The sequence below is a fragment of the Agrobacterium tumefaciens str. B6 genome (assembly GCF_001541315.1).
GTDB lineage: Bacteria > Pseudomonadota > Alphaproteobacteria > Rhizobiales > Rhizobiaceae > Agrobacterium > Agrobacterium radiobacter.
This window is the reverse complement of record NZ_LMVK01000052.1, coordinates 57672-113693: the sequence shown is the minus strand read 5'-3', so window position 1 is coordinate 113693 and position 56022 is coordinate 57672. Positions and strand designations below refer to the sequence as shown.

At 57.5% G+C, this 56022-nt stretch carries 56 protein-coding genes and 4 pseudogenes (2 of these 60 running past the window's edge); 22 read left to right on the top strand and 38 right to left on the bottom strand.

The window, feature by feature from the left end; genetic code table 11:
* The 8 genes in view from ASB65_RS26430 to ASB65_RS26395 are tightly spaced (at most 25 nt apart) and all read right to left on the bottom strand, a layout consistent with a single transcriptional unit that may run on beyond the window.
* Positions 1-204 carry the 5' portion of an N-formylglutamate amidohydrolase gene (locus ASB65_RS26430; protein ID WP_060725928.1) on the bottom strand. 690 nt of this gene lie to the left of the window's left edge, so only the first 204 of its 894 coding nucleotides appear in the window; it begins with the start codon at positions 202-204; the stop codon falls past the left edge of the window.
* Positions 201-899, bottom strand: coding sequence for an RraA family protein (locus ASB65_RS26425; RefSeq protein ID WP_060725927.1), 699 nt, complete (start codon positions 897-899; stop codon positions 201-203). Before ASB65_RS26425 ends, ASB65_RS26430 begins: the two co-directional genes overlap by 4 nt.
* On the bottom strand, positions 892-1716 hold the full coding sequence (locus ASB65_RS26420; RefSeq protein ID WP_272870428.1) for a creatininase family protein: 825 nt from the start codon (positions 1714-1716) through the stop codon (positions 892-894). Before ASB65_RS26420 ends, ASB65_RS26425 begins: the two co-directional genes overlap by 8 nt.
* Positions 1717-1741: 25 nt before the next feature.
* Positions 1742-3301: a serine hydrolase domain-containing protein gene (locus ASB65_RS26415; RefSeq protein WP_060725925.1), complete on the bottom strand. Its 1560-nt coding sequence runs from the start codon at positions 3299-3301 to the stop codon at positions 1742-1744.
* Entirely contained in the window at positions 3298-4962 is a 1665-nt protein-coding gene (locus ASB65_RS26410; RefSeq protein WP_060725924.1) for an ABC transporter ATP-binding protein, read from the bottom strand. The genes ASB65_RS26415 and ASB65_RS26410 overlap by 4 nt, the downstream gene beginning before the upstream one ends.
* A 3-nt stretch (positions 4963-4965) precedes the next feature.
* Positions 4966-5781, bottom strand: coding sequence for an ABC transporter permease (locus ASB65_RS26405; RefSeq protein WP_060725923.1), 816 nt, complete (start codon positions 5779-5781; stop codon positions 4966-4968).
* Positions 5778-6722, bottom strand: coding sequence for an ABC transporter permease (locus ASB65_RS26400; RefSeq protein ID WP_060725922.1), 945 nt, complete (start codon positions 6720-6722; stop codon positions 5778-5780). The genes ASB65_RS26405 and ASB65_RS26400 overlap by 4 nt, the downstream gene beginning before the upstream one ends.
* Positions 6723-6744: 22 nt before the next feature.
* The gene (locus tag ASB65_RS26395; RefSeq protein ID WP_060725921.1) at positions 6745-8292 is read right to left on the bottom strand and encodes an ABC transporter substrate-binding protein; all 1548 of its coding nucleotides are present in this window, start codon (positions 8290-8292) and stop codon (positions 6745-6747) included.
* 138 nt (positions 8293-8430) lie between these two features.
* Here ASB65_RS26395 and ASB65_RS26390 point away from each other — a divergent pair, with 138 nt between their 5' ends.
* The 5 genes and pseudogenes from ASB65_RS26390 (at position 8431) to ASB65_RS26370 (ending at position 13526) form a co-directional block, all read left to right on the top strand.
* Positions 8431-8892, top strand: coding sequence for an Lrp/AsnC family transcriptional regulator (locus ASB65_RS26390; RefSeq protein ID WP_060725920.1), 462 nt, complete (start codon positions 8431-8433; stop codon positions 8890-8892).
* A 126-nt stretch (positions 8893-9018) separates the two neighbouring features.
* On the top strand, positions 9019-10527 hold the full coding sequence (locus tag ASB65_RS26385) for an NAD-dependent succinate-semialdehyde dehydrogenase (protein ID WP_060726014.1): 1509 nt from the start codon (positions 9019-9021) through the stop codon (positions 10525-10527).
* Positions 10524-11897 carry an aspartate aminotransferase family protein gene (locus ASB65_RS26380; protein ID WP_060725919.1) on the top strand — a complete coding sequence of 458 codons (1374 nt, stop codon included), beginning with the start codon at positions 10524-10526 and terminating at the stop codon, positions 11895-11897. Before ASB65_RS26385 ends, ASB65_RS26380 begins: the two co-directional genes overlap by 4 nt.
* 40 nt (positions 11898-11937) lie before the next feature.
* Positions 11938-12687 carry an HpcH/HpaI aldolase family protein gene (locus tag ASB65_RS26375; RefSeq protein WP_060725918.1) on the top strand — a complete coding sequence of 250 codons (750 nt, stop codon included), beginning with the start codon at positions 11938-11940 and terminating at the stop codon, positions 12685-12687.
* A 16-nt stretch (positions 12688-12703) separates the two neighbouring features.
* A pseudogene (locus tag ASB65_RS26370) lies at positions 12704-13526 on the top strand (carbon-nitrogen hydrolase family protein).
* Positions 13527-13683: 157 nt separating this feature from the next.
* Here ASB65_RS26370 and ASB65_RS27930 read toward each other — a convergent pair.
* Positions 13684-13872 (bottom strand): annotated as a pseudogene (locus ASB65_RS27930) (winged helix-turn-helix transcriptional regulator); the annotation flags it as partial.
* Between the two features lie 386 nt (positions 13873-14258).
* Between ASB65_RS27930 and ASB65_RS26360 the strand changes: the two are divergent.
* The 6 genes from ASB65_RS26360 to ASB65_RS26330 all read left to right on the top strand — a co-directional run bounded on the left by ASB65_RS26360 (position 14259) and on the right by ASB65_RS26330 (position 20663).
* A complete protein-coding gene (locus ASB65_RS26360) occupies positions 14259-15260 on the top strand; it encodes a helix-turn-helix transcriptional regulator (protein ID WP_236734525.1) in 1002 nt (333 codons plus the stop codon).
* A gap of 360 nt (positions 15261-15620) precedes the next feature.
* The gene (locus tag ASB65_RS26355) at positions 15621-16655 is read left to right on the top strand and encodes a DUF1254 domain-containing protein (protein ID WP_060725917.1); all 1035 of its coding nucleotides are present in this window, start codon (positions 15621-15623) and stop codon (positions 16653-16655) included.
* A 41-nt stretch (positions 16656-16696) separates the two neighbouring features.
* Positions 16697-17383, top strand: coding sequence for a Crp/Fnr family transcriptional regulator (locus tag ASB65_RS26350; RefSeq protein ID WP_060725916.1), 687 nt, complete (start codon positions 16697-16699; stop codon positions 17381-17383).
* Between the two features lie 237 nt (positions 17384-17620).
* Positions 17621-18448 carry an acid phosphatase gene (locus ASB65_RS26345; protein ID WP_060725915.1) on the top strand — a complete coding sequence of 276 codons (828 nt, stop codon included), beginning with the start codon at positions 17621-17623 and terminating at the stop codon, positions 18446-18448.
* 55 nt (positions 18449-18503) lie between these two features.
* Positions 18504-19295: a hypothetical protein gene (locus tag ASB65_RS26340; RefSeq protein ID WP_060725914.1), complete on the top strand. Its 792-nt coding sequence runs from the start codon at positions 18504-18506 to the stop codon at positions 19293-19295.
* Between the two features lie 141 nt (positions 19296-19436).
* A complete protein-coding gene (locus tag ASB65_RS26330) occupies positions 19437-20663 on the top strand; it encodes a hypothetical protein (protein ID WP_236734526.1) in 1227 nt (408 codons plus the stop codon).
* Between the two features lie 69 nt (positions 20664-20732).
* Here the strand turns inward: ASB65_RS26330 and ASB65_RS26325 are convergent, their stop codons facing one another.
* The 12 genes from ASB65_RS26325 to ASB65_RS26270 all read right to left on the bottom strand — a co-directional run bounded on the left by ASB65_RS26325 (position 20733) and on the right by ASB65_RS26270 (position 33876).
* Positions 20733-21110: a YcgJ family protein gene (locus ASB65_RS26325; RefSeq protein WP_198927599.1), complete on the bottom strand. Its 378-nt coding sequence runs from the start codon at positions 21108-21110 to the stop codon at positions 20733-20735.
* A 130-nt stretch (positions 21111-21240) separates the two neighbouring features.
* Positions 21241-22464, bottom strand: coding sequence for an alpha/beta hydrolase (locus tag ASB65_RS26320; protein WP_060725911.1), 1224 nt, complete (start codon positions 22462-22464; stop codon positions 21241-21243).
* Between the two features lie 126 nt (positions 22465-22590).
* A complete protein-coding gene (locus ASB65_RS26315; protein WP_060725910.1) occupies positions 22591-23412 on the bottom strand; it encodes a hypothetical protein in 822 nt (273 codons plus the stop codon).
* Positions 23413-24223: 811 nt separating this feature from the next.
* Positions 24224-25129: a 5-dehydro-4-deoxyglucarate dehydratase gene (kdgD, locus tag ASB65_RS26310; RefSeq protein WP_060725909.1), complete on the bottom strand. Its 906-nt coding sequence runs from the start codon at positions 25127-25129 to the stop codon at positions 24224-24226.
* A gap of 61 nt (positions 25130-25190) precedes the next feature.
* A complete protein-coding gene (locus tag ASB65_RS26305; RefSeq protein ID WP_060725908.1) occupies positions 25191-26408 on the bottom strand; it encodes a pyridoxal phosphate-dependent aminotransferase in 1218 nt (405 codons plus the stop codon).
* 76 nt (positions 26409-26484) lie between these two features.
* Positions 26485-28122: a hydantoinase B/oxoprolinase family protein gene (locus ASB65_RS26300; protein ID WP_060725907.1), complete on the bottom strand. Its 1638-nt coding sequence runs from the start codon at positions 28120-28122 to the stop codon at positions 26485-26487.
* 14 nt (positions 28123-28136) lie between these two features.
* A complete protein-coding gene (locus ASB65_RS26295; RefSeq protein WP_060725906.1) occupies positions 28137-30227 on the bottom strand; it encodes a hydantoinase/oxoprolinase family protein in 2091 nt (696 codons plus the stop codon).
* A gap of 177 nt (positions 30228-30404) precedes the next feature.
* Positions 30405-31250, bottom strand: a complete 846-nt coding sequence (locus ASB65_RS26290; protein WP_060725905.1) for a transporter substrate-binding domain-containing protein — start codon at positions 31248-31250, stop codon at positions 30405-30407.
* A 39-nt stretch (positions 31251-31289) separates the two neighbouring features.
* Complete coding sequence (locus tag ASB65_RS26285; protein WP_060725904.1) at positions 31290-31940, bottom strand: amino acid ABC transporter permease; 651 nt, start codon at positions 31938-31940, stop codon at positions 31290-31292.
* 9 nt (positions 31941-31949) lie between these two features.
* Positions 31950-32618, bottom strand: coding sequence for an amino acid ABC transporter permease (locus ASB65_RS26280; protein ID WP_060725903.1), 669 nt, complete (start codon positions 32616-32618; stop codon positions 31950-31952).
* A gap of 10 nt (positions 32619-32628) precedes the next feature.
* The gene (locus tag ASB65_RS26275; RefSeq protein ID WP_174014749.1) at positions 32629-33384 is read right to left on the bottom strand and encodes an amino acid ABC transporter ATP-binding protein; all 756 of its coding nucleotides are present in this window, start codon (positions 33382-33384) and stop codon (positions 32629-32631) included.
* An 18-nt stretch (positions 33385-33402) separates the two neighbouring features.
* Positions 33403-33876: a RidA family protein gene (locus ASB65_RS26270; protein ID WP_060725902.1), complete on the bottom strand. Its 474-nt coding sequence runs from the start codon at positions 33874-33876 to the stop codon at positions 33403-33405.
* Between the two features lie 457 nt (positions 33877-34333).
* Here ASB65_RS26270 and ASB65_RS26265 point away from each other — a divergent pair, with 457 nt between their 5' ends.
* A complete protein-coding gene (locus ASB65_RS26265; protein ID WP_060725901.1) occupies positions 34334-35086 on the top strand; it encodes a FadR/GntR family transcriptional regulator in 753 nt (250 codons plus the stop codon).
* An 89-nt stretch (positions 35087-35175) separates the two neighbouring features.
* Here the strand turns inward: ASB65_RS26265 and ASB65_RS26260 are convergent, their stop codons facing one another.
* The 3 genes from ASB65_RS26260 to ASB65_RS26250 form a co-directional block, all read right to left on the bottom strand.
* Positions 35176-35595: a type II toxin-antitoxin system VapC family toxin gene (locus ASB65_RS26260; RefSeq protein WP_060725900.1), complete on the bottom strand. Its 420-nt coding sequence runs from the start codon at positions 35593-35595 to the stop codon at positions 35176-35178.
* Positions 35592-35846 carry a FitA-like ribbon-helix-helix domain-containing protein gene (locus tag ASB65_RS26255; protein ID WP_060726010.1) on the bottom strand — a complete coding sequence of 85 codons (255 nt, stop codon included), beginning with the start codon at positions 35844-35846 and terminating at the stop codon, positions 35592-35594. The genes ASB65_RS26260 and ASB65_RS26255 overlap by 4 nt, the downstream gene beginning before the upstream one ends.
* A gap of 168 nt (positions 35847-36014) precedes the next feature.
* Complete coding sequence (locus ASB65_RS26250) at positions 36015-36881, bottom strand: aldo/keto reductase family oxidoreductase (protein ID WP_060725899.1); 867 nt, start codon at positions 36879-36881, stop codon at positions 36015-36017.
* A gap of 117 nt (positions 36882-36998) precedes the next feature.
* On the opposite strand from ASB65_RS26250, the gene ASB65_RS26245 reads away from it, so the two are divergent.
* The gene (locus ASB65_RS26245; protein ID WP_060726009.1) at positions 36999-37916 is read left to right on the top strand and encodes a LysR family transcriptional regulator; all 918 of its coding nucleotides are present in this window, start codon (positions 36999-37001) and stop codon (positions 37914-37916) included.
* 332 nt (positions 37917-38248) lie between these two features.
* Here ASB65_RS26245 and ASB65_RS27920 read toward each other — a convergent pair.
* Positions 38249-38465 (bottom strand): annotated as a pseudogene (locus ASB65_RS27920) (carboxymuconolactone decarboxylase family protein); the annotation flags it as partial.
* Between the two features lie 102 nt (positions 38466-38567).
* Here ASB65_RS27920 and ASB65_RS26240 point away from each other — a divergent pair.
* Both ASB65_RS26240 and ASB65_RS26235 read left to right on the top strand, forming a co-directional pair.
* Positions 38568-40481 (top strand): potassium transporter Kup, encoded by a 1914-nt coding sequence (locus ASB65_RS26240; protein ID WP_060725898.1) that lies wholly within the window; start codon positions 38568-38570, stop codon positions 40479-40481.
* A gap of 222 nt (positions 40482-40703) precedes the next feature.
* Complete coding sequence (locus tag ASB65_RS26235) at positions 40704-40946, top strand: hypothetical protein (RefSeq protein WP_060725897.1); 243 nt, start codon at positions 40704-40706, stop codon at positions 40944-40946.
* A gap of 130 nt (positions 40947-41076) precedes the next feature.
* Here the strand turns inward: ASB65_RS26235 and ASB65_RS26230 are convergent, their stop codons facing one another.
* From ASB65_RS26230 to ASB65_RS28460, 4 genes are all read right to left on the bottom strand, one after another.
* Positions 41077-41742 (bottom strand): CHAD domain-containing protein, encoded by a 666-nt coding sequence (locus ASB65_RS26230; protein ID WP_060725896.1) that lies wholly within the window; start codon positions 41740-41742, stop codon positions 41077-41079.
* A 61-nt stretch (positions 41743-41803) separates the two neighbouring features.
* The gene (locus ASB65_RS26225) at positions 41804-42094 is read right to left on the bottom strand and encodes a hypothetical protein (RefSeq protein ID WP_060725895.1); all 291 of its coding nucleotides are present in this window, start codon (positions 42092-42094) and stop codon (positions 41804-41806) included.
* A gap of 94 nt (positions 42095-42188) precedes the next feature.
* Entirely contained in the window at positions 42189-42461 is a 273-nt protein-coding gene (locus ASB65_RS26220; RefSeq protein WP_060725894.1) for an usg protein, read from the bottom strand.
* A gap of 103 nt (positions 42462-42564) precedes the next feature.
* Complete coding sequence (locus tag ASB65_RS28460; protein WP_153463924.1) at positions 42565-42714, bottom strand: hypothetical protein; 150 nt, start codon at positions 42712-42714, stop codon at positions 42565-42567.
* A gap of 21 nt (positions 42715-42735) precedes the next feature.
* On the opposite strand from ASB65_RS28460, the gene groES reads away from it, so the two are divergent.
* From groES to ASB65_RS26205, 3 genes are all read left to right on the top strand, one after another.
* Positions 42736-43050, top strand: coding sequence for a co-chaperone GroES (gene groES / locus ASB65_RS26215; protein ID WP_060725893.1), 315 nt, complete (start codon positions 42736-42738; stop codon positions 43048-43050).
* 58 nt (positions 43051-43108) lie between these two features.
* The gene (groL, locus tag ASB65_RS26210; protein WP_060725892.1) at positions 43109-44737 is read left to right on the top strand and encodes a chaperonin GroEL; all 1629 of its coding nucleotides are present in this window, start codon (positions 43109-43111) and stop codon (positions 44735-44737) included.
* Between the two features lie 381 nt (positions 44738-45118).
* A complete protein-coding gene (locus ASB65_RS26205) occupies positions 45119-45742 on the top strand; it encodes a plasmid pRiA4b ORF-3 family protein (RefSeq protein WP_060726008.1) in 624 nt (207 codons plus the stop codon).
* 158 nt (positions 45743-45900) lie between these two features.
* Here ASB65_RS26205 and ASB65_RS26200 read toward each other — a convergent pair whose 3' ends face one another.
* Positions 45901-46800, bottom strand: coding sequence for an AraC family transcriptional regulator (locus ASB65_RS26200; protein WP_060725891.1), 900 nt, complete (start codon positions 46798-46800; stop codon positions 45901-45903).
* A 172-nt stretch (positions 46801-46972) separates the two neighbouring features.
* On the opposite strand from ASB65_RS26200, the gene ASB65_RS26195 reads away from it, so the two are divergent.
* The 3 genes from ASB65_RS26195 to ASB65_RS26185 are packed head-to-tail and all read left to right on the top strand — an operon-like array spanning position 46973 to position 49057.
* Positions 46973-47731 (top strand): SDR family NAD(P)-dependent oxidoreductase, encoded by a 759-nt coding sequence (locus ASB65_RS26195; protein ID WP_060725890.1) that lies wholly within the window; start codon positions 46973-46975, stop codon positions 47729-47731.
* Positions 47732-47759: 28 nt separating this feature from the next.
* The gene (locus ASB65_RS26190) at positions 47760-48434 is read left to right on the top strand and encodes a glutathione S-transferase family protein (protein ID WP_060725889.1); all 675 of its coding nucleotides are present in this window, start codon (positions 47760-47762) and stop codon (positions 48432-48434) included.
* Positions 48435-48460: 26 nt separating this feature from the next.
* On the top strand, positions 48461-49057 hold the full coding sequence (locus tag ASB65_RS26185; RefSeq protein ID WP_060725888.1) for an isochorismatase family cysteine hydrolase: 597 nt from the start codon (positions 48461-48463) through the stop codon (positions 49055-49057).
* Positions 49058-49213: 156 nt separating this feature from the next.
* Here the strand turns inward: ASB65_RS26185 and ASB65_RS26180 are convergent.
* The 8 genes and pseudogenes from ASB65_RS26180 to ASB65_RS26150 form a co-directional block, all read right to left on the bottom strand.
* A pseudogene (locus tag ASB65_RS26180) lies at positions 49214-49477 on the bottom strand (NAD-dependent dehydratase); the annotation flags it as partial.
* A 174-nt stretch (positions 49478-49651) separates the two neighbouring features.
* Entirely contained in the window at positions 49652-50401 is a 750-nt protein-coding gene (locus tag ASB65_RS26175; protein WP_269085670.1) for an aldo/keto reductase, read from the bottom strand.
* Positions 50347-50631 (bottom strand): aldo/keto reductase, encoded by a 285-nt coding sequence (locus ASB65_RS29140; RefSeq protein WP_269085671.1) that lies wholly within the window; start codon positions 50629-50631, stop codon positions 50347-50349. The genes ASB65_RS26175 and ASB65_RS29140 overlap by 55 nt, the downstream gene beginning before the upstream one ends.
* A 32-nt stretch (positions 50632-50663) precedes the next feature.
* Complete coding sequence (locus ASB65_RS26170; protein WP_060725886.1) at positions 50664-51515, bottom strand: alpha/beta fold hydrolase; 852 nt, start codon at positions 51513-51515, stop codon at positions 50664-50666.
* A 27-nt stretch (positions 51516-51542) separates the two neighbouring features.
* On the bottom strand, positions 51543-52544 hold the full coding sequence (locus ASB65_RS26165; RefSeq protein ID WP_060725885.1) for an NADP-dependent oxidoreductase: 1002 nt from the start codon (positions 52542-52544) through the stop codon (positions 51543-51545).
* A gap of 39 nt (positions 52545-52583) precedes the next feature.
* The gene (locus ASB65_RS26160) at positions 52584-53570 is read right to left on the bottom strand and encodes an MDR family oxidoreductase (protein ID WP_060725884.1); all 987 of its coding nucleotides are present in this window, start codon (positions 53568-53570) and stop codon (positions 52584-52586) included.
* Between the two features lie 124 nt (positions 53571-53694).
* Complete coding sequence (locus ASB65_RS26155) at positions 53695-54777, bottom strand: alkene reductase (protein WP_060725883.1); 1083 nt, start codon at positions 54775-54777, stop codon at positions 53695-53697.
* Positions 54778-54831: 54 nt separating this feature from the next.
* Positions 54832-55620, bottom strand: coding sequence for an SDR family NAD(P)-dependent oxidoreductase (locus tag ASB65_RS26150; protein WP_060726007.1), 789 nt, complete (start codon positions 55618-55620; stop codon positions 54832-54834).
* Positions 55621-55729: 109 nt separating this feature from the next.
* Here ASB65_RS26150 and ASB65_RS26145 point away from each other — a divergent pair, with 109 nt between their 5' ends.
* Positions 55730-56022: the 5' portion of a TetR/AcrR family transcriptional regulator gene (locus tag ASB65_RS26145; protein ID WP_060725882.1), read on the top strand. 268 nt of this gene lie beyond the right edge of the window; only the first 293 of its 561 coding nucleotides appear in the window; the start codon lies at positions 55730-55732; its stop codon lies off the right edge, out of view.

The following is a 56022-nucleotide window of genomic DNA, read 5'->3' as shown; positions in this document are numbered from 1 at the left end:
TGCCGACAAAAACAGATCATCGATATACGTATCGGCCGCCACTCTCACACGCTCTGCGGAAACAGCAGGGTTAAATCCCTTGGGCATGTCCAGACCGCTATGGGGACTGTCAAACACCATCGGCACCAGAGGTACGCGAGGTGCAATCACCGAAAGCACACCGTCCAGCGTGACATCTTGCAACTGGCTATAGAGCGGGGTCATTTTTGTGTTCCTTCCGTTGCGCCCGGGTTGAGGCGCGCATTCACCTTGTCCATCGCACGGGTGATATCACCGAGCTTTTCGCCATCGAGCAGCCGCTGCATAGTGCGGGCAACACGTGTCTCACGAGCGATACAGATCTCAGCGATGTCTGCTGCCTCATCTGCTGGCAGCACCACCACGCCTGACGCATCCGCCAACACGATATCGCCCGGCAAAACCGGCACACCACCGCAGGCGATCGGACGATTGAATGTGCCGCCGAGATCAAGCTGGCGGGTCGTGACAGACGAAACACCACGGCACCAGACGGGCAGCCCTTCGGCAATGATCTCCGCGACATCTGTACACGGACCGTCAATGATAACACCGGCAACACCTGCCGTACGCGCAGCCCGTGCAACCGCACCGCCGAGGCAGGCATGGCGACTGTCGCCCAGCCGGTCGATCACCAGCATGTCGCCGGGGCGCACCTGGTTCAGCGCGTAATGCAACAGCGTCGAGCACATGGCGGGAATGGCGAGCGTGACGGCACCCCCGGCGCGGGCCTGTTGTTGCGGCAAGACCGCCTGAATGGAACCACTCATGAAACCGGTGTGACGCAGATGCCCGACACTGGCCGTCTCAATCTGCTGCAATGCATCGATTACCTCCTGCGGAGGCTTAACCGGCATCGCACCGATACGTAATTCAGTCATGGCTTTCTCCTTGCGACGGCCCTGCGGTAGGCGCCTCAAAAGGCTGTACAGCGTTTCGTGGATCGAAACCGGCAAGATGGCGCATCAGCCGCGCGGTATGGCCAACAATATGGTCACAGATCACCTGACCTTTTTCAGCACTTGCCAATGAGGCCCGACCACCGAGCATGCCGGCTGGATCGACCTCGGTGCAATCAATCGGTATCTGCACCGGTATTCCCTCAAAACGCGTGGCAGAGACCCCACCAACAGGCAGACCGAACACGCTGCCACGCGGCGCGGGATCGCGCATCGCCTCTGTTCGCACCAGGTCGGGAAAAAGATGCATATAGACCGAGGTCATCGGTTCGCCGCCGTGACCGCGCACACGCGTTGCATCATCACCGTAAAGTGTCTTCCACAGGCTATCCGGCAGGCTCTGCCAGATGTTCAGCGCCGGTATCAGCACGCCTTTTTCGCGGCGCAACTTGCGGCAAACCTGATCGATCAGCGGTGCATTCGTTGTGTGACCGTTAAAAATCAGCAACTGTTCATGGCCGTGATCAAGGAAGGAAGTCAGAATATCCTCAAGCACAGCGGTGAACGTTGCGGCACGCAGCTGAATTCCACCGGCAATAGCACGGAAAAATTCGGCATGGCCAAACGGCAGAACAGGTGCTGTCAGCCCATCACCCGCTCGAGCGCTCATTTCTGCCAGCCGTTCGGTCAGCATGAAGTCACCCATCGGCGCATGCGGCCCCTGCTCTTCCTGCGAGGCAAGCGGAATGAGAATGACTGCGGGGCGTTTCATACGCGCCGCAAATGTCTCATGCGTCATGCGGTAAATCGCAACCGGTTCATCATCAACCATGGGGCTGTTTCTCCTTTGCATGCTGCTCCAGCAGTCGCCCCTTGATGTCAGGCAATTCAAGCTCGGATGAATTGACATTCACCCTCCTCGAAAGCGTCACCGAGCCATCTGCAAAACGTAAGCGAACAGTATCGCGAAACGCCGTTTCAACGAATATCCAGTCCATTTCCAGAACCGTGTCGGCACCGTCATTTTCAAGAAGACGGGCCGAGGCCAAGACCCTCAATCCTTCGGCTGGCTGGTAGGAATGGTGCAGCCTTGCGCCGGGTATAGTGGTGACAGTTTCAATGTAAAAACCACATCCGGCCCGCACGTGATGTTCACCATCGGCGTCGCGAAGAATGATACTCAGCTCAGTATTGTTGGTGGCGAGAGAAATGCTCTCGATACCTTGATCGTTGGGCTCGATAACCCATGTGCCGCATGGCACTTTGTCCGGCGAAAACGCCTTGTCTGCATAATTTTCCAGCTTCAAACCGGCCAGACGCGCGTCCAGTTTTTCGGCACTCTCAGACGTGCCACCACCCTTCCCGAGCGCTGGACGCAGTAAATCATAGATCAGCTGATGGACACGGCGATCACTGTCTTCCAACCCGCCGGTAAACGCCACGACCGCATTTTCTTCCGGCAGGACGATACAATACTGGCCAAACAAACCATTGGCAGAAAAACTGTTATGGGGACCACGCCACCATTGATATCCGTAGCCTTCACGCCGGCTAACCTTTTGACCATCACCAACTTCGCCCGGACCGAGATAATGGTCTCCGGTAAACACACCGAGCACCACATCCCGAATTTGCATGCCGGTTGCCGCCTGCACCCATTGGCGCGGCAAAAGCTGACGACCCTGCCATTCACCATCCTGCAAATGTAATATGCCGAGTTTCAGCATATCCTCGCTGGTGCAGCTGAGACCGTTGCCACCGGTGTTGACGCCGTCGGTACCCGTATCCCATGTCATGGTGGCAGACATGCCCATCGGTTGGAAAATCCGCTCACTGAGGTAATCGGCGATCAACCGTCCTGTGACTTGCTGCACGATGGCAGACAGCATGTAGCTTGCGGCACTGTCGTAGACGAACACGTCTCCGGGATTGTGGGGGCTCGGTTGGCGCAGAAAATCGTCCACCCAGCTTGAAAGCACCCGACGCCAGGAGCCACCGGAAATTCCGCGCCCATGACCGCTGGTCATGGTCAGCAGATGCCGTACCTTCATGGCGCGCAAGTTATCGTCGACCGGTCCTGCATAGTCAGGGAAAAATTGCAGCACCGCATCATCGACCGACAGCAGGCCATCCGACACCGCCAAACCAACCGCCATGGAGGTAAAACTCTTGGTCACGGAATGCATCATATGCGGGCGAGCAACGGAATAAGGCGCCCAGTAAGCGCTGGTGATCAGCGCGCCATCCTGCCAGATAAGAAGGCTATGCAATTCGAGATCGTGACGTTTGATCTCATCCAGCATGGCAAGGATTATCGCCGGATCTGTGCCACGTGAGGCGGGTGTTGCCCGTGGCAGATCCGTGGTTATTGCTGTCATTTTCATTGCAATGCGTCCGCCTGCTGTTTTTCCGTTTCTGCGAAACGCCAGTTCAGCGAAACGCCGGTTTCGGTGCGGGTCAGGGTTGGGATGGCCGAAAGCAAGGCGCGCGTATATTCCGATCGCGGAGCATCAAAAATGTCGTCGCGGTTGCCTTGCTCAACGATCGCGCCGTCACGCATCACCACCACCCGGTCGGCAAGCTGCTCGACCACACCGAGATCATGGCTGATGAACAGGCACGAAAAACCATATCGTTTCTGCAGATCAGCCAGCAGTTCCAGCACTCTGGCGCGCACGGTAACGTCAAGTGCCGACACCGCCTCATCAGCGATCACGAACTGCGGTCGCCCTACAATGGCACGCGCAATTGCCACGCGTTGACGCTGGCCACCGGAAAGCTCGTGCGGAAACCGGTCGAAATAACGCCCGTCGAGCCCTACTTCTTCCAGAATGGTGCGGGTACGGTGCTGCTTTTCTTCCCGCGTCGACGTAGTGACGTGACGCAGAGCCTCTGCGACGATATCGCGGATTTTCATGCGCGGATCGAGTGAACCGAACGGGTCCTGAAAAATCATCTGGCAGTTGAGGCGGTAATTGCGCCATGCAGGCGAATCCGGCTTCACTTCTTCGCCGGCAAAGAAGATGCGGCCGGCAGACGCAGGTACCAGCCCGGCAATACAACGGCCAAGCGTGGTCTTACCGGAACCGGAGGCACCGACCAGCGCCACGATTTCGCCCGGCCGCACCGCAAGGTCGACACCATGCAAAGCTTTCTTGGTCTTCCGCGGCGCCATAAAACCGGCGCGGGCACTATATGTGACCTCAATGCCGCGCACTTCCATAACCGGTTTCGATTGCGGATCAATGTCTCTCAGCGGCCCACGCATCGGCATGGATTGCAGCAATTCGCGTGTGTAATCATGGCGCGGATTGGAAATGATGTCCGTAACCGGCCCCTGCTCGACAATCTCGCCTTGCCGCATGACGATGACGCGGTCACAGTAACGCGCCACCATCGGCAGGTCGTGGCTGATCATCAACAATGCCGTGTTTTCACTGCGCACCATTTCCAGCATCAGTTCCAGCACCTCGCGTTGCACCAGCGCATCAAGCGCCGTGGTCGGCTCGTCGGCGATCAGCAGGGATGGTCGCAGCAGCATCGCAGATGCCAGCATCATGCGTTGGCGCATGCCGCCGGAAAAATGATGCGGGAATGCCAGCAAGGCACCCTCGGGATCATGAATGCCAACACGCCGCAAAATCTCGAGAATTTTGGCGCGCCGCGCCGCAGCGTCCAGCCGCGTGTGCAGTTTCAACGGCTCTTCAAGTTGCTTGCCGATGGTCATCGACGGATTGAGCGAGGTCATCGGTTCCTGAAACACCATGCCCAGCCGAGAGCCACGCAATGCGCGGATTTCCTTGCCTTCCATTGATGGTACAGAGCGACCTTCGAAACGGATATCACCGCCGGAAATGGCAATCGCCGGCGGCTGGAGACCCATGAGGCTGCGTGCCACCATGGTTTTTCCCGAACCGCTTTCGCCGACAATACCGACGATTTCACCGGCACCGACACTGAACGAAACATCGCGAACGATGCGATGATCATCAATTCCGTTCACGGAAAGACTAAGGTTTTCGACCTGAATAAGAGGCTGGTTCATTGCTTACAATCCTCGCATGCGGGGGTCGAAACGGTCGCGGATCGCATCACCGAACAGATTTATGCCAAGCAGTGACAGGGAGATGCAGAGACCAGGGAAGATGCCGAGCCATACGGCTTCTGCGATATGCGGACGGCCACTGGCCAACATGTTGCCCCAGGTCGGCGCTGGCGGCGGTACACCAAGACCAAGGAAGCTAAGTGCACTTTCAGTCAACAGCACCGATCCGAACATGGAGGTTGCCAGCACGATCACTGGACCGAGGCAGTTCGGCACAATATGGCGGAACATGGTGTAGGCAGCCGAATTGCCCATGATGCGGGATGCTTCGATAAACTCCCGCTCACGCAGTGACAGCACCGAACCACGCACCACACGGACCATGGACGGCGTATAGGCAATGCCGAGCGCCAGGATGATGCCATACATATTGGCGCCGGTAATCGATAGCAGCGCCAGCGCCAGCAGCATGCTGGGAAACGCCAGCAGCGCGTCGTTGAATGCCATGATGACGCGGTCTGTCCAGCCACGGGCATAACCCGCAAGAACACCAAACGACACACCGGCCAGAACGGCGATGCACACAGTCACAAGGCTGATCGAGACACTGGTACCTGCCGCCGTCATCAACCGGGACAGGACGTCGCGACCAAATTCATCGGTTCCAAGCCAGTGGGTCGCGTCCGGCGCCTGCAATTTGGAACGCAGATCGATGCGCATCGGGTCGAAAGGTGTCCAGATGCGGCCGGCAAGCGCTGCCCCGAAAAAACAGGCGAGAAGTGCGCCGCCGAGGATACGGTTTCGTTGATGGCGTTTCATTCTGCAGTCACTCTCGGATCGAACAGGGGGTAGAGCAGGTCAACCAGCAGATTGACGAGCAGATAGGTGACGGCCACAAACAGCAGGCAGCCCTGCACGACAGCGTAATCACGAGCATAGATGGAATCGACGATCAGTCGGCCGAGGCCCGGAATGGTGAACACGGTTTCCACCACGGCAACACCGCCGAGAAGATTGCCGAGGATAAGACCAATCAGTGTCCAGGTCGGACCGAAGGCATTGCGTGCCGCATGGCGCAGAAGCACTGCCGCCTCGCCCAAACCCTTGGCGCGGGCATGGGTAATGTAATCCAGCCGCAGCACATCAAGCGTCGAGGCGCGGGCCATACGAACGATAATGCCCACCTCGTGCAGCACCAGCGTTGCCACCGGCATGATCAGGTAGATCAATCCGGCTACCGGATCGTCGGTGACCGAGACATAACCCAACACCGGCAACCAGCCGAGCTTGAGACCGAAACCGAGCAGGATCATCAATCCCAACCAGAAGGTCGGGATTGAAAGCAGCAATGTCGACATGGCAACAATAGCGAGATCAAGGCCGCCATTCTGTTTCCACGCCGCTGCCATGCCCAGTGGCACGGCGATCAGAACGGAAAGACCAACTGCAATCAGCACCATCCACGCACTGGTCGAAAACCGCTGCAGCACAAGGTCAAGCACCGGCTGGCCATTCAGCACGGAGTGACCGAGATCACCTTGCATGACATTGCCAAGCCAGATGACAAATTGCAGCGGAACGGGTTTATCCAGTCCCATCGACTGGCGGGCGGCGGCCAGCGCATCAGCATGAGCGAGATCGCCGAGCATCAGACTGGCCGGGTCGCCGGGTATCAGGCGGATGAGGCCAAACACCGCCATCGAAACGATGAACAGGGTGGGGATTGCCGACAATAGTCGGCTCAAGGCAAATTTCAGCATGGTCAGTATCCGCCAGTCATTCTCACTGGGTTTTCTCAACGCCCCAGAAGCGGGCAAAGCCCTGCCAGGTGCGATATCCCTTTACCTTCGGGCCGGACACGCCGACATCGAGGCCATTGGCCAGCATCACCAACGGTGCCTGCTCCAGAAAACGGGCATGCAGATCATCAAAGATTGCCTGACGTTTTGCCTGATCGGTTTCCTGCAGCGCCTGATTGACGAGCTTGCTGACATCAGCATCATCCCAGACAGCATTGGCCTTTTTGGCTTTCGAGCCGACAACCGTCTGATAGGCGAGCGCCGGATCGGTACGGTTGGAATAATTGAACGCCATGATCTGGTATTTACCGCTGTTGAAGCGGTCGAGTTGGCTTGCCCATTCAAGGACTTCAATTTCCGCGTTGATACCGGCGGACTGCAACATGGCCTGCGCGATGATTGCAGTATCGTAGTTGATGGCCGAGCGACGGTTGGTGAGAATGTTGATCTTCTCGCCCTTGTAACCAGCCTTGGCCAGCAGTGCCTTCACGGTATCAGGGTCATAGGTGTAACCCTTGTCTTGCGCCGCCGTATGATAAAGCGAGCCGGATGCAACGAGCGAATTGTTGGGAATACCCAGTCCGTAAGTTACGGAATCGACGATCTGCGGTGTATCCAGCGCGGCAATGACTGCCTGGCGCATTTCGACCTTCGACATCAACGGATCAGCCGTCTGGAACAGCATGGTCACAAGGCCACCGTGAGGAGCCGCAACTATGGTGAAGTCCTTTTCGTCCTTCAGCTTTGCGGCTTCGCCTGGCGGCAGGTAGGGCAGCACATCAAGCGCACCACTTTTAAGACCGGCCACCGCCGTTGCGGTGTCCGGCACCACAACATACTTCACCTCGTCAACAAGCACTTCCTTGCGGCCGCCGTAACCGTCGGGCTGCTCTCCTGAAATGGAATAGTCGGCGAACTTCTCCAGGGTCAGTCCCTGCCCGCGCTTCCATTCACCAAACTCAAACGGGCCGGTGGCGATTGGCGCCTTCCACTTGCCGTCATCTCCGAATGAAGCACGGTGCACGATACCCGTAGAACCACACTGCGCCTGCGCCATATAGTTCAGGAACATCGCATTGGGGCGATCAAGCGTCACGACAACCGTGTTGTCCTTTGCCTCGATTGTTTCCACCTTGGCGTCACGGCTGCCATCAAAGAATGTCTTGCAGCTGAATTCCGGATCACGAATGAGCTTTTCGAGACTCCACTGCACATCGGTAGCGGTCATCGTCTCGCCATTGTGGAATTTCACGCCGTCACGGAGGGTAAATGTATATGTCTTGCCATCATCGGATACCGCCCATTCCTTGGCCAGCATCGGGCGAATTTCGCCCTTTTCACCTGCAGCAACCAGTCCTTCAACCACGTTGAGCATGACGGAATCCGTGCCTGCATCGCGGTTTATGCCCGGTTGGGAGCTTCTGATATCAGCGGTAATCTGCACGTTCAGCGTATTGGCTGCGGCCAATCCGGGAAGAGCCAGGGCCACAGATGCTAATAATGCACGCAAGGCCGGTTTCGACAGTGACATAAGTTCGCCCTCTTGTTTTATGTTTATGTAAAAAACATTTCATATGTAAAAAACATAGTCAAGCATGTTTCGATATGCATTATGAAAACATGTTCGAGCCACCAAATTACGGCTGCCGCAACTGTCTGCGGCGGCCCCATGGAGGAAAAGCTGAAACTGGATGCGATAGATCTGCGTATTATCGAAGCCATGAAGCGCAACGGGCGCCTGACCAAACAGGCGTTGGCGGAGGCCGTTGGGCTGTCGGCCACCCCTGCCTGGGCGCGGCTGAAAAGGCTTGAGGCACAGGGCGTGATTACCGGTTATCACGCCCGTATATCGATGGAAGAACAGCCATTACCCGTTCGGGTGCTCATGGAAGTAACACTGGCCAGCCATCGTCATGCGGATTTCAAACGCTTCGAGAGCGCTGTCAGTGACATAGCGGAAATTGTGTCTTGCTGGTCGGTGGGTGGAGGCGTGGATTATTTCCTGACCGTGGAATCCACCGACATCGACAGTTATCAACGCCTCGTCGACCGGATGCTGGCCATGGAAATCGGCATCCAGCGCTACTTTACCTATATCGTGACCCGGGCTGTAAAAGACAGGGTGGACTAAATTTAATCCAGAATCAGACCGGGCGGGCTGCGCAGCAGCTCTCTTTGGCCCGATCATGTCGCCGGGTTCTGCAATACTCGCTGTATTCAATAATAGCCGAGGACAGAACACATGAGCGAGGCCCGGATGAGCCGCCACGAAAGGCGGCATGCCGCACTCGACAGCCTGAATGATCCGGGTCTGCTACGCGAGCTTTCCTACTCTGGCGGGCGCTGGATTGCCGGATCTATCGATTTTGCAGTCAATGACCCGGCAAGCGGCCTGCCCGTGGCGCGGGTCACCGCAGTCGATGCGGACGACGTTCGCGAGACTGTCGCGGCAGCCACAGCTGCATTTCCCGCCTGGCAGGCGTTGCTGCCGGAACAACGCGGCACCCTATTGCGCCGCTGGGCAGAGCTTATCCGCGAACACCGCGAGGATCTGGCACGGATCATGGTGCTGGAACAGGGCAAGCCGTTTCATGAAGCACTGGGCGAGCAGGACTATGCCGCCTCATTTCCCGAATGGTACGCGGAAGAAGGCAAACGCCTCAACACAGAGAGCGTGACATCGCATCTGCCCGGTGCGGAGATGATCGTTCGCAGGGAAGCGATCGGTGTTGCCGCATTGGTCACACCATGGAACTTCCCCTCTGCCATGCTGACACGCAAGGCAGCTGCTGCGCTGGCAGCCGGTTGCACGGTTGTTGCCCATCCCTCCGGGGAAACACCGCTTTCCGCGCTGGCCCTGGTGGAACTCGCCGAGCGCGCCGGCATTCCCCCAGGTGTCTTTAATGTGCTGACCGGCGATTCCAAAGAAATCGTAGGGGCGTTGTGTGATGACAACCGTGTCGGTGCACTGAGTTTCACCGGATCAACCAAAGTCGGAAAGCTGATCGCCGCACAATGTATGCCCTCCATGAAACGACTGGTCATGGAATTAGGTGGACACGCACCGCTAATTATCTTTGAAGATGCCGATATATCCCGTGCAGTCGATATCGCCATGGACGCAAAATTTGCTACCTCTGGCCAGGATTGCCTCGCTGCAAACCGCATCTTCGTGCATCGCTCGATCTACCAACAGTTTTTAACGAAATTTGCCCAACGCATTGCCGCCCTTCGGGTTGGCAACGGGTTGGATAAGGCGACCGAGATCGGTCCACTGATGCATCAGCGGGCGATAGACAGCGTTGAAAACCAGGTGAAGGATGCGGTTGCCCACGGGGCGCGCTGCCTGACCGGCGGAAAACGCCACCCCGCCGGACCACTGTTCTACACCCCCACGCTGCTCGCCGATGTGCCCGACGAGGCACTCATCATGCATGAAGAGACATTTGGCCCGGTTGCAGCTGTCAACGTATTCGGCAGCGAAGACGAGGTCATCAGACGCGCCAACAACACCGAATACGGCCTTGTCGCCTATGTCTTGACGGAAAACGGCGCGCGCCAGTGGCGCATGGGACGCGCCCTGCAATTCGGAATGGTGGCCATCAACCGCGTCAAAATCACCGGTGGCCCCATACCCTTCGGCGGCTGGAAACACTCGGGGCTTGGACGTGAGGGTTCACGCCACGGCATCGAGGCATTCACCGAGCTCAAATATCTCTGCATCGACACCCCTGCTGACCGCGGGATGGAAAGGAACTCCGCATGAACGACCATCGCAACGATCTCAATGCCTGGGATCGCAATCACTTTTTCCACCCCTCGACCGCCATGGGCGCCCATGCACGTGGTGAAAGCCCGATACGCACCATTGCCAGCGGTGAAGGCGTCTATATTACCGACACCAATGGTCGCCGTAGCCTTGACGCCTTTGGTGGTCTCTACTGTGTGAATGTCGGATATGGCCGCCAGAAAATTGCTGATGCCATTGCAGAACAGGCGCGTTCACTGGCCTATTATCACGCCTATGTCGGCCATGGCACGGAGGCCTCAGTAACGCTGGCGCGAATGATTATTGAGCGGGCACCACACAATATGAGCCGTGTCTATTTCGGCCTTTCCGGATCCGATGCCAATGAGACCAACATCAAGCTGATCTGGTACTACAACAACGTTCTTGGCCGTCCAGAAAAGAAGAAGATCATTTCGCGTTGGCGCGGTTATCACGGGTCCGGCATCATGACCGGCAGCCTGACCGGCCTTGAAGCCTTCCAGAAAGCCTTCGATCTGCCGCGTGCGCCGATCCTGCACACCGAAGCCCCCTATTTCTTCCGTCGGGAAGACCGCAGTATGGATGAAGCCGAGTTTTCGGCGCACTGCGCCAACAAGCTGGAAGAACTTATTCTGGCCGAAGGCCCCGACACGATTGCCGCCTTTGTGGGAGAGCCGATCCTCGGCACCGGCGGCATCGTGCCACCGCCACATGGTTACTGGCAGGCCATTCAGGCGGTGTTGCGCAAATACGATATCCTGCTGGTCGCCGACGAAGTCATCACCGGTTTTGGCCGTCTCGGCAGCATGTTCGGCTCAGATCATTACGGCATGGAACCGGACCTGATCACCATCGCCAAGGGCTTGACCTCTGCCTATGCACCGCTTTCCGGCAGCATCGTCAGCGAAAAAATGTGGAATGTTCTGGTTCAAGGTTCAGATCAACTCGGACCGATCGGCCATGGCTGGACTTATTCAGCCCACCCCATTTGCGCCGCAGCCGGTGTCGCCAATCTCGAACTGATCGATGAACTTGGTCTTCTTGAAAATGCCCGCGTCACCGGTGCCTGGTTCCGCGAGGCACTGGCACAGGCCGTTGGCGGTCACGCCAATGTGGGTGATGTGCGTGGTGATGGCCTGATGGCCGCCGTCGAACTGGTGGAAGACCGCGACGACCGTCGCTTCTTCGATACATCCCGCAAGGTCGGCCCGTCCATTGTGGCCGCCATGCTGGAGCGCGGCGTCATCGCAAGAGCCATGCCGCAAGGCGACATTATCGGCTTCGCACCACCACTGTGCCTGACGCGCGAAGAGGCTGAAGAGATTGTTTCGGTGACCGCCGACGCCGTCCAACAGGTACTCGGATAATGCGCCAACCTCTCCATTTCCAGATCAGGACTATCGTAACATGACATCAAACTCCCGACATAAATCGGCAGTCTGGCTCTCCGGACCCAATATCGCCGCAGCAGAAATTGCTGCTTCAATCGGCTACACTGCCGTCGTGCTCGATATCGAGCATGGCAGTTTTGACCTCGACACACTTGAACGGTTCATCCCGGTTCTCAAGGGTTTGGGACTTGATGTTCTGGCAAAGGTACTGGCGCCTGAGCGTGGCCCCATCCAGCAGGCGTTAGACTTCGGCGCAGATGCCGTAGTCATTCCTCACATTCTTGACGCTGCGCATGCGGAAAAGACATGTGCCTTCGCGAAATTCCCGCCACACGGCGAGCGCAGTTTTGCAGGCGGCCGCACTGTGTCCTATGGCAGCCCAGACGAGCAATGGTTCATCGATCAGGACCGCAAGACCAGATGTTACCCGATGATCGAACATGCCGGTGCGTTGAGAGACATCGAACAGATCCTGTCGCTCGATATCGTCGACGGTGTCTTCATTGGTCCAAGCGACCTCTCCCTGCGGCGCGGTCGCGGGTCCTACAAACGCAGCGAAGTCGATTTTGCCGATCTGAAGGTGATTGCCGATGCGGCCAAGGCCGCTGGCAAACATTGGTTGCTGCCTGCCTGGAGTGTCTCCGAAAAGCAGTTCGCCCTCGATAACGATGCCCACACGCTTGTGCTGACCATGGAGCATGGCGCCATTGCACTTGGTTTTCGGGATGCATGGAACACCACCGCGCAACTCTCGTCAGCATACTGACCAAGGACATAGCGACATGAAAATCTCACTGATCCAGATGAATTCGCAAAACGACAAGGCGGTGAACCTGCAGAAGGCCGCGAATCTTATTGAGACCGCCATCAAGGATGAAAATCCGCAGCTCGTCGTTTTACCGGAATATTTCGCGTTTCTGGACGATGCCCGAAATGCCATGCACGCGAGTGCCGAAATATTTCCGGGTGGCGAAACCTGGTCCTTTCTCTCAGCAACCGCAGCCCGGTATGGCGTGACCCTTCACGCGGGATCAATCGTCGAAAGGGAAGGAGAGGATTTCTACAATACCTCACTGGTCTTTGGGCCGGATGGAAAACAGATCGCACGCTACCGCAAGATCCACCTTTTCGACGTAGAGACCCCTGAGGGCGTCGTCTATCGCGAATCGGACTCCATCCGTCGTGGAGAGGATGTTGTGACTTACAAGATCGGTGACGTCACCGTCGGCTGCGGCATTTGTTACGACATCCGCTTTCCAGAACTGTTCCAGCGACTGCGTGATCTCCGCGCAGACGCAATCGTTCTGCCTGCCGCATTTACGCTGTCGACCGGCAAGGATCACTGGGAAATCCTGGCACGGGCACGCGCCATTGAAACGCAGACCTATCTTGTTGCTGTCGGACAAACCGGTACCCATGCCAGTGGCAGAAAAGCGTTACGGCCACTCGATGGTGGTGAACCCCTGGGGCCACATGATTGCGCAGAGCCCGGATTTAGTAGCGGCGGTTACCGTCAACATTAATCTGGAACATTTGAAAACCGTGCGTCAAAGCCTTCCGGTAGCAAATCATCAAAACTTAAGAACGGTTCATAACGAAAGATAATCGGCTAAACCTTTAGTGGCCGATTACGGGTAATCAATATGTCGACGGCGTCAGCGCAGGTCTGACCCCAGCTCAGCGAGACCTTCGCAAGCTCTTGATCGGATACGAACCCGCGACCTGTTCATCAGAGCCTCTAAGTGACTGAAACTTCTATTCCTCAGCTTATGCGAACGGGTGGAGCAGCGCTGGCCTGGTTTATGGAACATCTAGGCAGTTTGCTGGCTATTGCGTTTTCGTCCAACCTGCACTCCGTCCGCATGATGGCCCAGTCGATGAGTTCGGCCATGGACGGCCCCAAGGCCTTGCCCATCTCCGTCAGCTCGTACTCCACCTTCGGCCGCACCTGCGTTTTTGAATATTAGACGTGTCCTGATGCCGGAAAATCGATTCCCTGAGAATGTCTTTTCCGGTAGGTGGAGCCGTTTTCTGTTTTTCGAGGCAGATCGTGTTATGAGTAGTGAATTTCAGGCATCAGGCATCCATCTTCAAATCTGACCGGCGACGTCCGTGGGAGGCACGTATCGTCGAACGAGCTTTCGGCAGTGGATCGAGCGTACTGATGAAGCGGTCGCCTTGCTCACCAAGATTTTCCAAGGTCAGACCGCTTGACGACCAGGAAAACCGCCCTTTTCTAACCAATCCAGTTTTTTGCAGCGGAGCCGTTTAACTAGTGGCGATCGCCGCTAAATTGTGCGTATTGAACACAACACCACATGATCGCGACGAGATGTCATGGCCAACATCCCCGTAACCCGCAGCCAGTTTCTACTTCCTTTCGTGGGGATTCTTGATGAAATCGGTGCGCCCACAAATTCGCTTCTGGGGAAATTCCGGCTTCCATCGTTTCTGGAAACAAAGAGCAATCTTTATATCCCGCTATTGCCGACGATCCGCTTTGTGGAGACTGCCCAACGCAGCCAGGGCATTGCGGATTTCGGCTTCCTGGCCAGCAAGCGGCTTCATTTTTCCCATCTAAATGAAAAAACCCGGGCGCTGATCGCGCACTCTCCGACACTGCTCGTCGCGCTGCGCCACGCCTGCAACTGGGCATCGCGAGAAGATACGATCCTGAACATGTGGATGGAATGGGATAGCGCTCATGTGCGTGTCTGCAGCAGGCTCGCCAGAACGAATGGGCTCCTGCATCTGGAACATTCGCAATGGCTTCAGAATATTTTCTCCATCTACATCGTCCGGCAATTCACAGGTCCCAATTGGACACCGGCGACGATCGCCTTTCAAGCTCGCTACACGCCGGGTGCGGAGACGCAATCCTTATGGCCGAATGTGCGCTTCCTCTCCGATCAGCACGCCGCCTGGATCAGCGTACCGATCTCGTGCCTTGGTCTCTCCAACCGTTCAGCCGCCTCAAATCAGCCACCGCATGATCACGAGGATGGCCCTTCGGGCTATGGCATCGTCGAAATCCTCAAAATGATGTTGCCGTCCTATCTCGACCAAGGGGTGCCGACGCTAGCCGAGGTGGCGGAGATGGCGGGCGTCAGCACACGAACCTTTCAGCGCAAACTCTCGCATGTCGATCTGACATATTCAGATATACTCGATACCATCAGGTTCGAGAGCGCGAGCGCGCTTTTGCGCGACAGTGATTCCAAGATTATCGACATTGCATTTGCCGCCGGTTATGCCGACCCGGCGCACTTCAGCCGCGCATTCCGTAGAATTGCCGGCGTTACGCCACGGCAGTTCCGCGAGCAATCGCGACTGCGATAATTGCGTTTCGCGCCGGGAACTCCCCTCGCCTCCATGATGACCGGGAGAAGCGAAGCGCGTGGCATGTCGGCCTCTCCTAACCCTGACGATGACACCGCAGGCGACTGGGCGCAATGAGCGGCTCAGGGAGCAACGATCACGGTCTGCGCCCTTTCTCCCGGCGGGAAGAAATCCGCACGCCGGATAACAATTGGCACGAAATGGCAAGACGGTCGGTCTGCCCATGGTTAGACCCGACGCACGCTTAGAATTTGTCTGCTACCCACGCGAAGATCGGCTGGATGGCATTTGAGTTGGCCGGTGCCACGCCTTGTGGAATGGCCTTACGTCGTAAGTCAAATTGAAGGAAAGAGGTATTCAATGCTCCGCTCAGTTGGAATCAGTCTTGCTTTTGCGTCGGTTGCGCTGACCGGCGTTGCATTTGCCGAGACACCAAACGGCAAAGTACCGGTCACCGTCGACAATTTCATCCGCGCCGAGACGGACCATTACCTCGCGGCCAATGCAAAGGACGTAGGCGGACTGGGCAAGTTCCAGCATTCTCGGGAGCCCGTACCGATCGACAAGCAAACCGTCATCCGCATGAACCGGGATACGCTTTATTCGTTTGCTGTTTTTGATCTTGCCGCCGGGCCGGTAACCCTCACGCTGCCGGACGCAGGTGCGCGTTATATGTCGATGATGGCCGTTGATCAGGATCACTACCTGCCTATCGTCGCCTACGGAACAAAACCGGTGACGCTGACCCAGAAAACGGTCGGCACCCGATATGTCTTCGTAGCGGTCCGGACTCTGGTTAACCCCAACGACCCGAAGGATATCGAGGAAGTCCACGAGCTTCAGGATGCCATCAAGGTGAACCAGAAGGAAAAAGGGCAACTTGACCTTCCGAACTGGGATGAAGAAGACCTCACAGAGATCCGTAATGCGCTGCTCGCGCTCGTAAAACACCAGACATCGTTCAGCGGCTCTTTTGGGGGCCGCAACGAGGTCGATCCGGTCAAGCACCTGACTGGAACAGCCGCTGGCTGGGGTGGCATTCCGGACAAGCACGCCATGTATCCGAGCTTCACGCCCGAGAAAAACGACGGCAAGACGGTCTATACTCTCCACGTGCCGAAGACTGTGCCCGTGAAAGAATTCTGGTCAATCAGTGTCTATAACGCAAAGGGCTTCTTCGAGAAAAACGCCTACGACGCCTATTCGATCAACGACATTACCGCGAAGAAAAATGCCGATGGCTCGGTGAACGTCCAGTTCGGCGGCTGCGACGGCAAGATTCCAAACTGCCTGCCGATCGTTGAGGGTTGGAACTACACCGTCCGGCTCTATCGTCCTGAGCAATCCATCGTCAGCGGCAAATGGACGTTCCCCGAGGCCAAACCCTTAAACTGAGCCTCATCGGTAAACGGAGACGACCGCGAGGATCGAAAACAATGCGCATGTCGCGAGCGGAAGCGGAACGCATATTGAGCCAGAATGGTTGGCTGGCTCAAATGCCTGAAGCCTTCAGGTCGCGTTTATTTCAGAATGCGTTGCTGCAGAAATACGAAGCCGGTCAGGTCATCTTCCGTCCCGGAGATTCACCGGGAGGCATCTATGGGCACGTCGCGGGGACGGTTGTCATAAACACGGCACCTCTCGACTCGACGCCACGTCTTGTCCACATCGCCGTGCCTGGGGGATGGACCGGTGAAGACTCCTTCATGACGGGTGAGCCACGACGGATCGAGCTATGTGCACAGAGTGAAGTCTGGGCAATGCACGTCCCCCTGGAGACCATGGAACAGATGGCCGCATCTGACCCGAACACCATTCGCGCGTTCGGGGCCATCTCGATCCTGTCATCCGATAAGCTGGTCAGGATCGTCTATGACCTACAGAAAAGGAACGTCAGCGCCAGAATTGCTTCGGTCCTGCATCGCACCTCATGGGCGCCGGATGAGGCAATTTCGGTTTCACAGGAGAATCTTGGCGTGATGACGAACACATCCCGCAAGCAGGTCAACAGCACGATCCAGCGCTTCGTGGACGCGGGTTGGGTTGAGATCGGCTATCGTTCCATAACGGTCACAAATCCTTCGGCTTTGCGACGATACGCTGAACAGGATCTGGAAGATTGACGTGTTCCAGCCAGCGGGCTGCCATCACACAATATTGGAAGCGGCTGGGTATTGGATGCGCCACTTTTCCATCCCCGATTGTCCGACTTGACACAATCCATCGTCCGAAAGCCCTGTAACTTTCACGCGAGAAAAAGAGGCTGCGAATCCGGCGCGGAAGCACGAGGTCTGTGACCCGTTTGCCGTGGGCCGTTCATTTCTTTGCCGTCCGGAGACTACGTATTGAGGAGCCATTGCATGCTGTCGAAAATCCACCGGTTGGCTGTGTTCTCGGTCATCGCATTTGCGGGTCAAGGCACAGGTCTGGCTGACGCAGAAGATGCGATTTCGCCCGGGGTTACCGATCCGCACTTCCAGTTGGCTCCGGGTTATCTCAAGCAAGCGGAACTGCCGGATAGTCTAAGACTGCTTGGAGCACCACCGGCAGAAGGAAGCGGCGCGCTTGCCCGTGACGAAGATGCAAGAACTGCAACCCTGCCGCTGCGAGGCAAATCGCGCTGGGAGCTTGCGCGTCTCGACGCCGATCTCGAATTTCCGCAGCCGGCCAAGAGCTTCTCTTGCGCGATGGGTATCGACATCGATGAAAAAACCACTCCGCATCTTTATCGTCTGATGCAAAAGACCCTGACTGATGCCGGCCTGTCGACCTATGGCGTCAAGAACACCTACAACCGCACCCGTCCCTTCGTGGTTCATAACGAAGGGACCTGCTATCCCGTTCAGGAACCGGTATTGCGGACCGACGGCTCCTACCCGTCAGGACATACAGCTGCGGGATGGGCATGGGCTCTGGTGCTCAGCGAAGTTGATCCCGAGAAAACTGACGCCCTGCTCAAACGCGGTCTCGAATTCGGCCAGAGCCGCGTGATTTGCAATGCGCATTGGCAAAGCGATGTCGATGCGGGCCGCATCATGGGTGCAGCAACCGTGGCCAAGCTCCACAGCAATGCGGAGTTCCTCTCCGACGTTGAAGCCGCTCGCAAGGAAGTGCAGGCGGCGAAAGCCAACGGTTCTTCCTCCAGGCCAAGCTGTGCAGCGGAAAATGCGGCCTTGCTGGCCCAATAGACCTGGTGGCCCGACTTTTCAGTCTTTCTACAGGAATAATTTGCCGGGGGGCATCATGAAGCTTTTTGTCGCGACGTCGATTGCATTATGCGCATTGTACGGGAAATATAGCTCGGCCCATGCGGGAGATATGCTGCCGGTCAGTCCTCGGTTGGAGAGCAACTCCACGGAACCCGATCAATGGCACTTCAGCGCGAGCCCATACTTCTGGGCTGCGGGAATAGATGGCAAGGTCGGCCAATTCGGGCTCACGCCAACGAGGTTGAAATCCGATTTTAGCAGCATTCTCAACGATCTCGACTTTTCTTTCATGGGCGTAGCCGAGGCGCGGTATGACCGATACAGCCTTTTTAGTGACGTCATGTATACAAAGATTTCTAAAGGCGGGAACTCGCCCGTCGGATTTTTGAGCAAGAGTGTCGACGTCACATCTCAAACGTTCTCAGGTTTTTTCGGTGGCGGCTACAGCGTATTCGAGGATGACAAGGGCCGCCTTGACCTCGTCGCGGGTGCACGTGTCTGGTACGCGAGCACCGAAATCTCTATCTCAGGCGGCCTGCTCGATGGCAAAAGCAAGAGCGACAATGCTTTCTGGGTTGACGCCGTAGCGGGAATACGCGGGCAATATTTCCTCACCGACAATCTCTATCTGACGGGCTGGGCCCTTGTCGGTGGCGGTCAGGCCAAGCTTGACTGGGATGTGACCGCCGCTTTCGGTTACCGCATTCAGCAAAATCTGTCTGCGGTGGCAGGATATAGAGCGCTTGGCGTTGACTACAGCCATGACGGCTTCGTTTACGATGTCGTTCAGCAAGGCCCGATCCTGGGGCTTGTCTATCATTTCTAGGCAGATTTCGGAGTGCGGTTGCGCGGCTTGTCCCACACGGTCCTCATCCTGATCTTCTTTTGATCATCGTGCCGCGACAACACCTCATCGCCGAACGCGGCCAAAGCCTCGAGAATCCTGAATAAAAAAACGGATTTCCAAATGAACGACACGATTGCTCCAGTCCCGGAGGACATGAACAAGGAAGATCATTCCGCGCGTGATCCCATCCTCAACGAGTTTCTCGCGTCTCAAGGCGGACCCTTCTTTGAACTGCAAAAGCGACTGCAATTGCTCCGGCAGAATGCCCTTCAGGTGGGATCTCGCGCGACGTTGTTCGTAGCCTTGGCTTGGGGAATGCCTTTTCTGCTTGCCTTGCCAGGCAATTTCTCCCTGGAACACGGCCAGGGAGCTTACCTTGTTGATCTCGGCGTATTTGCGAAATTTTTCATCGGGATCGGCGCTTTTATACTGGCCGAGCAGCAGGTCGAAAATGGCTTGAAGGCGAAGCTGTCTCAACTCGTGCTCGCGCCCGTTGTCGCCCCGACGTCAATTCCGGCCGCCGCGGCCATTGTAGCCTCGGCGCTTCGCCAGCGCGATTCTCGCGGGGCGGAGTTCACTTGCCTGATGCTGGCGGTTTTCGCCTCGGTTCTTTCCTACGCCAATTTCCACGCAACGGAAGCATCATCATGGGCGGTCACGTATTCTCCCGAAGGCAACAGGGTTTCGGCCGCCGGCTGGTGGTCCATCTGCTTCAGTCTTCCGTTGTTTGTCTTTCTGTTTCTACGGGGCGCATGGAGGCATCTCTTGTGGGCCCGCATGCTTCGCAACATTGCAAAGCTCGATCTTCGCCTGGTTGCGACCCATCCTGATGGCAAAGGGGGATTGGCCTTCCTAGCGCAATATCCGAACGCCTATGCCATTTTCGTCTTCGGGATGAGCTGCGCAATCGCTGCGGCTGTCGCAAAGAGCCACTTTCTCGAGGAGGGTCTATCCGCGACGACGCTCAGCATGATCATGAGCGGCTGGCTTGCGATCGTCATCAGTTTCTTCGCCTATCCCTTATCTGCCTTCACTCCTCCCCTTCTTCGGTTGAAGGAACAGAGCCTGTCGTTGCTGGATGCTCAGGCAACTAGATTTTGTCGGGCTGCGGAACGAAAGGTCATTGGCCGGAACGTCTTTTCAGACGCCACCCCCGAACCTGAACCGGAACTGGCCGATCCCGGCAAGCAATATGAGACGACCCGTAAGCTTTCGACCATCCTGGTCAACAGGGCCGCGGTGATCCCGGTCGCCGCCGCCGCGCTCATTCCTTTTGCCGCGGTGGCTGCAACGAAACTGCCATTTAAGGAGGTCCTGTCCGTCGTAAAGAAATTACTCCTTCTGTGAGGGAAATGATCCCTCACGAGGAAACAGGAGCGCAACGGCCGGAATGCGGACAGGTTACAACCCGACCGGTTAATCTTTGAACAGAATATCTGTCATTTTGATATCCATGGGGCTTCGGTTGCCATTGTGGTCGAAGTATCTGTCGGTATGACAAGCTCTTTCCTGCGTATCGCAGAAAACACCATTCGCAAAAGTAAATTGCGTCGTCCTGAAATCGCCCTGGGCGAACAGTTTCATGGCTGCCGTGGCGCCCAGGAACTTTTCCGTTAGCGTCCTGGAGACGCCACTCGCATCGACGCACATATACTGATCGCACAGCACGCCACGCTGAGGCGACCTCACGCTTTTGGTTGTGCCAGCAACAGCCGGTATCGCAGTTACGATAACGATCGCCGCCACTATTTCGGGTCGAAGCCTGCGCATCCTGAAGCCGTCCAATATCTTCATTGTGCGATTGCGCGTTTCCGTCGGCTTCGGGCTGAGCCGCCGCCACTACAAGCTGGCACGAGCCGCCATCTCCATCGTTGCAGAAGGCTGGCCAAACATGGGGATGCCAAGACGGCAAGGCAGGACAGGGTCACCGTTTCGTCCCATTGCTGCTTGCGCCTCCGAGGTCATCCAGGTGGTTGGCGTAATTGTCGCGCGTGTTCCGATCGAGCACGGCAACGGGGGCCGCAAGGACCAGGCCAGCGACGTTTCCAGCGGCTGCGGCGGTTTCCGTCGTGGCGGCCAGTATCCGGTCACCAAGTCCGATCCGGCTGTCGGTCAGCGTCTGACCTTCGGAAATGCGTTGTCCGATAAGCTGAACGATCTGCGGCGACTCCGCAAACTTGCCATGGTTCAGGCTGTCACCGGATCTGATCGTGGTGAGGTCTATCACGGTAATCTTGTTGTCTTCGAGTTCCTTCTTGTATGGCGCCGCCTCGGGATCGATGGCGCCGAGCCTGGAAACGCCGCCCCAAACCCGACGCGACACAGCCAGTGCCTTATCATCGCGAGACACGAACAAGGTGAATTGGGGACGCTGTTTTCCCATGTCGGCGATCTGCTGCCGGAAGACGTCGACATCGACATCGGGAGCCGCCAGCATGACGTTCCTGAACTTGGCAGGAAGACGACCGTTTCTGATTGCCATCTGGCGTAACGATTCCAGCGCCAGAGAATTGCCCATGGAATGCGCGAGTACGGAAACCTCCTTCACCTCGGGATCTTTTGCGAGATACTGAAACAGTGTTTCCAGCGCATTGCGGGTGTAGTTCGTGCTTTCGCGGTCGTACCCATAGGCAAGCAGGCTCCCACGCGACGGCCATGTTGCCAGGACAGGTGTGCTGTGCACACCGGAATCGTGCACGATCTGCGCGAAGCGATAGACAGAGTCCTCAAAGCGGTTGTTGAAACCGTGAATGAAGACCAGAACGCTGCGATCGGGGTTCTTGCGGACCGACGCGCTCAGCCACCGCCTGGCGTCGCCGGCGTCGAGATAGTTGGCTTTCAACGTTGCAAAATCGGTTGCCGGATTAGCGGGTAGCCGCTTTGGCCATTCTACCTCACCTTCCTTACGGACCTTGCCCGGTGGGATTGACACGGTGAGATTGGCGAAAGCCGGGGCCAGCGCGCGCTCCCCCGTGAACATCTCTCCGGGCACCAAAGATCGACTGCGCATCGTGGCAATCAGCATATCGACCTTGGGGGAACTCGGGGACGTATCCGCCACTGGCGTCAGCACATCCTTCGGATTGCCGGCGCAGGCGCAAAGCGCCGCGAGCGTTGAAAATACAAGAAGCCGCCAAGGCCAGCTCAACCGTGCCGACGACGGCTGGACGATACGATTTTTTCCCACGAATTTCTTCCTCAAATACCCGATCGCGCAGCGGCACCACCGGTCGAACCCGGTGATACCGGAAGGCGAAAGAGAACTGAGCGTCATCTAATTCGGAAACAGAAGCGACAGTCCGACACGGGCACCCCAACCGTGCGGCCCGTTCTCCGGCGCGGCTGCCCAATAACGCGCGCCTGCGGAAAGGCTCACCGGTTGCTCACCGAACTTCACAAGCTTCGACACCTGGAAATTGATCGGCACGGCCCACTGATCCGCCTTCCAGTCGTAGGTGCTCTCGGTATTGAGCGTGAAGGTCCAGGCATCCGATGTTCTATAGGAGATGAAGGGCTGCAAATAGGTCGCGTTGATGTCGGGCTTGTCTCCCTTGCCCGCAACGGACCAGATATGGTTTCCCAATGCACCAACCGTCCATGGTCCTTCCTGCTTCAGGACGACAGCAGTCGGACCGAGCCCGAACTTGCCGCCTCCGAGCAGATCGTCGGTCGCCGTGGGAAGGAGGAAGACGGGCCCCGCTCCCCAGATAATCCCGCCGGAGGTCGGCTGCGTCGGGGAGATAAAGAAGCTTTGCGAGATATCTCCAAGGCCCAACTGATTGCCGGAGGAACCGGCGATGTCATGCTGCCAGGTGACAGGTACGATGGTACGGGAGATCAAATTCCAGTCCTCGTTCAGCGCAAATGGAATGACGGGCTGGATATCGAGCGTCTTCCGGTCGCCACGGTTCGGTCCGAAGCCCCGATCGTAGTTGAATTGGAACGGCACGCTGATCAGCGACGCAACGGGATTGCTGAGCTTTTTCGCAAGATCGGCATCCGCTTCCTGTGCCATTGCGGCACCAGCCAGACCAATGGCTTGGCCAACCAGCGCAACGACCGAGAACGCACCCAATCGGTAGATCTTCTGCAGCATGCAATAGCTCCTCAATATACAATCCTCCATCTGTGAACGGGTGGACAGTGCAATGGTGATGAAGAAGAAGGCTGGGAAACAGCCACCGAAATGAGCATCCGGATGGTGTTATGGCTTGAAGCTTCTCCGCCGAGCGCCCCGGTACCGCAGTGCCCCCGCGCCCCTCTTTCTCTCGCCAAAGTTGATACATAGCTTTCGAGCAACGAATTGGGTCAAATCGGACATTTGAGGATAGATAATGAGGCTCTGCTGAAAAAATCCATTGATGCGTGGAAGAGCATCGAAGAATTTCAGCGGCACTTTTGATGAGCGAGTCCAAATCAGATGCCTAATGCCATAGCCTGATCGCCATTAGCCCTGCCAGATGGGGTCTGCTTGCCGCTTACGTTTATTGCACATTCCGAAACAATTCAGGGGGAGCCCGACACGCGGGAGCAAATGTGGATGCGCAGAACGGACCGCCCTGGAGGCCTGGAACCTCATCAGGTGAGTCGGCCGCTTGGACGCAACGAGCTTAGATTGAAATAGCCGTTTCATCGCCTTGATGAAGATCGAACCGTAGACTGCACGTTTCAAGAACTTATGTTTCTGAAATCATAATACTATCGGTAAGAACATCGACGTGCCTGAATGGCGGTAACAGCAAGACACTTCGTCGCTTTTACTTTGCAGAGACGGCGGCTAAAGCGTTTAGCCGGTGGCGTGATATCACACACGATGCAACAGTCCGTCCGAACCATTTAGTCCTCTCGCTGAACCGCAGCAGAGATTGACGTGATGCGGCAACTTGCCAGCACCACGCCTATTTTCTTCAACGCTTCATGTTGCCTATAAGCTTTTCCATCATTGAAGTTTCCTCTGACGACAGATCCTGTAAGGGAGAACGAACCGGGCCGGCGTCGAATCCCTGCAGGCGCACACCTGCCTTGATGGCCGAGACGGCATATCCCTTGGCACGGTTACGGATCGCCATGAAGGGATAGAAGAAGTCGATCAGAATCTTCTCGCACTTGGCACGCTCACCTGCACGCAGTGCCTTATAGAACTCCACAGCGAGACCCGGAACGAAGTTGAAAGCCGCCGACGAATAGGTGGTAAAGCCTGCGGCCAGATAGGCCTCTGCGAAAAGCTCCGCTGTCGGCATGCCCCCGAGATACGTCAACCGGTCGCCCATCTTCGCCGTGATCTGGCGCACCAGCCCAATGTCACCGGTCCCGTCCTTGAAACCGACAAGGTTCGGGCATTCATCGCAAAGTCGCGCCAGCGTATCAGCCTGCAGAACCGAGTTGTCACGGTTATAAACCATCACACCCATGCCTGTTGCCTGGCAGACCGCCTTGATATGGCGATAGAGACCTTCCTGCGGCGCATCGATCAGGTAATGCGGCAAAAGCAGAATGCCATCGGCGCCGACCTTCTCCACCGACTTGGCAATGGAAATGGCGATTTCGGTGCCATAACCACAGCCGGAAACGATTGGTGTTGTGCCGGCAGCTTCCTTGGCGACCCTGACAATTTCCGGAATTTCCTCTGGCGTCAGCGAGAAGAACTCGCCCGTGCCACCGGCCGCAAACAGCGTGGCGGCCTCAAAACCCGACAACCAGTTAACGTGTTCGGCATAGCTTTTTGCATTGAACTTGCCTTCGCTATCGAAATGGGTAACTGGAAAAGACAATAATCCTGCCCCCAGGACGTGTTTCAAGTCTTCAGTCTTCATGGATGTAGCCTCCTGTTGTTGAGGCGCGGTCGACCGCCGCCTCTTTCTACTCGTGGATGGGTCAGATGATGGCGCAGGCCTTCAGAGAGCTGACCATTTGCGCCAGACGATCACAGGCACTTTCCAATTCCTGATTGGATGCGGCGATCGACAAGCGAATAAAACCGGGTGCGCCGAAAGCGGCACCGGGAACACTGGAAAGGCCGAATTGCTGCAGCAGACAGGCGGCGAAGGCGGTGTCATCGGCAATGACATCCCCGCCACTACTCTTGTGGCCCAACAGCTTTTCCACTCCGATAAATGCGTAAAAGGCGCCATCAGGAGGAATGAAGTCGATGCCGTCGATCTTCACCAGACGTTCCGCCATGAGACGGGCACGGCTGGCAAAAATCTGTGCCCCATCAGTTACGAAGGTCTGATTGCCGGTCAGGGCTGCGAGCGCAGCCTCTTGTGCAATTGACGAAACACAGGAGACGCTTTGCGACTGCATCTTGTTAAGCGCTAAGATTAGCGCCTTTGGTCCCGCCGCATATCCCAGACGCCAACCGGTCATGGCATAGGCCTTTGACACACCATTGACGATCAAGGTGCGATCACGCAATTGGGGACAGGCACTGACAAATGAGACGAATGGTTTGTCCTGCAGAAGGACATGCTCGTAAATCTCGTCGGAGACCACAAGAATATTGGGGTGGCCAACTAGTACCTCTGCAAGCAGTTGGTATTCATCGGCGGAGTAGATCGCTCCGGTTGGATTCGAGGGGGAATTCAACATCAGCCAGCGGGTCTTTGGTGTGATCGCAGCTTCCAGCTTCCCAACAGAGATCTTGAAACCATCTTCGGGACCACAATTGACGTAGACGGGTTTTCCACCGTGCAAAGCAACAATATCGCCGTAAGATACCCAGCAGGGCGTTGGAATAATGACTTCGTCATCCGGCTCCAGAGTCGCCAGAAATACATCGAACAGAATCTGTTTTGCCCCATTGGCAATCATCACCTCGTCGGCGGTGTAATCCAGCCCGTTCTCGATCTTGAATTTTTGTACGATCGCCTTGCGCAGGTTTTCCATGCCGGCTGGTGCCCCATAGCGGATGCCACCTTTCAAAACGGCGGCGACAGCCGCTTTGGTGACATGTTCCGGCGGTTCAAAATCAGGCTCTCCCAATGAGAGATCAATGATATCGCGACCTTCCGCCGTCAGCTTTTTTGCGGCCATGGCAATAGCCATACTTGGGGACGACTTGATGCTTGCTGCACGCCCGTTTTCAAAACCCATTTTCGATTTCCTTGACCTTATCTTTCAGCTGGAAGCCGGGCGAGGCTGAACTTCTCGCCCGGCTTCCACGGGGGAGTTATCGGGCAGTCACGTAGTCAAAGTCGCTGTCGCGCTGGGCGGCATCGGCGTCGCGTTTCTCAACCGGACCGTAGCCGCCACCACCCGGCAGCTGTAGGATCAGCCGACGACCGGCAGGCACGTGCTGACGACCCTTGGCGGCCAGGCGTGTTCCGTCATCAAGCAGGACGGCGCCGGCTGCACCGTTTTCACCGCCCTCACGACCCCGTGGAGGATGTTCGACACGGTCGAACATTGCATTGAAATGCATTTCATGGCCGTCTGTCGGAGAAATTTCGAGAACCTGGCCGAGGCCACCACGGAACTGGCCAGCACCACCGGAACCATCCCGCAGTTCCTTGCGCCAGAAGATAACTGGACCAACATGCTCAGTTGCTTCGATCGACATCGAATGAACACCGCTTGGGAAGGCCGTGGCACTCAGACCATCAAGTGTCGAACGGGCGCCGGCACCACCACTGTTGAACAGCAGAACTTCGGCGCGCTGGCCGCCGTCAGCTGGTGCATGCTCCCCCTGCAATGGTCGCACGCTGACATGCAGGTTCCACAGGGCGCCCGCCCCCTCTGCCGGAACCTGTCCCGGCAGCATCTTGTGAACGGCACCGAGTACGGCGTCCGGTACCAGGTGGCCGAGAACGTGGCGAACGGACACTGGCGCCGGGTGCTGGGCGTTCAGAATGCAATTGGTTGGTGCCGTCATGCGGAATGGTAGCAGCGAAGCGTGGTTGTTGGGGATTTCAGGCGCAATCGAGCATTTCATGCCATAGCAGGCATAAGCTGCCGAATAGATGATAGGGCAATTGATGCCCTTCGGACTGGGCGGCGATGTGCCCTCGAAATCCGCAAGGATATGATCTTCAGCAACATCGAGACGGACCGCGATGTCGATCGGAGAGCCATAACCGTCAACACGCATGACGTTTGAATAGGAGCCCTTTGGCAGGGCTGCTATGCGCTCGATCGTGGCGTCATAACTGCGCTTGAAGATGAACTCGCCCAGCGTTTCGAGGTCTGCAAGCTCGAATTCCTCCATCATGTCCATCAGACGACGGTGTCCGATTTCGTTGCAGGCCGCGAGGGAATACACGTCACCAACAACCTGGTGACTTTCGCGCACGTTGTTGTGCAGGATGTTGACGAGGTCCTTGTTGACCTTGCCGCGCTCAGCAAATTTCATGATCGGAACAAAGATGCCTTCTTCGTAAACCTCGTTGGCATCCGGGCCGAAGCCACGACCGCCGACGTCAACAACGTGCGCCGTGCAGGCAAAATAACCAACGAGGGCACCATTGCGGAAGCTTGGCGACACCACCGTGAAATCGTGCAAGTGGCCCGTGCCCTTCCAGGGATCATTGGTGATGTAGACATCGCCTTCAAAAATATTCTCGGGCCCGATGTCGCGGATGAAGTGGCCGACAGCCTCTGCCATGGCATTGACGTGACCGGGCGTACCGGTCACAGCCTGGGCAATCATCTTGCCACCACGATTGAACACGCCGGCAGAAAGGTCTCCTGATTCACGGACGCTGGTGCTGAAGGCAGTGCGGATGAGGGTAACTGCCTGTTCTTCCACAACGGAGATAAGGCGGTTCCACATAATCTGCATGTGGACTTCGGAAAGTGCATTGGTTTTCATGGTTGATCCTCCGTTCAAGCGTTTTGCTTGACGCGTACGAGCAGGCAGCCATCGGCTTGCATGATGACTTCGCGGCTTGCGGTGACAATGGTCGAGGTTTCACGTTCGGTGATGACAGCCGGTCCGGCCATCCAGTCACCAGCCTTCATGTCGCTGCGCGCAACAATCGAGGCATTCTGGAAGCTGCCTTCCAGAACGTCGAAGATGTCGCGCACACCACTTGTCTTGGCGCTGCCAGCCTTTTCGGTCTTGCCGATACGATCTGGTGGTGAAACCTTCGAGGTGGCACGCAACGACCAACTGACGATTTCGACATCCAGACCATCAATGACACGACCAAAGAAGTGTTCGTATTGTTCATCGAACAATTCGCGGAAATGCCTGTCGTCAGCATCGGCATAATCACGAACCTCAATGGTGACAGGCACTTCCCAGCCTTGGCCGACGTAACGCATGTAGGCCGTGCATTCGAGTGATGGGTCAGCATCCGGAGCACCGGAACGCACGAAGGATGTTGCTTCTGCGATCAGGTCAGAAATCGTCTGATTGATCGCCTTGGCTTCAAAGCGGCTGAGACGGCTATAAGCACTGCGAACGGATTCAAAACCGAAAGGCGCACGCAGGAAGCCTATAGCCGAACCGACACCAGCACCAGGCGGGATCAGCAGATTCGATATGCCGAGCTTCTCACACAGTCGTGCCGCATGGATCGGCGCAGCCCCACCAAACGCGATCATGGTGAACTCGGACAGTTCCTTGCCATTTTCCACCGCATGCATGCGCGCAGCATTGCTCATGTTCTCATCAACCACTTCGCTGAGACCGTAGGCTGCGGTGGCGATATCGGTGGCGAGTTTTGACGCGATGTCGGTATCCATGGCCTTGTCGGACGCCGGACGATCAAGCTTCATCGCACCGCCGGCAAATTCGTCCGGGTCAAGGCGACCAAGGATCAGGTCGGCGTCAGTGACCGTTGGGTTTGCACCGCCGCGACCATAGCAAGCCGGGCCCGGTTCGGAACCCGCACTATGTGGCCCCACACGGATCTGGCGCATGCTGTCGATGGTAGCAATTGAGCCACCACCGGCACCGATTTCGACCATTTCGATAACCGGAATGGAAATCGGCATGCCGCTGCCCTTCTTGAAACGCCAGGTACGGGCGACTTCAAAGGTTTTCGACGTTTTTGGTGTCTGTTTTTCAATCAGGCAAATCTTGGCGGTCGTGCCGCCCATGTCATAGGACAGAACCTGATCGAGACCATAGCTGCTGGCGATATGGGCCGCAAAAATGGCACCGCCAGCCGGTCCGGATTCAAGCAGGCGGACAGGGAATTCAACAGCACTTTCGACGCTGATGATACCGCCACCGGAATGGATCATGAAGACCGGGCAACGGGTGCCCTCTTCGGTCAACCGGCCGACCAGTCGGTTAAGGTAGGAAGCCATGAGGGGCTTGACGAAAGCATTGGCGCAAACGGTGTTGAAACGCTGGAACTCGCGCATTTGCGGCGAGACTTCAGAAGAGATCGAAACCGAAATATCCGGCTTCTTGGCAAGAAGGCGTTCACGAACAACCTTTTCATGCGCGCCATTCAGATAGGAGTGGATGAAACCGATCGCGACGCTTTCATAACCCGCCGCAATGATGCGGTCGCAGAGCGCATCCACTTCGGCGATATCCAGTGCCTTGAGCACGGAGCCATCTGCACCGATACGTTCATCGATTACAAAACGTTCGTTTCTCGGTACAAGTGGCGCTGGCAGGACGATATTGAGATCATACTGTTCGAAACGGCTCTCGGTTCGCATTTCGATGACGTCACGGAAGCCCTTGGTCGTGATGAACGCCGTGCGCGCACCGCGTCGTTCAATCAGTGCGTTGGTTGCCAGCGTCGTGCCGTGGATGATCGTATCGATCTCGGAAAGCTCGACGCGTGCCACCTCCGCCACCTGACGGATACCCTTGACTATCGCGTTTTCGGGATAGGAATAATCGGTCAACACTTTGATCGAATGGAGCGTGATGCCTACCTCCATCGCAACGTCGGTGAAGGTGCCACCGATATCGACACCGACCCTGATCTGCTTGCCATCTTTCGCCATTTTATAACTCATGCTCCGTAAGCGAGCTGCTGGGTGTGCCGGGCGCGGGAAATTCAAATTTCGACGTGCGTCGGCCGTTCCCCCACCCACACAATCAGGCGGAGGCCAACAGCTCTTGAATTGTTGATATCAAGGTGTTCCGCGCGGCGGCCTCAGCGGTCGCGCAGAAATTCAGCGTTATTGTTTGCCGGCGAAATCGATACCCGGCAGGGTCGTTGGCAACGTGGCCCGATCAACCCCAATCCATTTTTTGTAGGCAGCATCCAGTGAACCGTCTGCCGTGTGACGGGTGACAAAGTCCGTCAGGTAATCCAGCATTTCCTGATCGCCCTTGCGTACTGCCATGCCCTGGAAATTGTCTGCAACCTTGTACTTGCGGTCAAATTGCGCATCGTAACCGGCCTGCTTGATAACAATGCCATATGTCACGCTGCCAAGAATGGCATCGACCTGGCCAGAAAGCAGCGCCTGCACGGTTGTTGCATCATCGTCAAAACGTTTGATCTGGGTGTTTGAAGGCGCAACCTTGACCAGCAGCGGTTCAAAGGCACTGCCGCGGTTAACGCCGATCACGAACTTGCCGAGATCTTCGTTCGCCTTGATGTCAGCATCCTTCTTGCCCCAGACCGTGATGTCATTCGACGAATAAGGAATGACGTACTGGATGACCTTGGCGCGTTCTTCGGTAATTGTCATTGACGGTACCAGGAAATCGACATTGCCGTTGACCAGCAGCGGAATACGGTTCTGCCCTGTGATGCGCTCGAATTTCACCTCAACGCCAAGTTCCTTGGCAATCATGTTGGCGATTTCGATGTCGAAGCCATCGTTCTGACCCTTGGCATCAATAAAGCCCCAGGGAAACTGGTCCATCTGTACACCAATGGTTGCAGTGCCTTTGGCCTTGATTTCTTCCGGCGTTACAGCCAGTGCCGACGTCGCCAAAGAGGTCGCGGCAAGAAGGACGGCAGTCAATCCGCCAAGGGCTTTGGAACGCGAAAGAGTGAATGCTGTATTGAACATAGTGTCACCTCTGGTTGGTTTTTGTCATGCGTTCTTGTTTTACCGAGCGGCGTTCAGGCGCCTTTCGATCCGTGCACTGCAATAGGTCAGTGGAATGCAGATGAAGAAGTAGATGAGTGCGACAGCCCCGTAGACCTGCAGCGGCTGAAACGTGATGTTGGCCATCAACTGTCCAGAGCGGGTAAGTTCGGTCAGGCCGAGAAGTGCCGCAAGCGCCGTGCCCTTGATCAGATTGACCAGGAAGCTGATGGTGGCTGGCAGGCCGATCCGGAATGCCTGCGGCAATACGATATCGACCATACGGTGGACATAACCGATGCCAAGCGCACGCGCCGCCTCGCTCTGCCCGTCGGGAACCGCCTGAATGCTGCCGCGCCAGATTTCACCGAGAAAGGCGCTGGTGTGCAGTGAAAGGCCGATGGTCAGCGCCACCCAGACATCCACCTTTATCCCGACCAGCGGGAGGCCGAAATACACGAAAAACAGTTGCACGAGCAACGGCGTACCCTGGAATATCTGGATATAGGTCGCCATCAGAATACGCAGCCATTTCCATTTGCTGGTACGTCCAAGTGCGACTGCCAGCCCGAGCGCGCCTCCGGCTGTGAAGGCAAGTAGCGACAGGACAACCGTCCAACGCGCGCCTTCCAGCAAGAACAGGAACTCTCCCCAACCAAATTGACGGATCATCGCACTGCCTCACTTTGCCGGATAAGAGAAATACACTCGGCCAATGGCGCCAAGAGCGATGGAAAAGAACTGCGACAGCGCAAGATAAATGGCACCGAGGGTGAGATAAATCTCGAAGCTGCGGAAGGTCTGCGAATCCAGCGTCTGTGCGAAATATGTTAATTCTTCCGCCGACACCGATGACATCAGACTGGAGTTCAGCATCATCAGGATAAACTGGCTGCAAAGCGCCGGATAAACAGCGCGGATGGCCGGCCGAAACACCACAAAGCGATAGATGTCCACCGTGTGCAAACCAAGCGCCCTGCCCGCTTCGATCTGGCCTGGACGAATGGACTGCACACCGCCGCGGACAATCTCCGCTGCATAAGCTGCACAGTTTAGTGTCATGGCAAGGATCGCCGCCTGCTCTCCACTTAACCGGATGCCTAGTGCCGGCATGCCGAAGAACACAAAGAACACCTGCACAAGAATCGGCGTGTTGCGGATCAGTTCGATGTAACCGATGGCGATGGTTCGCAGCACCGACTGCTTGCTCATCCGCATGGACATGAAGACGATACCAAGGCTCAAACCAAAGACCATCGACAGCGATGACATCTTCAATGTGCCGATGATGCCATCGACAAGTGTCGGCCAGGCGGCAAATACGGGGGTAAAGTCAAATGTATAGTTCATCGGTCACCCCTCAGTGGTTGAGGATCTGGCTGAGGAACGTCCTGGTACGCTCATGGGCCGGATTGCTGAAGAAGGTGTCTGGTTTGGCGCTTTCGATAATCTCGCCGCGATCCATGAAGATCACCCGGTGGGCAACGGCGCGCGCGAACCCCATTTCGTGGGTAACGCAGATCATTGTGATGCCGTCATCGGCCAGCGATACCATCGTATCAAGCACTTCCTTGACCATTTCCGGGTCAAGAGCCGACGTCGGCTCATCAAAAAGCATGATCTTGGGGTCCATACACAATGCCCGGGCAATGGCGACACGCTGTTGCTGTCCGCCGGAAAGCTGGGCCGGAAATTTCTTGGCTTGTTCGGCAATGTGAACCCGCTCGAGGTGACGCATGGCCTTGTCTCTCGCCTCGGCGACCGGCGTTTTGCGAACCCGGCGTTGTGCCAACATGCAGTTTTCAAGAACGGTCAGATGCGGGAACAGGTTGAATTGCTGGAAAACCATGCCGACATCACGGCGAATATGGTCTGCATTGTTGCCTTTCTGGCTGAGCTCGGTTCCATTGACGGCGATCTTGCCCTGCTGGATTTCCTCAAGATGGTTGATACAACGGATCAAGGTCGACTTTCCCGATCCCGAAGGGCCACACAGAACAATATGTTCTCCCCGCGCAACATTCAGGTCGATGCCCTTCAGCACCTGGAGTGTGCCATACCACTTGTTGACGCCGGTCATCTCTATGGCTTTTTCCGACATGCTGGTCCCGTTCATGGCCAGTTCCCCTTTTTGTCAGGCGTTAGGTGCGATTTCGAATATGGCATCAATCTCGACAGATGATCCGCGCGGCAGCGAGCCCGCGCCAAGTGCGGTGCGGACATGGCGCCCCTTGTCGCCAAATATCTCGACGAGGAGATCGGAAGCACCATCGACGACAGCCGGGTGCCCTTTGAAATCAGGTGGCGCGTTGACGAAACCGCGCAGCTGGACACAGGCCACTATCCGATCAAGATCGCCGTCCAGCGCAGCATTAACGCGCGCTATGACATTGAGCGCACAGAGCCGGGCTGCCTGATAACCGTCGCCGGGTGAAATATCCTGCCCGACAACACCGACATAATGCTCAACGCCGTTTATTCTTGGTATTTGACCCGACACAAACAGCAGATTTCCCGTCAGTCGGTGCGAAATGTAATTACCTGAAGCCGGGGCAATCGATGGCAATACGATGCCCAGCTCTGTGAGACGTGCGGAGACGGCACCCATAGCAGCTTTCCATTTAAATTTTTGGACGCGCATTCTGCGCGGACCACGTTCCCGGAGCCAATCGCCAACCGTCTTCTCACATCTGACTGGTCGTTAACTCACTTTTTATGAGCTGGAGAATTATTGAAATAGTACCTCTTGTCAACAGAAAACAAAGAGGTACTACCTCATGATATTTTTGCGTCAAAATTCTATATAACCCTATGATAATAAATCTTATTATCTATCGCAACATAAGAGATCTCCACAAGCTTGCCGCGTCAGCAGAAAAACTTTTTCCTGAAATTTGCGCGGAGAACGCTCGATATTCATCTACACGCGATCACTTCAACATTAGAGTGCGCACTCTTTGTATCGAAAAATTGCCAATGAGGTAGCACCACTTAGCCAAGTAATGCTATCTTGTGATTTGTGACACGTGACCCTCGCAAGGGGTCAAGACAATGACGGGTGAATTTTGGAAACTTTGACTGGCCGCACGATACAGGCGCTGAAAACATATATTAGCGACAGCCAACTGGATAATGGCTTTAAGCTGGGATCGCTCAATGAGTTATCGCAGCAGTTCGGTGTCAGCAGAACTGTCATCCGCGAAGCGGTTTCAGCATTGCGGTCCGACGGCATTGTAGAATCACGACACGGCGTCGGAGTGTTTGTGCGGGACCGGCCCCGCAACGATAATCCGGAACAGGATACATATGATGCCGACGTGGCACTTGCTCCACTTGCGCGCCTGAAGACTTCATTCATGGATCTCCTGGAGTTGCGAATGGCCTTTGAGGTTCACGCGGCAGGACTCGCCGCTACGCGCCGCTCCTGGGCGCAGGAGTCAAACATCTGGAACGCCGCGCGCCAATTCGAAGCGTCGCTTGAAGATGAGGCTGCGCTTGACCATCTCGATTTCATTTTCCATCGCTCGATTGCCGAAGCGACGAATAACGGCGCATTTATCGAGTTTTTCAGCCTAATGAGCTTGCAAATCCTCCCGCAACCGGCTTTCTCGAGGCAGCTTAATCCCGCACTTATCACCCCTGATTATATTCAAAACACTGTCGTCGAACACCGCGCCATCTGCGACGCGATAAGCTCGGGCCTTTCAGAAAAGGCGCGTGAAGCAATGCGCGCACATTTGAACCGCAGCCATCTTCGTTACCGCGGCTTTTCGGACGGAACGAGCTCGCCGCTTAGCAATGTGGCCCAAGATGAATGAGGCGTAACGGTTAACTTGCTGGTGATTATTTTACCTGACCGACCTCTTGATGAGAATCGGACTTACGACACCTTACGCGCACACTTTCGTCATTTGGACCAGGGATTGATTACCTTCAACCCAGCTGCCTCGAACGGGCTCGTGTCGCGCGTTGCGATCACGAGGCCGTTTGCTGCCGCTGTGGCCGCAATGTAGCCATCAGCTGTGCCAATCGCCTTCCCAGATAATCGAGCGCGTGCCATGAGGTCTGAGTAAAACTGAGAAGTAGCCAGATCAAAGAAAAGGATGCGCTGGGAAAAGTGGGGTAAAACTTCACCCTCAAGGCGATCGCGGAGGGTAGTTTGCCGTTTCCCAAAAGGCATGGCGGCGATCCCGAAACGAAGTTCAGCAATCGTTATTGAGGATATGAAAAGCGTTTCGAGAACTTGCGCGTCCAACCACGCAATTACTGCCTCATCAGGAACCGGTTTCCACGGCTCAGATATAACGTTGGTATCCAGCAAGATCATTCGAACGTCATCGGTTCAGCAGTTGTCTTGTCGCGACTTTTCTGCAGGGCTTCAACGTCGCTTTCGGAAAGTTCGGCGTCGCGACCAATGCCCGTCAGCAAAGTTCCGAGCTTGATACGTTCAGGAGGACGAACAGCGGCTTCAATGATGTCACGGATTTCGGCCTCGGTACTCCGACCATGATGAGCCGCTCGCACCCGCAGAGCACGATGCGTTTCGTCCGAAAGATTACGAATAGTGACTGCCGGCATTGATATCACCTTTATCCGAATGATAGCTTTGACAGCAATATATAAAAAATGACACAAAACTTCAAGACGTTCGCCACCGACGCTGAACATCTGATCTGATCATCATACCGCCTTGAAAGGAATTGAACCATCAACCTCCACAGGTCCGTTAGATTTTCACAAACGGGACTAGGCAGCAACATTATCCAGCTCCGACAGTACCTCCGAGGGAAGCTCTATTGTGGCCGCTGCGAGATTCTCCCGCAGATGGCCTCGTGATGACGTGCCGGGGATCAGGAGAATGTTCGGCGATCGCTGGAGAAGCCATGCAAGCGCCACCTGCATGGGCGTGGCGTTGAGTCGGGCGGCGACGCTCGACAGGGTCGAGGATTGCAGCGGCGAGAAGCCGCCAAGAGGAAAGAACGGGACATAGGCGACACCTCGAGAGGCGAGCGTGTCGATTAAGGCCTCGTCTTGGCGATGCGCAAGATTGTACTGGTTCTGCACACAGACGATCTCGGTGATCTTACCGGCTTCCTCGACCTGCTTGGCCGTGACATTCGACAGTCCGATATGCCGGATCAGGCCTTGGTGCTTCAACCCCGCCAGAACCTGAAGCGGCTCATTCAACGACCCTTCGGCGGGACCATGCACGTCGAACATGGCGCGCAGGTTGACCACATCGAGCACATCGAGCCCGAGATTGCGGAGGTTGTCATGAATGGCCTGTGTCAGATCCGCGCGCGAAAAAGCCGGGTTCCACGAGGCGTCTGCACCCCTGACCGCGCCGACCTTGGTGACGATCAGAAGATCGCTGTCATAGGGATGCAAAGCTTCGCGGATTACCTCGTTTGTAACATGCGGGCCGTAGAAGTCGCTGGTGTCGATGTGATTGACACCGCTTTCGACCGCCTCGCGCAGTACGGCTATGGCCTCCGGGCGATCGCGCGGAGGCCCGAAAACGCCCTTGCCCGCAAGCTGCATCGCGCCATAACCCAACCGGCACACCACATGGTCGCCAAGCTTGTAGGTTCCTGAATTTTCGATAGTGCTCATGGCTGTATCTCCTTGTCGTCCCAGAAATAGATGTCTGTCATACGCGGCACAAGCATCTATAATACGGACAGGTTGTCCGCTCAGACGGACAATCAGTCGCACGAATTGGAGAATCGGGTGCCTGACATTACGGACGTCAATGCGTTTCTGCTGGTAGCTCGATCCAGAGGTTTTCGGCAGGCCGCGCGCGAAAGTGGCATCAGCTCCTCGGCGTTGAGCGATGCGGTGAAACGCCTGGAGGAAGACCTTGGGGTGAGACTATTCAATCGCACTACCCGCAGCGTACTCCCGACGGAGGCCGGACGTCTCTTGCTGGAGCGCACCGGACCTGCCTTTGCAGAGGTCGCATCCGCACTCGACGAGGTAAAAAGCAGCCGCGGCCGCACCTCGGGGGAGCTCAGGCTAAACGTCCCGATGAGCGCGGCAAGGCTGGTCCTGCCTCCGATCGTGCCGGCGTTCTTAGCGGCCTATCCGGACGTAAGGCTGGAAATCGTGACCGACGAGAATTTTATCGACATCATAAAAAGCGGCTGCGATGCTGGCATCCGTTATGACGAACGGCTCGAGCAGGATATGGTGGCTTTGCCGATCGGCCCGCGCCTGCAGCGCTACGCCCTTGCCGCGTCGTCGCGTTACCTCGCAAGAAGGGGTCGACCGCAACATCCACAAGACCTGCTTTCGCATGATTGTATCCTGGGGCGGTTTTCGGGGCGTGCCCTCCCCTCTTGGGAATTCGAACGCGATGGGGAGGAAGTTATCATAAACCCGAAAGGTAACCTCGTGGTCCAGTTCGGCGGCGGCACCGATCTTGGCATCGACGCAGCCATTGCCGGTTCTGGCATGATTTATATTTTCGAGGATTGGCTAAGGCCACACTTCGATCGAGGAGATCTGGTGCCGGTGATGGAAGAATGGTGGCTGCGGTTTTCCGGCCCGTTCCTCTATTACCCTGGGCGGCGTCTTGTGCCCGCGCCATTGCGCGCATTTATCGATTTCGTGAAGCAATCGCACAAGGTATGGATCGGAGCAGAATGAGCGGACGCTTTGGTTTGATCTTGAAGATCGGTCCTCGCATTGATGAGATACGAACCTTTGACCCGTTTGTGTGTCGGCCGATCGTAGGTTTATCATCGAGATGCTCGAGGTCGCCCAACAGCAAAAGCATTTCGTTGAGTTTGGTTTTGACGTCCCCGAATTTTTTGACCTTAACGAGTTCACCGTGGCCGGCCAACATAAGAAAGGTTTCGAGAACCGTGTCTGAATGCCGGCACAGCAGGATCAGAAACTCGCCGCTCGGACCGTTTATCCCAGTGAACCAGTTCTTGACCGCACGTTCATTCGCCAGGGTCAAGCTCGCAATTGTTTTCGGCATAGAATGCGACCTGCGCGACCACCTCGCCCGCCTGATCGGGCGTCAGTCCGTTGTCCAATGCTCGATTGAGGTGGCCGGGGAGCTGAGCCTGCCTGCCCGTTCGCCATGATGGAGCTGATGGTGACGAGGCTACGATCACGCAATGCCAGATCAGGGCGTAGCCAGACGTCGTGGAATAGCGGATCGGTCGTGAACTTCGCCAGGCCAGGATTGGCGGCTTTATGAAGATTCCCCTCGTGTCAAGGCCGCGGCATTGCGCGATGTTTCGCGATGCACCATAAAGACGGTGTAGCGATTAAGGCCCCGGAGACATGATGACATCGCCGAACCCCACTGTTTCTGGTCCCAAGGCCGAGACGAACAAGTTTCTCGTTCTCCTGCTTGGGTCAATTGGTGTTGTCTACGGAGATATCGGCACCAGTCCTCTTTACGCCTTCAGGGAATCGCTACGCCCGTTCACGGCTAACGGCGTTCAGCACGAGCATGTCGTCGGCCTGATCTCTCTCATGATCTGGACACTGACGATCATCGTCACGTTCAAGTATGTACTGTTCCTCTTGCGCGCAGACAATGACGGTGAAGGCGGCACGCTTTCGCTTCTTGCTCTCTTGATGAAAAAGACTGGAAGCTACATGCCTGTCCTCTTCTTTGCGGGCCTGATCGGTTCTGCTCTTTTCATCGGCGACGCGATGATAACACCTGCCCTTTCGGTGATGTCGGCGCTTGAAGGGATGAAGCTGGTCACGCCTGCCTTCTCCGACTACGTACTGCCGTTATCGGCGCTTATCATGGTCGGGCTGTTTGCCGTTCAGTCGAAGGGTACGGGGGCCGTCGCAAATTTCTTCGGCCCTATCACCGTCGTCTGGTTCCTGGCAATGGCTTGGGGCGGGTTAATCCATATCGGTGACGACTGGACAATCCTTGAATCGCTCAATCCGGTCAACGCGCTGTGGTTCATCACACACGCAGGCTGGGCCGGGCTGATTGTCCTCGGAGCTGTTTTCCTGACGGTGACCGGCGCGGAAGCTCTCTACGCCGATCTAGGTCATTTCGGCCGAAGACCGATCAGCGTTGCCTGGTTCATCCTCGTGTTTCCGGCTCTCGCCCTCAACTATCTCGGTCAGGGGGCACTAGTCCTCAGTACGCCTGCGGCAATCGACAACCCATTCTACCTGCTCTATCCCGAATGGGCCCTGCTCCCGATGGTTATCCTTGCGACGATGGCCACGGTTATTGCCAGCCAGGCCGTCATCACAGGAGCCTTTTCGCTTGCTCGTCAGGCCGTGCATCTCGGCTTCCTGCCGAAGCTGATGATCCGCTTCACATCCGAGACGAACACCGGACAGATATATGTGCCCGCCGTCAACATGGTTCTGTTTATCGGCGTTCTGGTACTGATCTTCTCATTTGGGGATTCGGAATCGCTTGCGACCGCCTACGGCATCTCGGTCACGGGTGCTATGGTCGTGACGACACTGATGGCCTTCCAGTTCCTCCGTTCCGTGAGGGGCAAATCTGCCTTCACCGCTGCGATCCTGCTCGCTCCGCTCCTGTCAATCGAAGCTGTATTTCTCGCAGCAAACCTCCTCAAGGTGCACGATGGTGGCTGGGTACCGCTCGCTCTGGCGGGCGTCATCATCCTAGTCATGTGGACATGGACGAAGGGTTCGCGATACCTGCGCGAAAAGATCTCGAGAAATGACATGCCCCTCGACACGTTCATCAGTTCGCTTGAAGGCTCGATCAGTCGCGCTTCTCGCAGCGCTCCCGTCATCGTGCCAGGAACAGCTGTGTTCCTCACCAGTGTGCCCGATAAGGTGCCAAGCGTCCTCCTTCACAATCTCAAGCACAATCATGTCCTTCACGAGCAGAATGTGATCCTTACGATCTGGACGCACGACAAGCCGTACATCCCAGCCTCCGAGCGCGTCGAAATCACCCGGATCTCAAAGCATTTCATGCGCCTCGAGATGAATTTCGGCTTCATGGACGAGCCGAACGTCGTCAAGGCGCTACCGCTGTGCAAAAAGAAGGGTTTCAAGTTCGAGATCATGCAGACCTCGTTCTATCTCGGCCGCCGCAATCTGATCGCAACGCCTAACGCTGGTTTGCCTTGGTGGCAGGAAGACCTTTACATTGCCCTGGCGGGTATCGGGATTGACCCCTCCGCGTACTTCAAGCTTCCACCCAACCGCGTTATTGAACTGGGAGAGCAGGTAGCCATCTAGGACACTACGATCGCGCTGTAGTGGTACGATCGGTTTGTACGGACCCGCCATCGCTTTGGCGGTGACAGGAGCACAACTTTATGCGGCAACTGGTGCGGTTCCCTGGGTTTGAACTGGCCGGTACGTCCTGGCGCGCGAGCCCCACCCTGATTGCGGTGCGTTTCATCAGAATTTCATCGAGATTTGTCACAACCAGCCGACGATTTAGTCGGCGGAGCCGGGATGCGCGAACGGAACTTGCGAGAAATTGATAATATTGCGGACACTATCCGCGAACTCGCCCGGCCCGGTATGAAACCCAAGCATCTGATCGATGCCGTCAAACAGCGTCATCCTGATGCAACGAGAAAGGAAATCGCACGAGCGGCGTTCCTGAGTGTGATACTTTCGGCGGAATACAGCCCTGAGGACGTGGAGGCACTTCACGATCTTGCCCGCAACGCACGGGACACAGACGGCGACTAGGCGCCCGCCGGCGGCAGCTCACTGCAGTCTGAAACAGGGAAAGATTAAGCAGGTGTACTCATGACTTATCGCAGAACGTCGGTACCGCGGATTGAAGCAACAGCCGACCGCGTCACGAGCTCCTCCGCTTTCAGCGCCAGAATCTCTTGGCATCGAGAGCATCGTCCGATGCGTCCTGCGCCATTCTGATCAGCTTTGCCTTGTCAGCGTCAACGATAAGGTCATCCGCTCCAGGCAGGCTCCTCAGGCCATGCCCATCCAGCACCGCAGGCCCGGTTGCCAGATCATTGAGAGCGCCGATTTGGTCCTGCCACGCATCCATAGCGCCCACGAAACGCTTGTACCGTCGCACGTCCCGGTTCTCGGAGAATAGAGATCGGAAGAATTCGGCTGCGTAGCGAAGTTTCTTGGCATCCTTGCGAGCCTCATGACGATGCTCATCATCCGACCCAGCCAGATCCTGTCCGTGCTTCTTGGCCTTCTTGCGTGCTTTATCGAGCGCCTCGCCGGCAAACTCAGTGGCAGAACACTCGCGGACGTCTTTCGCTGCCGAAACACTCAGATAGTTGCCGCCATGAAGCCACTCGGTGAAATCAAGCGTGAGCGCCCGCGTCCGAGAGCTGTCAAGCGCCTCGATGACGCTATCATATGCAGCGGCCCGTTTGTCCCTGAGGCTGCCCGGACGAGGTGCAAGCGTACGGAAGCGCCGATTTGGTTTTTGACAATTTCGGATACAAGAGCGGACGGAGAAAAACTCACCGAGTTTGTCGGCAGATGGACTTCCTGAATTGTGCACAGCAGAGACTGCTCCAATCGTCCATACGAAGAGATCGGTTGGTCCGATTGTCTCCAATGCGCTAATGGACAGACCGGCTGATCACCCGATGCGGATAGGCAGCCTTGAACTGCGTTATCATCGCACACGCCTGCTGCAAGACCCGCTCCGTCATCTCGGGGTTGTCGCGAGCAAGTTCATCGGCATTGACGCGGATCGCCTCTGCCATATTCGCAGAAAGCACTGCAAAGCGCCCCTCACCATACACCAGAGCCTCCTGTGAAGCGGTCTCAAGCCACCGGGCGAAATCGACGATAATCTCTTCCCTTTCCGGGATACTGGCGCTCTTGATGATGTTGATGTTTTCCTCCATGCGGTCTCACTCCATACAGACGTGGGAAAGTCACCGAGCTCATCAAGCCTCGGCCGGCCGATGAGCTAGGGAGTGAGAAAATCGATTTCAAGCCTCAGTGCAGTTTGAATTCACCATCGACGCGCCGCCACTCATTGGGCCCGATCAGGCGCTGGTGGCTGTAGCGAACAGAATGCAGCGGCCCATCGAGGGAAGCCTGCCAGAAAGCCAGGAACCTGCGCATTTCCGGGAAGTCGGGGGCGATATCGTAATCCTGCCAGACATAGGTCTGCAGGACGGATTCGAAATCCGGGATGTGATAAAGTATATGCGCGGTGGTCAGTCCGTACCCATTGAGCTGGCGCTCGAGATCAGATGAAAAGTTCATGCTTCATCTCCGTGTCGTGACAGTAGGGATGATGGCCCAGGTGTGCGCCATGATCAACCTGTCGGAAACGGAAGAATTCACATTATTTTTCCTTTTCAGCAAGTTAGCAGCCGCCAAGACCGATTGCTAATTTTTCTCCATCGCCCTCTTGAAATCGAAAAAAAGCAAAAATAAATTTTTTGCGCGAAACGCTCAAAGAGGTTTCGCTCCTGTCCGGCATGGCAATCCCTTCCGGCCAGGGGAACGTCATCATTGTTTGTCCATGGAGGAAAACATGTCGTTTAGACCGCTTCACGATCGCATTCTCGTCCGCCGCGTCGAATCCGAAGAGAAGACCAAGGGCGGCATCATCATCCCTGACACCGCCAAGGAAAAGCCGCAAGAAGGCGAAGTCATCGCCGTCGGGTCCGGCGCCCGCAATGAAGCCGGTCAGATCCAGGCTCTGGATGTCAAGGCGGGTGACCGCATCCTGTTCGGCAAGTGGTCTGGCACTGAGATCGAGATCAACGGCGAAGACCTGCTGATCATGAAGGAAAGTGACGTCATGGGGATCATCGAAGCCCAAGTCGAGCAGAAGAAAGCCGCCTGAGCCTCCCCTGTTCTGCCGAACCATCAGTCAAATAGCTGCCTATTGAGGAGTTAAAGAAATGGCTGCGAAAGAAGTCAAGTTCAACACCGATGCCCGTGAACGCATGCTGCGTGGGGTCGATGTTCTGGCGAATGCCGTGAAAGTCACGCTCGGCCCGAAAGGTCGCAACGTTGTAATCGACAAGTCGTTCGGCGCGCCGCGCATCACCAAGGATGGGGTCTCGGTCGCCAAGGAAATCGAGCTTGAAGACAAGTTTGAAAACATGGGTGCACAGATGCTACGCGAAGTGGCATCGAAGACCAACGATCTCGCCGGCGACGGCACGACAACCGCGACTGTTCTGGCCCAGGCTATCGTCAAGGAAGGCGCCAAGGCGGTAGCATCCGGTATTAACCCGATGGACCTGAAGCGCGGCATCGACATTGCCGTCGACGCAGTCGTCAAAGAACTGAAGACGAACGCCCGCAAGATCACCAGCAATTCCGAAATCGCCCAGGTCGGCACCATCTCCGCCAACGGCGACGAAGAAATTGGCCGCTATCTTGCCGAAGCCATGGAAAAGGTTGGCAACGAAGGCGTCATCACCGTCGAAGAAGCCAAGACGGCCGAGACAGAACTCGAAGTCGTCGAAGGCATGCAGTTCGACCGCGGTTATCTCAGCCCGTACTTCGTCACCAATCAGGACAAGATGTGGGTCGAGCTTGAGGATCCCTATATCCTCATCCACGAGAAGAAGCTCTCCAATCTCCAGGCAATGCTGCCAGTGCTGGAAGCTGTGGTGAAGTCAGGTAAGCCGCTGTTGATCATCGCCGAGGACGTCGAAGGCGAGGCCCTCGCGACCCTCGTCGTCAACAAACTGCGCGGTGGTCTCAAGATCGCGGCCGTCAAGGCACCCGGCTTCGGCGACCGCCGCAAGGCTATGTTGGAAGACATCGCCATCCTGACGGGTGGTACTGTCATCTCCGAAGACGTCGGCATCAAGCTTGAAAACGTCACTCTGAATATGCTCGGCCGCGCCAAGAAGGTAGCGATCGAAAAGGAAAACACCACCATCATCGATGGTGTCGGGTCCAAAGCCGAGATCGACGGCCGCGTGGCGCAGATCCGCGCCCAGATCGAGGAAACAACCTCGGACTACGATCGCGAGAAGCTTCAGGAGCGTCTTGCCAAGCTCGCTGGCGGTGTGGCCGTCATCCGCGTTGGCGGCTCGACGGAAGTCGAAGTGAAGGAGAAGAAGGACCGGGTGGACGATGCCCTGCACGCAACCCGTGCAGCCGTCGAGGAAGGCATCCTGCCCGGTGGCGGTGTCGCCCTACTGCGAGCGGTCAAGGCACTGGACGGTCTGCCTACAGCCAACGACGATCAGCGCGTCGGGATCGATATCGTCCGCCGCGCGATCGAAGCGCCGGTCCGCCAGATCGCCGAGAACGCCGGCGCCGAAGGTTCGATCATCGTTGGCAAGCTGCGCGAAAAGACCGACCCGTCGTTCGGCTGGAACGCCCAGACGGGCGAGTACGGCGACCTCTATGCCCAGGGCGTCATCGACCCGGCAAAGGTGGTGCGCACCGCGCTTCAGGATGCAGCCTCTGTCGCCGGCCTGCTGGTCACGACCGAAGCCATGATTGCCGAGAAGCCGAAGAAGGAATCTGCTCCGGCGCTGCCTGCTGGCGCTGGTATGGACTTCTAGCATCAAGATGGCCCCGCCCGTGTATGCGGGCGGGACCCCAGGGACGATCCGTAGCGGATCGACCCTAGGCGGCAAACCTGAAACTTCGCCTGTTTCACCGCTTTCACCGCAGCCCGTGCAGTCTTAATTTTACCGAGGCAGGCGAACGGCTTCTGTTGCCCTCAGGATCACGGGAAAATCTTCAGGAGCAATCGTCGACATCTCCCGTTTTCCCGCAGATCTCGTGGCATTGGATGGCATGGCAATGCGGTCCCTTCGCAGCGGCCGGATTGCTTCGCGGCTGATGAGAAATTGGTCCGCGAACGACGGCGCCACAATATCCTGCTATGCGGCGCGAGCGATCATCTTGACGATCTTTGGCCGACCATGTTCATTCAGACAATGTTCAAAGCCGCAAATACTGTGCAGATTAAAGTATCCATCGACGAGGTCGCACCGGACGCGTGGCGCCGTCTGGTCCTGCCGGTCCATTGGAACCTGGAGCATCTGCACTTCGGAATTCAGGCCGCGTTCAACTGGTGGAACTATCACCTCTATGAGCTCCGCATTGGCGGGCTCCGTTATGGGGACGTCGAGATCCTGACTGAGGATGCGACCGATGACGATCCTCGGGTCTTCGATCAGATCGAAGTTCGCTTGTTGGACTTCGAGCAAGGCTCTGTCTTCAGCTACCACTATGATTTCGGGGATGGCTGGCGACATACGATCGTGGTCGAGGAGTTCTTGACGCTCGCTGCGACGCCAAAACACGGGGGCTGTGTCGCCGGCGAAAGGGCGCGGCCGCCCGAGGATGTGGGCGGCGTATCGGGTTACGAGCGGTTCCTGGAGATCATCGCCGATCGGGACGATCCAGAATATGCCGAAACCATCAGTTGGTGCGGTGGATATTTTGATCCGGAATGGTTCGACCTTTCGATCGTGGACAAGGATGTCCGCAATGCTCTGCGCTCAAACGTTAAACGGCGCTTGTATCAACCGAAGCCGAAATCCGTCACGAAGAAATGAGTAGGCTAAATCTCTAGGTGAACGCCTTGAAAGGAAACGAACCATGGACGGGTGCGCCAAATAGCACAAGCATCTGAAAAGGCCACCTATGTGGATTTAAGGATCGCACTGGCTCAGATGGCAGCATCGTTTGCAGGGTTCACTCAGCGAGAGCTACTTCAACTGATCGTCTGATCGCCAATAGACTGCCTAAGCCTACGAACGTCGCGGACAGGCGGAGCTCCGAATTGCCGCAGATATTCCCGGCTGAATTGCGAGGCGCTTTCATAGCCCACCGCATAGGCGACGTCGGAGGCACTCCGGTCGCCGGCGAGCAGCAACTGCCGGGCTTCCTGAAGGCGTATCTGCTTCTGATACTGGATCGGGCTTAATCCGGTCAGAGCGATGAAGTGGCGATGCAAGCTCGCACGGCTCATGCCAGCAGCTTCACACAAAGCCTCGATCCGCAGCCGCCTGTTGCCATGGTCGCGGATCCATTCGACTGCGCGGCGGATGCCGCCGATCGCGCCTTCCGGGCGGGCGATGTGGCGCAACAGACGCCCCTGCGGGCCCTGCAGGAGACGATAAAGCAATTCGCGTTCGGCCATCGGCGCGAGCGCCGGAATGTCCGCAGGCGTGTCGAGCAATGCCAGCAGTCGCAGCAGCGTGTCGCGCAACGGCGGAGTCATCGGATTGATCGCGAGACCGCTGTCAGGCGTACCCGCATCGCGCACCGCCGGCATCGTCGATGCGACCTCGGCGAGAAGTGCCGGATCAAGGACTAACGAAATCGCCACATAAGGACTGCCGTCGTAAGCGTCATGGATCTGCCCGCTCAAAGGCAGATCGAGTGCGCTCACCAGATATTGAGACGCGTCGTAGCGCAGCAGATCGTCGTGGATGGCCACTTCTTTCGATCCCTGCAGAATGAAGCAGATCATCGAGCGGTAGAGACACGGCGAGGTTCCAGAGGTCGCGTGTCCTATACCGATTTCCAGGCGTGGGATTGGCGTGAGGGTCATTCCGGTCCGCCCGTGGCGGAGCGCGAGATCGCGAAGGGGATTTAGGGTGTCCGTCATGCCAGGGAGTATGACATCAATCTTCACGCATGCAAAGAGCCTGAGACAATCAGGCAAGCAATTGAGAGCATTAGGCGGGGCGTCGGGCACTGCAATCGCCTATTTGACTGACAGCCAAGGCGACGCTTCAGCAGCGTGCCATCCGATAATCAAAATCACAAGGAATGTAGCCATGACTCAGAAGATCGCACTCATTACTGGTGCCAGCCGCGGCCTCGGTCGCAACATGGCGCTGCATCTCGCCAGGCGTGGTGTGGGCGTCATCGGCACCTATCGCCAGGGCGCGGCGGAAGCCGATGCGCTGGTAAGCGAGATCGAGGCGCTGGGCGGCACAGCGGCGATGCTCGCGCTCGACGTTACCAAGGTGGCGAGCTTTCCGGCCTTCGCCGCATCCTTCGCCGAGACGCTCCGGAGCCGCTTCGGCAGCGACCGGTTCGACTATCTGGTCAACAACGCCGGTGCGGTCGTCCACGTGCAGGTAGCTGACGCCAGCGAGGAACAGTTCGATATGATGATCGACATGCACCTGCGCGGACCGGTGTTCCTGACGCAGGCATTGCTACCGATCATCGCCGATGGCGGACGCATCCTCAACGTCTCGACGGGCTTCACGCGCACGTCGATGCCCAGCTTCGGCCTCTATGCCGCGGCCAAAGCGGGGCTCGAGACGCTGACCCGGTTCATGGCGCTCGAGCTCGGCGCGCGGCAGATCCGCGCCAACGCCATCGCACCCGGCGCCATCGCCACCGATTTCGGCGGTGGCAGGGTCCGCGATGACGAACAGGCTCATGCCTTCGTCGCGAGCAAGATTGCGCTAGGCCGCGTCGGTCAGCCCGACGACATCGGCGGCGCGGTCGCAGCCATCCTGTCCGACGATTTCGGCTGGGCCAACGGCACGACGTTCGACGTGTCGGGTGGCCAGTCGCTTTGATCCGTCTTAAGCACATGGAGGCCCTGTTATGACAGAGCAAAACCTCACGCTCGTCAGCCACCCGCTGTGCCCGTTCGTTCAGCGCGCCGTGATCGTCCTTCTCGAAAAGGGAGTGGCATTCGACCGGGTCAACGTCGATCTATCGGCCAAGCCTGACTGGTTTCTGGTCCTGTCGCCGACCGGCAAGGTACCGGTGCTGAAGGTGGGCCAACTGAGCGGTGAGGAGGCAATCCTCTTCGAAAGCGTGGCGATCTGCGAATATCTGAACGAGACGCAGGGTGGCGCAGCGATGTATCCCGACGATGCATTGCTGCGTGCCCGGCATCGCGCGTGGATCGAATTCGCCACCCAGACCTTTGCCGAAGGCTGGCAGTTCCTCCACGCCAGGGACATGGCGATCGCCGACGTCAGGCGGGCCGCCTTCCGTGATCGGCTAAGCAAGATCGAGGCCGAACTGGGCGACGGCCCGTATTTCGCCGGGGCGGACTTTGGCCTGGTTGATGCCGTCTACGCACCGCTGTTCCGCTATTTCGGGATCATCGATCCGGAGGTGGCGGACCCGATCTTTGCTGGCCTGCCACGTGCGACGGCGTGGCGCGCGGCACTTGCCGAGCGATCCAGCGTCAAGAACGCCGTGATCGACACCTATCCCGACCTGTTTCGCGACCACCTGCGCCAGCAAGGCGCGATGATCGCGGCTTAACAACCAGAATTCCAAGGAGTGATATCATGACCGACCCATCCAATAGCGCGCTGATCCTGATCGAATATGTCAACGAATGGCTCTCCCCGACCGGCGGCATTTATCCGGTGTTTCAGGACCGGGAGCAGGTCGACACCGCTATCGCCAATTCGAAGATCATCCTCGAAGAGGCCCGTCGTCGCGGCCTGCACGTGATCCACGCAGCGCTGAAGTTCGAGCCGACCTTCAAGGTGCTGGGCGAGGCCAAGTACGGCCTGCGCAAGATGACGCGCGACCATAGCGCGTTCCTGGGCGAGCAGGCCGATTTCTTCCCCGGCTTCGAGCCGGCAGAAGGCGAGCATGTCGTTCGCGAGCGCGCTGGCGGCAGCAGCGTCTTCGTCGGAACCACGCTCGATGGCTACCTGCGCAACAACCGCATCGATGAGATCTACCTGTCGGGGTTTTCACTGCGCCAGTGCGTCGAGTCTTCGATGCGCAATGCCCATGACCTCGGCTACCACACCAACGTCATCTACGACGCCTCAGCCGGCTATACCCGCAAGCAACAGGACGACTTCGTGGCCGAGATCGCACCTTTCTACGCCAACGCGATCACCGCCCAGGAGTTCGTGGCGAAGACGTAATCCGCCGCGGACCCGGCTCCGTTATGGGGCCGGGTTTCCGTCGGTTGCAGATGCGAGACGATATGATGATCGGGGTGGTCACGCCGGGTAAGCTAAACGTCGGGAATCCATCCGCCTCGACGATCGCCGGCCTCTTTATGCCAGACCTAAGCCTAGTTACGGAATGATCTTGTCAGCGCGCAGTCGTCCGAACAGATCCAAGAAGGCGTCATCTGTCGCCTGATAATCAAGAAATCCTAGTTTCCGGCTTTTAGACATATCCGTCACCACCTCGATCGGTCGTCCGAGATCGGCATCCGTGTGCCACGGCGAGGCAAGACGGGAAAGATCGTTTTCCACAAGGCCGTAGCGGTCGGCAATGTCCCGCCAGATGGCAGCATCCTCGGCCGTCTGATCTTGAAGCAGTCTCACCACACCATCAAGGGACTCGAACCACAGGTCAAGTTCATCTCCGTCGACATTGGCGCCCAGCACAAACAACCGGCCTTCCTCGAAAAGAGCCCGTCTGGCGTTATTCCGCTCCTGCATCAGCGAAGCCACCGCATCACCGAATATCTTGATAATCTCGATGGTGATCCGCGACTAAGCCCTGCGTCAGGCGACGGCGCGCGTCGTCGCACGAGGTGGCGCACCCGCCGGTGCGCTCGCCGCATCGAGGCGCGCGATTTGCTCCGGTGAGAGCATCAGCGCTGCCGCACCGAGATTGCTCTCCAACTGCGCCAGCGAACGCGGGCCGATGATCGGCACGGCCCCATGGGTCATGGCCCAGGCGATGGCGACGCGGTCGGGACTGGCATCGGCCTCTTTGGCGACCTGCAGAACGGCGTCGATGGTGGCTGAGCGTTGTGGCGTGTTTTCGGCCTGGAACACGCGCCCGCCAAAGCCTTCGGCGCGCCCGGTCTCGCCCTTGCGATACTTGCCGGTCAAGACGCCGCCACCCAGCGGTGACCATGTCACGGCGCCGACCCCCAGCGCATCACAGGCGGGGAACACGTCGGCTTCCGGCTCACGATGAACGAGGCTGTGCTCGAACTGTGCGGCAGCGATCGGCACAGCGCGCGTCAATTCGGCTAGCGTTGCAGCACGCGCCAGTCGCCAGGCCGGGAAGTTGGAAAGGCCCGCGTAGAGGATCTTGCCGGCGCGGGAGAGATCATCGAGGCCGCGCACGATTTCTTCCATCGGTGTCAGTCCATCGGGATGATGCACCCAATAGAGATCGATCCGGTCGGTCTTCAGGCGGCGAAGGCTTGCCTCGACCGAGGCAACCATGGCCTTGCGGCTGTTGCCCTTCACCAGCCGATTGGCGTTTGGCGCAGCCCCATTGGTGAACTTGGTCGCGAGCACGAAATCCTCGCGCCGCCCCTCCAGCGCCTTGCCCAGAATTTCTTCCGACTGGCAAACTGATAGACGTCGGCCGAGTCGATGAAATTGCCGCCCGCCGCCGCATAGGCGTCCAGAATGGCCACGGCCGTCTCGGGATCGGCGCCATATCCCCATCCAGTGCCGAAATTGCCGGTCCCCAACGCCAGTCTCGACAGTTGAAGGCCCGTGCGGCCGAATGTCATGTGGTCCATCGCAAATATCCTTGTCGCTGCGGCGGTGGCGATCAAACGGCCCGGAAAGCCTTGGCTTTCGCCATAAAGGCGTCGTGATACTGGAAGATGCCGCCATGGCCTGCGTCGGGGTAAAGGACGAGCTCAGCTCCGGGGATGCGGCGCGCCAGGTCGGACGAGTTCTCGCTCGGCACCATGATGTCATGATCACCGTTCACCACGAGGACGGGCTTGTCGATGGTGTTCAACGGTTGCGGCGCCTGAAGGCCCCAGCCCTTGATCGTTTTCAGTTGACGCAGGAAGGCTTTGAGCGAGACCGCGTTGTCGCGATCCTTCGTGCGCTCTTTCAGTCGGGCGAGGACCGTCTTGGCCGCCCGCTTGCCCGCCACGCTCGACGTGAAGAAGAGATAGAATTTGGGGTCGCGGAAGGTCAGCAGGCCTTTGATGATGAGCGGCCACGACACCGGGCCGACCCGTTCGATTCCGGTTCCGCCTGCCGGACCCGTGCCGGCGAGGATGACGCGGCGGACAAGATCGGGTGCGTCGAACAAGATCTGCTGGGCGACGAAGCCACCGAGCGAGAAGCCGATCAGATCGATCGACGTCAGTCCGAGCGCGCGGATTGTGGCGATGGTGTCGCTCGCCATTTCGGCGATGGTCAGAGGGGCTGTGCCGCCGGACGCGCCGATGCCGCGATAATCGAGGGCATAGACCGTTCGATCGACAGCCAGACCCTCGACGATGGGAGGATCGAAATTGTCGAGGGTCGCGCCCCAGTGGTTGAGGAGGACCACCGGCACGCCGCCGCCAGGCCCGAGACGACGATAGGCGAAGCGCGTGCCGGCAGCCTCGACGTGGTGGGTGGGCGCCGTCTTCCAGTCTGCGTTGCGCGTGTGGGTGGTCATGATGGAATCCTTGTTTTGGGTATGGCGTCACTTCAGTGTGACGACGACCTTCCCTTTGGCGCGACCGGTATCGACATAGGCGAACGCATCGTTCAACTTCTCGAACGGGAATGTGCGATCGACCACCGGACGGATCACACCGTCTTCGATCAACTTCGTGATCCGCTCAAGCTGCCCTCCATCGGCGTGCATGAAGAGAAAGGAATAGTCGACGCCCGCGCGCTTCGCCTTGCGCCGGATGCCCGCGCTGAGGAGGCGCAGCACGAGCCGAAGCACCACGTTCAAGCCCTGGGCGCGCGCGAAAGCGGGATCTGGAGCGCCGGAGATCGAGATGAGCTTGCCGCCGGGCTTCAGCACCTTCAGCGATTTTTCCAGCGACGTGGCATCGAGCGTGTGGAGGACGAGGTCGTAGCCCGACAGCTCTTCCTCGAAGTTCTGGCTGCGATAGTCGATGACGACATCTGCCCCCAGCTCCTTCACCATCAGGATGTTGGCGGCACTCGTCGTCGTCGCGACGGTGACGCCGAGGTACTTGGCAAGCTGGATGGCGAAGGTGCCGACACCGCCGGACCCGGCATGGATCAGGACCTTCTGTCCCGGCTTGATCTGCGCGCGTTCGACCAGCGCCTGCCAGACAGTCAGCCCGATCAGCGGGATCGATGCGGCCTCGGCCATCGAGATACTGCCCGGCTTGAGCGCCAGATCGCTCTCGTTGACGACGATCCGTTCGGCAAAGGTGCCGATCCCTCCGTCACGGGGGCGGGCATAGACGGCGTCACCGATTTTGAAGCGCCGTACATTTGCGCCGACGCTGATCACGGTGCCCGCCAGATCGTGCCCAAGCACGAGTGGCGTCTTGTAGGGCAGCACCGGCTTGAACGCGCCGTCCCGGATCTTGGAATCGATCGGGTTGAGCCCTGCCGCGGCAATCGCAACCAGCACGTCATGGGGACCCGACACGGGTTCGGGCATGTCGCCCAGTCGCAACTGCTGTTTCTTGCCGTAGCGGTCAAGGATGAAGGCCTTCATGCTGTCTCTCTCATTTCTTTAAGAACTTGACGAAATATTTCAGGCATTGACGTCGACGACGGTGCGCCCTTGAACTTTACCTTCGAGGACCCGTCGCGCGACATCCTGCACATCGGCGAGGCCGACGACCGTCGTTGTGCGGGCGAGCTTCTCGAGATCGAGATCGCGAGCCAGACGCGACCATGCCTCGATGCGGACCTCCTGCGGCGCGTTGACGGAATCGATGCCGGCAAGCGTGACATTGCGCAGGATGAACGGCAGGACAGTCGTGGGTAGATCGAGGCCCTGGGCTAGGCCGCAGGCGGCCACAACGCCCCGATAACGGGTCTGCGCTAACACATTCGCCAGCGTATGACTGCCCACGGAGTCCACCGCACCGGCCCATCGTTCGCTCGCGACGGGCTTCCCCGGATCCGAAAGCGTGCGGCGATCGATGACATCGGCCGCCCCGAGTTCGCGCAGATAATCAGCTTCATCGCGACGGCCAGTAGAGGCGACCACGCGGTAACCCAGATCAGAGAGGAGCGCGATGGCAATCGATCCGACCCCGCCATTGGCGCCCGTGACGATGATATCTCCGCGATCGGGCGTGATGCCGCCATGTTCGAGGGCCAGCACGGACAGCATCGCCGTGTAACCGGCCGTGCCGATTGCCATGGCGTCCTTCGTGGAAAAGGGCTCCGGAATCTTGACCAGCCAATCACCGCTCAGCCGCGCCTTTTGAGCATAGCCACCATGGTGGACCTGGCTGAGGCCCCAACTGTTCGCGACGACCTTGTCACCCACCGCGATGCCGGAATAGGACGAGGCTTCCACCGTGCCGGCAAGATCGATGCCCGGGATCAGCGGAAACTGCTTGATGACGTCGATCCGGCCGCCGAGCGCGCCAGCATCCTTGTAGTTCACGGTCGAATAGTCGACCGCGACCGTGACATCGCCCGGCATCAGATCGACCTCTTCGAAGTCGACCACCCTCGTCGAGAGCTCTTCATTGTCTCGCGTGGCGACAAGTGCTTTGAATGACATTGGTACATCCTTTTTTCTTTTGCTGATCACCGCCCATGCTGATGACGAAGGCGTTGATCAGGTTGCCTCTATGGTGATCGAAGCACAGGGCCGGGCCAAACCCCGGCGCTGCACGATGGTCGCGTCAGCCGGAGACTGCGGGATAATCGGTGTAGCCCTCCGCACCGCCACCATAGATCGTCGCCGGGTTCATCTGGGCGAGCGGTTTTCCGCTTTTCAGTCGTTCGACAAGGTCGGGATTGGCGATGAAATGATGTCCGAAAGCGAACAGATCGGCCTTGCCTTCGCTGAGGCGCGACATCGCCAGTTCAAGGTCATAGCCATTGTTGGCAATGTAGGTTTTGCGGAAGCGCTGCCTCAGTGCGTCGAAATCGAACGGCGTCGCATTGCGCGGTCCGCCTGTCGCACCCTCGACGACGTGGATATAGGCGATTCCAAGACCGTCGAGCGCTTCCACGACATGGTTGAACTGCGGTTGCTCGTCACCCGACGGGACGATGCCGCCTGCCGGCGACACCGGCGAGAGACGGACCCCCGTGCGTTGCGCACCGATCTCGCTTGCCACAGCGGCGGGCACTTCAACCAGCAGCCGGGCGCGTTTCCCGCCCGAACCGCCATAGGCGTCCGTGCGGACATTGGCGGTTTCGCGCAGGAACTGGTCAAGCAGATAGCCATTCGCGCCGTGCACCTCGACCCCGTCGAAACCGGCCTCGATCGCATTGGCCGCAGCCTTGCGGAAATCCTCGCCGATGCCCGGTATCTCTTCCGCTCCGAGCGCGCGCGGCTCGGATACATCGGCGAAACCATTGTTCAAGAACGTCTTGGTCTCGGCACGGATCGCCGATGGGGCGACCGGTGCTTCGCCGCCATGAAGATCGACATGGCTGACACGGCCGACATGCCAGAGTTGCACGAAGATGCGGCCGCCCTTGGCATGGACCGCGTCGGTCACCTTGCGCCAAGCTGCGATCTGTTCGGGCGTATAGAGGCCGGGCGTGTCCTGATAGCCCTGGGCCTGCCGCGAGACCTGCGTCGCCTCGGTGATGATCAGCCCGGCGCTCGCCCGCTGGGAATAGTATTCCGCAGCAAACGGGCTAGGCACGAGGCCCGCACCGGCGCGGTTACGGGTCAAGGGCGCCATGACGATGCGGTTCGCAAGCACGAGCCCGCCAAGGTCGTAAGGGCTAAACAGATCGGTATCAGTCATTTTCTCAGTTTCCGTTCGAATGCGTTGAATGCGTTTGCGTAATTCTGTGGCTTCTCACGCGCTCGCTAGATAGCGATCGGCGGGCCGGGACTGCGCGAAACCGGGGATCATAACCTGACGCGCGGTCTCGAAAGTCGTCCATTGTTCCCCATCATGAAGTGGCGGGATGGTGACGGGCTCGCGGCGGTCGAAGCCGACCAACGCCGCGTCCACCAGATCGTCCACCTCCATCACGCCTGAAAGAGTGTCGACATCGACGCCCGCATGGCCCCAGATCTCGGTGCGGGTCGCTGCCGGAAGTACAGCCTGGACATAGACACCCTGGGACGCGAGCTGGAGGCTCAAAGCCTGGGAGAGATGCAACACGAAAGCTTTGGTCGCGCCATAGACCGGCATGCCGAATTCCGGCGCGAGGCCGACCACGGAGCCGATATTCACGATCGCGCCTTCAGCCGCGTGCGCAAGGCGGGGGGCGATGGCGCGGGCGAGGCGCACGAGCGCCGTCGTGTTGAGCGCCACCAGCCTGTCGATATCGTCAGCGGCTTGTTCGAGGAAGGTGCCCGCCAGGCTCGCTCCGGCATTGTTGATGAGGATTCCGATCCGCGCGTCATCGCGCAGCCGCGCCTCGACCGCTGCGCGCTCTGCCGGATTGACGAGATCCGCCGCCACGATATCGATCGTAACGCCGGTGTCGCGCCGCAGGCGATCGGCCAGCGTCTCCATCCGCGCCGTGTTACGGGCGACCAGCACCAGGTCATGACCACGGCGCGCGAAGCGCTCGGCGTAGGCGGCGCCGATGCCAGTGGAGGCGCCGGTAATAAGGACGGTTGGCTTGTCGGTCATGGCATTGCCCTTTCGTGGCATTGAAACTATATTCATGACGATTGTCATCATTGATCCTAAATATGATAGCTATCATCAAAATGTCAATAGCGAGCGGAGACCAGGCGAGATGAAAGTGAGTCAGGAGCAGAAGGCGCAAAACCGAGACCGCATTTTAACCGCGGCAGCGCGGCTGTTTCGGGAAAAGGGTTTCGATGCGGTCAGTGTGGCCGAAGTGATGAAAGCGGCCGGCATGACCCATGGTGGCTTTTATGGACATTTCCAGTCAAAGGACGATCTGGTCGCCCAAGCCATCGCTCATGCCGTCGGCAGCCAATCAGTGATCGACGACCTTGGCGTCTGGATCGACACCTACCTCTCCGAACTTCATCGTGAGCATCCGGACCTGGGCTGCCCAATGGC

Excerpts from the sequence above, each read along its gene's own strand:
- ASB65_RS26425 (WP_060725927.1), bottom strand. The coding sequence starts at position 899 with ATGACTGAATTACGTATCGGTGCGATGCCGGTTAAGCCTCCGCAGGAG.
- ASB65_RS26420 (WP_272870428.1), bottom strand. The coding sequence starts at position 1,716 with ATGACGCATGAGACATTTGCGGCGCGTATGAAACGCCCCGCAGTCATT.
- ASB65_RS26415 (WP_060725925.1), bottom strand. The coding sequence starts at position 3,301 with ATGAAAATGACAGCAATAACCACGGATCTGCCACGGGCAACACCCGCC.
- ASB65_RS26410 (WP_060725924.1), bottom strand. The coding sequence starts at position 4,962 with ATGAACCAGCCTCTTATTCAGGTCGAAAACCTTAGTCTTTCCGTGAAC.
- ASB65_RS26405 (WP_060725923.1), bottom strand. The coding sequence starts at position 5,781 with ATGAAACGCCATCAACGAAACCGTATCCTCGGCGGCGCACTTCTCGCC.
- ASB65_RS26400 (WP_060725922.1), bottom strand. The coding sequence starts at position 6,722 with ATGCTGAAATTTGCCTTGAGCCGACTATTGTCGGCAATCCCCACCCTG.
- ASB65_RS26395 (WP_060725921.1), bottom strand. The coding sequence starts at position 8,292 with ATGTCACTGTCGAAACCGGCCTTGCGTGCATTATTAGCATCTGTGGCC.
- ASB65_RS26390 (WP_060725920.1), top strand. The coding sequence starts at position 8,431 with ATGGAGGAAAAGCTGAAACTGGATGCGATAGATCTGCGTATTATCGAA.
- ASB65_RS26385 (WP_060726014.1), top strand. The coding sequence starts at position 9,019 with ATGAGCCGCCACGAAAGGCGGCATGCCGCACTCGACAGCCTGAATGAT.
- ASB65_RS26380 (WP_060725919.1), top strand. The coding sequence starts at position 10,524 with ATGAACGACCATCGCAACGATCTCAATGCCTGGGATCGCAATCACTTT.
- ASB65_RS26375 (WP_060725918.1), top strand. The coding sequence starts at position 11,938 with ATGACATCAAACTCCCGACATAAATCGGCAGTCTGGCTCTCCGGACCC.
- ASB65_RS26360 (WP_236734525.1), top strand. The coding sequence starts at position 14,259 with ATGGCCAACATCCCCGTAACCCGCAGCCAGTTTCTACTTCCTTTCGTG.
- ASB65_RS26355 (WP_060725917.1), top strand. The coding sequence starts at position 15,621 with ATGCTCCGCTCAGTTGGAATCAGTCTTGCTTTTGCGTCGGTTGCGCTG.
- ASB65_RS26350 (WP_060725916.1), top strand. The coding sequence starts at position 16,697 with ATGCGCATGTCGCGAGCGGAAGCGGAACGCATATTGAGCCAGAATGGT.
- ASB65_RS26345 (WP_060725915.1), top strand. The coding sequence starts at position 17,621 with ATGCTGTCGAAAATCCACCGGTTGGCTGTGTTCTCGGTCATCGCATTT.
- ASB65_RS26340 (WP_060725914.1), top strand. The coding sequence starts at position 18,504 with ATGAAGCTTTTTGTCGCGACGTCGATTGCATTATGCGCATTGTACGGG.
- ASB65_RS26330 (WP_236734526.1), top strand. The coding sequence starts at position 19,437 with ATGAACGACACGATTGCTCCAGTCCCGGAGGACATGAACAAGGAAGAT.
- ASB65_RS26325 (WP_198927599.1), bottom strand. The coding sequence starts at position 21,110 with ATGAAGATATTGGACGGCTTCAGGATGCGCAGGCTTCGACCCGAAATA.
- ASB65_RS26315 (WP_060725910.1), bottom strand. The coding sequence starts at position 23,412 with ATGCTGCAGAAGATCTACCGATTGGGTGCGTTCTCGGTCGTTGCGCTG.
- kdgD (WP_060725909.1), bottom strand. The coding sequence starts at position 25,129 with ATGAAGACTGAAGACTTGAAACACGTCCTGGGGGCAGGATTATTGTCT.
- ASB65_RS26305 (WP_060725908.1), bottom strand. The coding sequence starts at position 26,408 with ATGGGTTTTGAAAACGGGCGTGCAGCAAGCATCAAGTCGTCCCCAAGT.
- ASB65_RS26300 (WP_060725907.1), bottom strand. The coding sequence starts at position 28,122 with ATGAAAACCAATGCACTTTCCGAAGTCCACATGCAGATTATGTGGAAC.
- ASB65_RS26295 (WP_060725906.1), bottom strand. The coding sequence starts at position 30,227 with ATGGCGAAAGATGGCAAGCAGATCAGGGTCGGTGTCGATATCGGTGGC.
- ASB65_RS26290 (WP_060725905.1), bottom strand. The coding sequence starts at position 31,250 with ATGTTCAATACAGCATTCACTCTTTCGCGTTCCAAAGCCCTTGGCGGA.
- ASB65_RS26285 (WP_060725904.1), bottom strand. The coding sequence starts at position 31,940 with ATGATCCGTCAATTTGGTTGGGGAGAGTTCCTGTTCTTGCTGGAAGGC.
- ASB65_RS26280 (WP_060725903.1), bottom strand. The coding sequence starts at position 32,618 with ATGAACTATACATTTGACTTTACCCCCGTATTTGCCGCCTGGCCGACA.
- ASB65_RS26275 (WP_174014749.1), bottom strand. The coding sequence starts at position 33,384 with ATGAACGGGACCAGCATGTCGGAAAAAGCCATAGAGATGACCGGCGTC.
- ASB65_RS26270 (WP_060725902.1), bottom strand. The coding sequence starts at position 33,876 with ATGGGTGCCGTCTCCGCACGTCTCACAGAGCTGGGCATCGTATTGCCA.
- ASB65_RS26260 (WP_060725900.1), bottom strand. The coding sequence starts at position 35,595 with ATGATCTTGCTGGATACCAACGTTATATCTGAGCCGTGGAAACCGGTT.
- ASB65_RS26255 (WP_060726010.1), bottom strand. The coding sequence starts at position 35,846 with ATGCCGGCAGTCACTATTCGTAATCTTTCGGACGAAACGCATCGTGCT.
- ASB65_RS26250 (WP_060725899.1), bottom strand. The coding sequence starts at position 36,881 with ATGAGCACTATCGAAAATTCAGGAACCTACAAGCTTGGCGACCATGTG.
- ASB65_RS26240 (WP_060725898.1), top strand. The coding sequence starts at position 38,568 with ATGACATCGCCGAACCCCACTGTTTCTGGTCCCAAGGCCGAGACGAAC.
- ASB65_RS26235 (WP_060725897.1), top strand. The coding sequence starts at position 40,704 with ATGCGCGAACGGAACTTGCGAGAAATTGATAATATTGCGGACACTATC.
- ASB65_RS26225 (WP_060725895.1), bottom strand. The coding sequence starts at position 42,094 with ATGGAGGAAAACATCAACATCATCAAGAGCGCCAGTATCCCGGAAAGG.
- ASB65_RS26220 (WP_060725894.1), bottom strand. The coding sequence starts at position 42,461 with ATGAACTTTTCATCTGATCTCGAGCGCCAGCTCAATGGGTACGGACTG.
- ASB65_RS28460 (WP_153463924.1), bottom strand. The coding sequence starts at position 42,714 with ATGATGACGTTCCCCTGGCCGGAAGGGATTGCCATGCCGGACAGGAGC.
- groES (WP_060725893.1), top strand. The coding sequence starts at position 42,736 with ATGTCGTTTAGACCGCTTCACGATCGCATTCTCGTCCGCCGCGTCGAA.
- groL (WP_060725892.1), top strand. The coding sequence starts at position 43,109 with ATGGCTGCGAAAGAAGTCAAGTTCAACACCGATGCCCGTGAACGCATG.
- ASB65_RS26205 (WP_060726008.1), top strand. The coding sequence starts at position 45,119 with ATGTTCAAAGCCGCAAATACTGTGCAGATTAAAGTATCCATCGACGAG.
- ASB65_RS26200 (WP_060725891.1), bottom strand. The coding sequence starts at position 46,800 with ATGACGGACACCCTAAATCCCCTTCGCGATCTCGCGCTCCGCCACGGG.
- ASB65_RS26195 (WP_060725890.1), top strand. The coding sequence starts at position 46,973 with ATGACTCAGAAGATCGCACTCATTACTGGTGCCAGCCGCGGCCTCGGT.
- ASB65_RS26190 (WP_060725889.1), top strand. The coding sequence starts at position 47,760 with ATGACAGAGCAAAACCTCACGCTCGTCAGCCACCCGCTGTGCCCGTTC.
- ASB65_RS26185 (WP_060725888.1), top strand. The coding sequence starts at position 48,461 with ATGACCGACCCATCCAATAGCGCGCTGATCCTGATCGAATATGTCAAC.
- ASB65_RS29140 (WP_269085671.1), bottom strand. The coding sequence starts at position 50,631 with ATGGACCACATGACATTCGGCCGCACGGGCCTTCAACTGTCGAGACTG.
- ASB65_RS26170 (WP_060725886.1), bottom strand. The coding sequence starts at position 51,515 with ATGACCACCCACACGCGCAACGCAGACTGGAAGACGGCGCCCACCCAC.
- ASB65_RS26165 (WP_060725885.1), bottom strand. The coding sequence starts at position 52,544 with ATGAAGGCCTTCATCCTTGACCGCTACGGCAAGAAACAGCAGTTGCGA.
- ASB65_RS26160 (WP_060725884.1), bottom strand. The coding sequence starts at position 53,570 with ATGTCATTCAAAGCACTTGTCGCCACGCGAGACAATGAAGAGCTCTCG.
- ASB65_RS26155 (WP_060725883.1), bottom strand. The coding sequence starts at position 54,777 with ATGACTGATACCGATCTGTTTAGCCCTTACGACCTTGGCGGGCTCGTG.
- ASB65_RS26150 (WP_060726007.1), bottom strand. The coding sequence starts at position 55,620 with ATGACCGACAAGCCAACCGTCCTTATTACCGGCGCCTCCACTGGCATC.